This window comes from Micromonospora mangrovicola, from assembly GCF_047200535.1.
Lineage (GTDB): Bacteria > Actinomycetota > Actinomycetes > Mycobacteriales > Micromonosporaceae > Micromonospora.
On the sequence record NZ_JBJZOG010000050.1, the window covers coordinates 1 to 48,438 of the forward strand.

The window sequence follows — 48,438 nt, forward strand, 5'->3', positions numbered from 1 at the left end:
CCGGCTCAGTGCCGGAAGGTGAACCAGTTGACGTTGACGAAGTCGGCGCCCTGGCCACTGCTGAAGGTCAGGTAGACGGTGTGCTTGCCGGTGGCCGCGGCGACGTTGCCCGGCACCGAGCGCCAGCTCTGCCAGCCGCCGGTGTTGGCGATCGCGAAGCCGCCGATCGGCGCGGCGGTCGGGCTGTCCAGCCGGACCTCGACCAGCCCGCTCACCCCGCCCGGCGCGCCGGAGGCCACCCGGGCCAGGAAGTCCTTCGGCGGGGTGCTGCCGAAGTCGACGTTGTCGTACCGGGCCCAGTCACCGTTGCGCAGCGAGCCGATGTCCTGACCGCCCTCGCTGCACGCCTCGACGACCACGCCACTCTGGGCGTCGAACGCCTCGGCCTGGATCGTCCCGTACGCGTCCACCGCGCCCGGCGCCGTGCTGGTCGGGGTCGGCGACGGGCTGGTGGTGCCACCCTTGGTGTAGACCGCCACGTAGTCGACCAGCATCGGCACGCCCGAGACGGTTGACGAGGTCGGCGTGGTGTAGCCGGCGACCCCGTTCGGGAACGAGCCGCCCATCGCCACGTTGAGCAGCAGGAAGTAGCCCGGGTGGTCGGTCATCTGGCCCCAGTACGGGTCGCCGACCTGGGTCTGGCTGACGGTGTGGAAGAGCTGGCCGTCGACATACCAGCGCAGCTGCTGCGGGCTGACCGAGGCGTCCCACTCGGTGCGGTAGGTGTGGAACGCCGACTGGCAGGTGCTGCCGGGGCAGGCCCGGGTGTTGCCGAGGCCGTTGAACTCGTTGCACGGGCCGCCCGGGGCGACCCCGCAGTGCAGCGTGCCCCAGACCTGGTTGAGCCCGTTGACGTTCTCCATCACGTCGATCTCGCCGATGCCCGGCCAGTTCTGGTAGTCGCCCCGGTAGGGCGAGCCGAGCGACCAGAAGGCCGGCCAGTAGCCGGCCGCCTGCGCGCCGGTGACGTTCGGCATCTGGATCCGCCCCTCGATCGCCAGGACTCCTCCGGCCGGCGGCTTGAAGTCGGCGCGGACGGTCTCGATCCGGGCCGAGGTCCAGCGGCCGGCGCGGTCCTTCAGCGGGGTGATCCGCAGGTTGCCGGCGCCGTCCTGGGCGAGGTTGGCGGTGTTCGAGGTGTAGGTCTGGATCTCACCGGTGCCCCAGTTGGCCGGGCCACCCGGATAGCTGGTGCCGGTGTCGATGATCCAGTTGGCGGACGAGGGCAGCGTGCCGGCCGCGCCGGCGAAGTCGTCGCTCCACACCAGACCCCAGCCGGCCGCCGGGGGCGGCACGGCGGCGTGGGCGGTCATCGAGACGGCGGCCAGCGTGGTGGTGGCGGCGAGCGCGGCAACGGCCAGCGCGAGCGGCCGGCGCGGGCGGCGGACGGTGGGCGGGGCGGCCGGAGCCGCCTGGGCAGGGTTCATCGGGGGTGCCTCTCTGCGGGGACGGGGGGCATGAGAGAGCGCTCTCTGACGCCGTTTTGTACGCCCCCCGCCCCGACCTTGTCAACGCATGCCGATGGCTGTCGGCCCCGGCCGGCGCAGCACGGCCTGCTCCAGCGCGGTCCAGGCGGTGGTGGTGACCAGGTAGAGCACCGCCGCCAGCGGCACCACGAACGCCACCAGCACCGTGGTGTACGGCAGCAGCGGCAGCAACCGGGCCAGCGTGGCCGCCCCCGGCCCCTCGGTCGGCGTACCGGCCACGGTGCCGGTGGCCGCCGCCGCGCGCCGGGCCCGGCGGGAAGACCAGAAGGCCAGCGCGAGCAGAGCGGCCAGCAACGCCCCGAACACCGTCACCACCGCGACGGAGAGCCCGTCGCCGAGGTGCCAGCCCAGGGGCACCCCGGCGAGCCTCTCGTTCAGCAACCCCGGGTGACCGTCGCCGGTGGCGAAGAGGCGGTACATGACCAGGAAGAACGGCGCCTGCAACAGCGCCGGTAGGCAGCCCGCGACCGGGCTGGCCCCGGCCCGCCGGTAGAGCGCGAACAGCTCGCTCTGCAGGCGGGCCGGGGCCTCCGCGTACCTCCGCCGGAGGTCGCCGACCTCGGGGGCGAGCGCCGCGCGGCGCCGCTCCCCGCGGACCTCGGCCAGGCTGAGCGGCGAGACGAGCAGCCGAACCCCGACGGTGAACAGGACGATGGCGGCGGCCGTGGCGGCCCCGCCCGCCAGCGGGGCGAGCGCGTCGGCGAGCCAGGTGACGACGGAGGCCGCGACGGACGCCGCGGTGTGCAGTGGTGCGAAGGCGAGCATGGGGAACCCCTCGGTCCGATCTCCGGATGCCCCGACGGGACGACGCGTCCCGGCGGGACGGATGACGACGGAACGGTCACGCGCCCTCCCCGCCCGTGCCGGACGGATCCGGGGGACGGAGCGCTACGCGACCGAGGGGCGCCGGCCGGGCGCGCGGGGACGCGGCCGGCCGGCGGCATCCGGGTCGGCCTGCCGGGGCACCCGACGGCCCCGGGCCCGGGCCCGCAGGGCGGTCGCGTGCCGCGTCGCGCCCGGCGCACCGGGCACGGCCCGGGATCGGAGCGCGAGCAGCGCGGCCAGCAGCAGCGCGGCCGCCACCGCCGCGCCGGCGAGGAGCGTCGCGGGCGTGTCCGCGAGCATGGTGAGCTGGGCGAGGGCGTACGCCCAGGCACCCGTCACCGCCACCAGCATCCCCGACACGCGCCCAGCCTAGAACCCGCTGTCACGCCCCGCCCAACGCTCGGCGGCGGGCCTCCTGCCCGGATCGCAACGCCGGTCCGCCCACCGGCCGGGACCCGCCGGGGCGCCGACCGGCGAGCCCCGGCGAGGCGGCCCGCTCAGGAGGTCTCGCGGACCAGGGGGAAGGGCAGCGTCTCGCGGATCGACCGGCCGGTCAGCAGCATCACCAGCCGGTCCACGCCGAGACCGAGGCCGCCGGTGGGCGGCATGGCGTACTCCAGCGCGGTGAGGAAGTCCTCGTCCAGCTCCATCGCCTCGGGGTCGCCGCCGGCCGCCTTCAGCGACTGCTCGGTGAGCCGGCGCCGCTGCTCGGTCGGGTCGACCAGCTCGGTGTACGCGGTGCCCAGCTCCATCCCGAAGGCGACCAGGTCCCACCGCTCGGCCAGCCGCGGGTCGTGCCGGTGCTGCCGGGTCAGCGGGGACACGTCGGTCGGGAAGTCCAGGTAGAACGTGGGCACCTCGGTCCGCGCCTCGACCAGCCGCTCGTAGAGCTCCAGCAGCAGCGCGCCGCGTTCCCAGCGCGGGTCGTACGGCACCTGCGCGGCGTCGCAGAGCTTGCGCAGGGCCGCCACGTGGGTGTCGGCGGTGACCTCCTCGCCCAACGCGGCCGAGATCGCCTCGTTGACCGTCCGCGCCGGCCACTCGCCACCGAGGTCGACCAGCTCGCCGCCGGGGCGGCGGGCCACCGGCGCGCCGTGCACCGCCACCGCCGCCGCCACGATCAGCTCCCGGGCCAGCGCCCGCATGTCCTGGTAGTCGGCGTACGCCTGGTACGCCTCCAGCACGGTGAACTCCGGGTTGTGGGTGGCGTCGACGCCCTCGTTGCGGAACGCCCGGCCCAGCTCGTACACCCGCTCGACGCCGCCCACGGCGAGCCGCTTGAGGTACAGCTCGGGCGCGATCCGCAGGCTCAGCCGCAGGTCGTACGCGTTGCTGTGGGTGACAAACGGGCGGGCGTTCGCCCCGCCGTGCACCCGCTGGAGGATCGGCGTCTCCACCTCCAGGAAGCCCCGCCCGACCAGCGAGGAGCGCAGGCTGTGCAGGGCCGCGCCGCGGGCCCGCAGCAGGTCCCGCGCGTCGGCGTTGATGACCAGGTCGAGATAGCGCTGCCGGACCCGGGCCTCCGGGTCGGCCAGCCCGTGGTGCTTGTCCGGCAGCGGGCGCAGGCACTTGGCGGTGAGCCGCCACTCGGCGACCCGCACCGACACCTCGCCGTGCCTCGTCGCGTACACCTCGCCGGTGGCACCGACGTGGTCGCCGATGTCCACGGCGGCCCGCCAGCGGTCCAGCCCGTGCTCCAGCATCAGCTGGAGGTCGCCGCTGCCGTCCCGGACGGTGGCGAACAGCACCCGCCCGTGGTCGCGGACCAGCATCACCCGGCCGGCCACCGCCACGGTCTCCCCGGTGCCGGTGTCCGGGGCCAGCCCGGCGTGCCGCTCCCGCACCTCCGCGCAGCTGCGGGTCCGCGGGTAGCCCACCGGGTACGGGTCGACCCCCGCGGCGCGCAGCCGGTCGAGCTTCGCCAGGCGTACCCGGGTCTGCTCCGGCCGGGGCGCCGGGGCCGGCTCCGCCGGGACGGCCCGGACCGTCGCGGCGGCCGGCGGCACGAAGCCGACGCCGCCCCCGGCCGGCGGCACTCCGTGCAGCGGCGTGGGCCGGCCGCCGGGCAGGGCGAGGAAGCCCTCGGCGGTCACCGCCGCGAGACCCACCCGGGCCAGCTCCCGTCGTTCCGCGAAGCAGAGGTAGCGCGGGGTCCAGTGCGGCTGGTACTTGGCGTTGGACAGGTAGAGCGACTCCAGTTGCCACCAACGGGAGAAGAAGAGCAGGGTGTGCCGCCAGAGCCGGATGACCGGGCCGGCGCCGATCCGGGCGCCCTGCTCGAACACCGACCGGAACGCCGCGAAGTTCAGCGACACCCGCTCGACGCCGAGCCGGGGACCCGCCGCCAGCAGCGCGGCCACCATGAACTCGGTGATCCCGTTCTCGGCGCTCCGGTCCCGGCGCATCAGGTCCAGCGAGACCCCGTGCGCCCCCCACGGGCTGAACGACAGCAGGCCGCGTACCCGGCCCCCGCCGTCCCGCGCCTCCACCAGCACGCAGTCACCGTCGGCCGGGTCGCCGAGCCGGCCCAACGCCATCGAGAAGCCGCGCTCGTGTTCGGTGTCCCGCCAGCCGGTGGCCAGCCCCGCCAGCCGGGCCAGCTCCTCGGGCGGGATCTCCGCGTGCCGGCGCACCCGGGCGGTGTAGCCGGCCCGCTCCACCCGGTGCACCGCCTGCCGGACCGGGCGCATGTCCCGGCCGTCCAGGTCGAACTCCCGGGTCAGCAGGATCGCCTCGTCGCCGAGCTGCAGCACCTTCAGGCCGTGCCGGTGGTACGCCCGCGCGCCGGCCTCGCTGGCGCCGAGCACCGCCGGCGTCCAGGCGTACTCGCGGGCCTGACCGAGCCACGCCTCGATCGCCGGCCCCCACGCCTCCGGGTCGCCGATCGGGTCGCCGCTGGCCAGGCTGACCCCGTTGACCACCCGGTAGGTCAGCGCCGCCTTGCCGCTGGGCGAGAAGGCGGCCGCCTTGTCCCGGCGGGTGGCGAAGTAGCCGAGCGAGTCGCGGTCGCCGTACCGGGCGAGCAGCTCACGAATCCGCTCCTCCTCCTCCGGGTGCAGCACCGCGTTCGCCCGCTGAGAGCGGAGCAGGGTGAACAGGCCGGCGACGAAGGCGAGCGCGCCGAGGCCGCCGAGCACCAGGTTGACCCAGCCGGGAGCGTGGCCCTTGCGGGTGAGGTCCAGCGTGATCGCCCCGCCGAACACCTTCTCGATCGCGTACCCCAGCCGGTCCGACCAGGTGTGCAGGGTGCCCGGCTCGGCGACGAGCAGCAGGTAGCCGAGCCCGACGGAGACCACCGCCAGACCGAGGAAGACGGCCAGGGCACGGAACGTGCTGCCGCTGCGGACCCGGGCGTAGAACTCGCGCCGGGCGGCGATCAGCAGGGTCAGCGCGGCGGCGGCGAAGGCGATGCCGACCCAGACCCCGACCGTCTCCAGGGTGTCGAACAGCCGCTCCCCGGCGTCGTCGGTCAGGTCGTTGCCGCCCACCGTCAGCAGCAGCACGCCGGCCAGCAGACCGACCAGCAGGGTGAGGCTGAAGTACGCGACGAGCACCCAGTAGGCGAGCCGCTTGCGGCGCAGCACCGCCGAGGCGAGGGTGCCGAGGAAGACCGCGTACGCCAGGTTGGCCGGCGCCGGCACCAGCAACGCGTCGATCGCCTTGCGGACCGGCTGGAACTCGAGCCGGGCGGCGCCGCTCACCGCGGCGAGCGCGCAGACCACCGCGACCACCCAGAGCAGGGTGGCGAACCCACGAGGCACCTGGCGTCGCCAACCCCCACCGGTGCGCCCGAGGTCACTCACCTTCCGTGACGCGGTGCTCGGGGTCAACGCGGCCTCCCTCGCTGCCGGTGACCGACGCGCCGGGCGTCGGGCCGGGCCCATCGTAGTCACGGGATCCCCGCGGAACCGGGGTCCTGCCCGGGAATCCGGGGCGGGAAACCCGGGCGCGGCGGTTCCCTCGTCCGGGTGGGACCCGCCGCGTCCGCGTTTCCCGCCTCCGACACGGTGGGTAACACGGCGTTCGACGGCGCGGCACGGCGCCGCGCGGCGGAAGCGGACGGTGATGGCGATGAGCGGGTCAGTGGCGGAGCGGGAACGGAGCGCCGCAGCGGGCGGCACCGATCTGCTCACGGTCGGCGTCGAGGAGGAGTTCCTGCTGGTCGACCCGCATACCGGGGCCGCCGTACCCGCCGTCGACCTGGTCATGGAGCAGGTGCCGGCCGAGCTGCGCGGCCAGGTGGAACGGGAGTTCCAGACCAGCCAGATCGAGATCGGCAGCCCGCCCGGGCTGGAGCTGACCTCGATCCGGCACTCGCTGGGAATGCTCCGCGCCGAGCTGTCCGACGCCGCCGAACGGGCCGGCGTACGGCTGCTGGCCATCGGCACCGGGCCGGTGGACGGGCCGGTGCCGCCGGTGGTGGACAAGCCCCGCTTCGACCAGATGATCGAGCGGTTCCGGCTCCTCGTGCCCGGACCCGGCAACAACGGCATGCACGTGCACGTCGGCATCCCCGACGAGGAGATCGGGGTGCAGGTGCTCAACCACGTCCGGCCCTGGCTGCCGATCCTGCACGCGGTGACCGCCAACTCCCCGTTCGCCAAGGGCGAGGACACCGGCTACGCGAGCTGGCGCTCGGTCGAGTGGGAACGCTGGCCGTCGGTGGCGCCCACCCCGTACCTGAACTCGCACGAGCACTACGAACGGCTGATCCGGCAGCTCATCGCCAGCGGCGTGATGCTCGACGAGGGGATGCTCTACTGGTACGCCCGGCTCTCCGCGAAGTACCCGACCGTGGAGATCCGGATCGGCGACGTCTGCCCGTCGGTGGACGACGCCGTGCTGGTCGCGGCCCTGGTCCGGGCGCTGGTGGCGACCGCGGTCACGGAGATCACCGAGGGTCGCCCGGCCGTCAACACCGATCACCACCTGCTCGTCGCCGCGCACTGGCGGGCCGCCCACGACGGGCTGGAGGGCGAGGGCGTCGACCTCACCGACGGCGAGCTGCGCCCGGCCTGGGAGCTGCTGGACCGGCTGGTCGACCGGGTCCGCCCCGAACTCACCCGGCACGGCGACCTCGACCAGGTCACCGACCTGCTGGGCGGGCTGCGCCGGCACGGCAGCGGCGCGGCGCGGCAGCGGGCGGTGTTCGCCCGGGCCGGCCGCCTGGTCGACGTGGTCCAGGACGTGGCCCGGCAGACCCGGGGCTGAGCGCGCCCGGGATCGATCCACCCGTGACAGGATGGGACTCGTGGCGGAGCGGCTGATCGTCGTCGGCGGGGACGCGGCCGGGATGGCGGCGGCGTCCCAGGCCCGACGCCGCCGGGGCCGCGCCGACCTGGAGATCGTCGCCTTCGAACGGGGACACTTCACCTCGTACTCGGCCTGCGGCATCCCGTACTGGGTCAGCGGCCTGGTGCCGGAGCGGGACCAGCTCATCGCGCGCGACCCGGCGACCTTCCGGGACAGGTTCGACATCGACGTCCGGCTGCGGCACGAGGTCGTCGCCGTCGACCTGGACCGCCGCGAGGTGGTCGCCCGGGATCTCGCCGGCGGCGGCGAGGTCCGTGAGGGCTTCGACAGTCTGGTGTACGCGACCGGCGCGGTTCCGGTACGACCCGACTGGGCACGCGGCGACGTGGCCGGGGTCTTCGGCATGCAGACCCTCGACGACGCCACGGCGCTGCTGGACTGGCTGGAGGGCGAGCCCCGGCCCCGGCACGCGGTGGTGGTCGGCGGCGGGTACATCGGCGTGGAGATGGCCGAGGCGCTGATCCAGCGCGGTCTCACCGTCGACCTGGTCGAGCAGGCCGCCCAGCCGATGTCCACCGTCGACCCGGACATGGCCGAGTTGGTGGCCGACGCGATGCGCGAAATCGGGATCGGCATCCGTACCGGCCGGACGGTCACCGGCCTGGCGGAGCGGGACGGCCAGATCGCCGCCGTGGTCACCGACGAGGGGCCGATCCCGGCCGACGTCGTGGTGCTGGGCCTCGGCGTACGCCCCAACACCGTGCTCGCCGAGGCGGCCGGACTGCCGCTCGGCCCGACCGGCGGGATCCGCTGCGACCGGCGGATGCGGGTGCCCGGGGCGCCCGGCGTGTGGGCGGCCGGCGACTGCGTGGAGACGCTGCACCGGGTCAGCGGCATGCCGGTGCACGTCCCACTCGGCACCCACGCCAACAAGCAGGGCCGGGTGGCCGGCATCAACATCGGCGGCGGGTACGCCACCTTCCCCGGCGTGATCGGCACCGCGGTGACCAAGGTCTGCGACCTGGAGGTGGGGCGCACCGGGCTGCGGGAGCGGGACGCCACCGCGGCCGGCTTCGAGTTCGTCGCGGTGCTCGCCGAGTCGACCAACCGGGCCGGCTACTACCCGGGCGCGCGGCCGATGACCGTCAAGCTGATCGCCGAACGGCCCAGCGGCCGGCTGCTCGGGGCGCAGATCGTCGGCTGGTCGGAGGCGGCCAAGCGGATCGACACGCTCGCCGTGGCGCTGTGGAGCGGCATGACGGTGGACGAGATGACGGCACTGGACCTCGGCTACGCCCCGCCGTACGCCCCGGTCTGGGATCCGGTGCTGATCGCCGCCCGCAAGGCCGTCGACGCCCTCGCCGCCGCCGACCGCAGGTAGCGCCTCGTCGACTTCCGGGTGCCCCTGCTGTCCCCGGTGCGGCAACGATCGCGCCCGGGATTCTTTGTCGGGGGGCGCGGTTAGCGTGTGCGCGCTGTCGCGTTGCCGGGTCCGGCACTTCCCCTCGGAGGCATCCCCATGTCGCAGGAGACGACCTACCTCGAACTGTCCGAAGTGGACGGTGGAGCCCACAAGTTCTACGAGGTGGTGGTGGACGACACCGCGATGACCGTGCGATACGGGCGGATCGGCGACCAGGGCCAGGTGAAGACCACCAGCTTCGCCGACAACGCCCGGGCCCGGGCCGCCGCCGCGAAGAAGATCGGCGAGAAGGTCCGCAAGGGGTACGCCCCGGCGGTGCGCGGCGTGCGTCAGAAGCGGGCGGTGTCCCGCCGGCAGATCGTCAGCACCCGCTCCACCGCCCGTACCGCGCCGGTGCTCTGGCGGTACCACTCGGGCGCGCCCGCGTTCGGCATCTTCATCGACGGGCGGACCTGCATGGTCGGCAACGAGCACGGGGTGATCACCACGCTGGACCACGACGCCCGGGCGCTCAACCAGATCCGCCTCCCGGACGGCGTGAAGTGCATCGTCGCCGACGACGCCTGGATCTACGCCGGCTGCGACGACGGCAACGTCTACGACCTGTCCGGCAAGGTGCCGCGGGTGGCGTACGCGATCGCCCCCGACATCGACATCTACTGGCTGGACATCCACGACGGCGTGCTCGGCGTCTCCGACCGAGAGGGTGGCATCGCCGCGATCGACCACGAGGACGAGTTCCTCTGGCGCCGGCCGGGGCGGGGCCGGTCCGCCTGGATGGTGCGCTGCGACACCGACGCGCTCTACCACGGCCACTCGCAGGGGGTCACCGGCTACGACTGGCGCACCGGCCGGGAACTGTGGCACACCCGGACCGGGGCGGTGCTCTTCGGCTGGCAGGAGCGGAACACCGTGTTCGCCGGCACCGGCACCCGCGAGGTGGTACGCCTGCGTAAGGACGGCCGGGCCGAGCGGACGTACCGCTGCGACGCCGCGGTCTTCTCCTGCGCCACCGCCGAGGGTGGCCGGTACGTCTTCGCCGGCGACAGCGCGTCCTCGATCTACTGCTTCGACGAGGCCGGCAACCGGTTGTGGAAGCTCGGCACCGGCTGCGGCTCGGCGTACTCGATGCAGTACCACGAGGAGCGGCTCTACGTGGTCACCACCAGCGGCCATCTGGCCTGCATCGACGCCAGCGAGCCGGCGATCCGGGCGGCCCAGTCCGGTGACGTGCCCGAGGTGGTGGACGTCAAGGCGCCGGCCCGGCTGCCCGAGACGGCCGCCTGGACCTCGGTCGAGGTGACCACCGACGACCGGGCCGGTGTGGTGGTGCAGTGCGTCGAGCAGGGCGGCCGGCTACGCATCCACGTCCTCTCCGACGGCTACCACCGGGACTGGTCGGTGCAGTTCCCCAAGGGCATCCGGGAGCCGGGCGCGCGCTACCTGGTCACCGAAGTCCGCGAGTCCGGCCGCGGCGGTTTCTACCGGGCGTACGGCGACATCCACCGGCTGCGCTGAGGACTCCGGTCCGGGGGCGGTGCGGGCCCCCGGACCGGTTACCGACACGGTTCGCCGTCCCGCACGGCACCGCGCCGGAAATTGTTGTACGCGCCCGGGGCACTGGCCCGAGGATGGCCGGATGGAGATGCCCGAGAGCCTGCGCTGGACCGAGCGGACGCCGGCCGGCCGGGCGTGGCGGGCGGTGCTGCCGCACCGGCTGGCGGAGTGCGTCGAGCGGTGGGACCTCCGGGCGGTGGGACGCCCGTTCGGGTACGCGTTCGCCTCACTTGCCGTGCCGGCCGAGCTGCCGGACGGCACACCGGTGGTGCTGAAGCTGCAGTACCCGGACGACGACAGCCGGCACGAGGCGGCGGCGCTGGCGCACTGGGCCGGCCGGGGCGCGGTCAGGCTGCTGGCTCACGACGCGGAGCGGCGGGCGCTGCTGGTCGAGCGCTGCCGGCCCGGCACCCCGCTCTACGACCTGCCGCCCGACGCGGCGCTGGACGCGGCGGTCGAACTGCTCCCCCGGCTCGGCGTGCCGGCCGGCCCGCCGTTCACCCCGCTCGCGGAGGAGGCGGCCGGGTGGGCGGAGCGGATGCCGGTCGACTGGGAGCAGGCCAACCGGCCGTACGAGCGGCGACTGCTGGACGCCGCGCTCGGGCTGCTCGCCGACCTGGCGCCGAGCCAGGGCGAGCAGGTGCTGGTCAACCAGGACCTGCACGCCGGCAACGTGCTCTTGTCGACCCGGGAGCCGTGGCTGGTCATCGACCCGAAGCCGCTGGTCGGCGAGCGGGATTTCGGGCCGGTGCCGCTCGTGCGCGGGATGGAGCTGGGGCACTCGCCCGCCGCGGTCCGGCACCGGCTGGACCGGCTCAGCGCCGAGCTGGGCCTGGACCGGGAGCGGGTCCGCGGCTGGACGATCGTGCACTGCACGGCGTGGAGCCTCGGCGCGGGGCGGGTGTTCCCCAACCAGGTGGAGGTGGTCCGCTGGCTGCTCGGCGCGGATTGACCGGTCCCCGGCGAGGGCCGGGGACCGGTGCCGGGTCGTTCAGGCCGGATACGGGACGGCGTCCCGTGCCGCCCGCAGGGCCGCGGCCCACCAGGCGAGCTGATCCAGCAGGGCCTTGGCGTACCCGGGCACCTCGGGGTCCAGCGGCCGGCCGTCCTCCCAGCCGGTGAAGTAGTTCGGGAAGGCAAGGCTCTCGCGGATGGTCACCGCGTGCAGCTCGGTCAGGACGTTCTCCAGGTGGAGGATGGCATGGCGACCGCCGGCGGCGCCGCCGTAGCTGACGAAGGCGACCGGCTTGGCCGTCCACTGGGTGAAGTGCCAGTCGATGGCGGCCTTCAGCGAGGCGGGGTAGCTGTGGTTGTACTCCGGTGTGACCAGGATGACGGCGTCCGCGTCGGTGAGCCGGGAGGTCAGCGACGCCATCCCGGCCGGGCGCGGGTAGGCGTCCCCGGCGAACCTCGGCGAGAGCGCCGGCAGCGACAGCGGGATCTCGACGTCGGCGAGATCGACGACCTCGACGTCGAACCCGCCGTGCTCCCGCGCCCGCTCGGCGACCCAGGCGGCGACGACCGGCCCGAACCGGCCCTCGCGGACGCTTCCGACGACAACGACCAACTTGTGCTTCTCGTTCATGCGCTCCACGGTCCGTCGCCGCGTCGGCGGCAACCAGACCGGGCGGAGGCTGGCCCTCGCAGGGTCACGCTACGAAATTCAGGGCTGCCGGCAGCCGCCCTAGACTCGGAGTCATGGGTACGCCTTTGGGCGACTTCGTCCGCGCCAAGCGCGACAGCATCCAGCCGGAGTCCTTCGGCCTGCCCGACCGTGGCCGGCGCCGCTCACCCGGTCTGCGCCGCTCGGACGTGGCCACCCGCGCCGGGATCAGTGTCGAATACCTCACCCGGATCGAGCAGGGACGCGACCGCAACCCGTCGCCCGGGGTGGTGAAGGCTCTCGCCGATGCCCTGAGCCTGGACGCCAGGGAGCGCAACCACCTGCGCTACCTCGTGAAGATCACCGGCGGGGAATGCCCCGGGCGCCGGCGGCCGGCGCCGCCGAACCGCGCGGTCCGGCCCACGGTGCGGGCGACCCTCCGACTTCTCGAGCCCGCGGCCGCGTTCGTCACCAACCGGCTCGGCGACGTGCTCGCGTACACGAGCGGGTTCGAGCTGATCGTGCGTGGGATCGGGCTGCTCGACACCGAGCGGCCGAACCTGACCCGCTACGTGTTCACGGATCCGCGCGCCCGCACCTTCCTCCCGGACTGGGACCGGGTGGCCGACGAACAGGCCTTCGACCTCTGGCTCGGGCCGTCCGCGGAGACCTCCGAGTGGTTCAAGGCCGAGCTCGCCCCGGTCGCCGGGCCGGAGTTCACCCGGCGGCTGAACCACCATCTGCCGCCGCCGCAGGTCCCGCTCCGGATCGACCATCCCACCGCGCAGCAGCTGCGCTGGAACCGGGAGAAGCTGGAGCTGCCGAGCACCGACGCGCAGCAGCTGGTCGTCCTGCTACCCGCCGACGAGACGACGGCGGACGCCGTCGAGCGGCTCCGGCGCCGGCCGCGCGGCCACCTCCGCCCGGCGAGCTGAGGCGCGCCCGGCACCGGCGGGCGTCAGCCGGCCTGGCAGGTGGCGCACCAGTAGAGGTTGCGCCCGGCCAGCTCGCCCCGGCTGATCCCGGTGCCACAGACGTGACAGGCCGCGCCGGGGCGGCGGTAGACGTAGACCTCGCCGCCGTGCCGGTCGACCCGGGGCGCCCGGCCCATCGCCTCCGGCAGGTGGATCTCCAGCACGGTGTCGATCCGGCCGCGCTCGACCGCCAGGGTCATCAACGTGACGAGGTCGGCCCACAGTCCCCGCCAGCCCGTCGGGGTCAGCTCGCGTCCGGGCCGGGTGGGCGGCAGTCCGGCCCGGAACAGCGCCTCGGTCACGAAGATCAGCCCGGTGCCGGCCACCACCGACTGGTCCAGCAGCAGCGCGGCCAGCGGGGTGGCGCTGCGCCGGATCCGGGCGTACGCGCGGTCCGGGTCGGCGTCGGCGCGCAGCGGGTCCGGGCCGAGCCGGTCGCGCAGCGCGGCCACCTCGGGCGGGGTGAGCAGTTCGCAGGCGGTGGGGCCGCGCAGGTCCAGCCAGTGCCGATCACTGGTGAGCCGCAGCCGGATCTGGCCGACCGGGGCCGGCGGCTCACCCGGGCCGTCGCTGACCTTGCCGTAGAGCCCGAGGTGCACGTGCAGGGTCAACTCGCCGGCGTAGTGGTGCAGCAGGTGCTTCCCGTACGCCTCGGTGCCGTCCAGGACGGTGCCGCTGAGCCGGGCCGCGCCCTCGGCGAAGCGGCCCTGCGGGCTGGCGGCGTGCACCTTGTCGCCGGCGAAGATTTCGGCGTGCCGGGCCGCCAGGCGGTGGATGGTGTGTCCCTCTGGCACGTCGGCAAAGGTAGCCCGGCGGCCGGCGTGACACCGCTCGGGACGGTCCGGACCCGTAGACGGGTGTCGACTTCTCCACCACGGGGTACGTCCTCATTGTCATGCGCGGCCTCCGCGCCCTGATCAGGAGGTGTCGAAGTGAAGATTTTGTCCCGCCGGAACACCCCGGCGCGCAATGCGGATGTGAACGGCGACGGCGTGGTCGACGCCCGCGACGACAGCACGGTCGCGGACCGGGCGGACGGCACGCCCGTGGCCACCGACCGCGAGGCGGAGCGGACGACGTACCGCAGCGGCGCGACCGCCTCCGAGGCGGAGCGGGCCACCGACGCCGAGCGGCGTTCGGCGGACCGGGCCGCCGCGGTACGGGCCGCGACCGCCGGGCCACCGGCGACGGACGCCCGGCGCACCGGCGCGGCGGTCGCCCCGAACCCGACCGAGGAGCGGACCGTCGAGCTGAACGGAGACGGTCGCCCGGTGGCAACGGACCGGGACCGGGACGGCCGGCCGGACGGCCCGGTCGAGCGGCCCGAGGTCGACTCCCGGACCGCCCCGGTGGCGGTGGGCCCGCGGCCGCGGGCCAGCCTGCTCGCCACGCTCGGCCTGATCGTCTCGGTGGTCGGCGCCCTGTTCGTGCTCTCCGGTGCCCTCGCCGGGTACGGCATCGGGCTGGGCGCGGTCGGCGCGGTGCTCGCCGTGCTCGGCATGGTCGCCACCCGCCGCCGGCACGTCGCCGGCAAGACCGACGCGCTGATCGGCGTGGCGGTCGGCATCGCCGCCGTGGTGCTCGGCGTCGTGGCGATGACCGGCCAGTTCGACTGGCCGACCACCGACGGCGAGTGGGTGGGGCGGCTCCGTGAGTGGCTCGACTCACAGTTTGCCAACTGGTTCTGACGGGCACTGTCCGGCGCGCCGGCGGTGCGCCGGCACGCCCGACCAGCCTGGTGGTTCACCAGCCGGGCACAGCCACTTTCGGGGGCGGCAGATGTGCCGCCCCCGAAGCGTGCGCCGGGCCGGTCCCCGGCGTGGGACGACTCGGGCTGCGGCGGTTCGGGGTGTCCTCGGCACGGGACCGCGCGGTTTGCGGCAGGGGACTGGATCAACCCGATCAGCGACCCGCGGCGCGAGCGGAAGGCGCTAACGCAACGATTCGTCGTCAAGGCATTGTCAGACGCAACGATCCGACGGCCGACGCAACTTCTCGCGGTGGATGTCGCCGGCCCGGGCCACATACGGTTGGACCACGGCGCCAGCCCGTGGGCCGACCGTGGCCGGGCGCGCCCGACCCTGGGAGCACGACATGACGATGGACGCCATCCGCCAGCGCTTTCTGATGTGCCGGCCGACGTACTTCGCCGTCGACTACGCGATCAACCCGTGGATGGACCCCACCGCGCCGGTCGACGCCGACCTGGCGATCCGGCAGTGGGAGCAGCTCCGCCAGACCTACGTCGACCTGGGCCACGAGGTCGAGCTGATCGACCCGGTCGCCGGCCTGCCGGACATGGTCTTCGCCGCCAACGGCGGCACGGTGATCGACGGCAAGGCCATGGCGGTGCAGTTCCGCGACCCGCAGCGCGCCGACGAGGCCCCCGCCTACCGCGCCTGGTTCGAGGCCGCCGGCTTCGAGATGTACGACCCGAAGCACGTCAACGAGGGTGAGGGCGACGTCCTGCTGGCCGGCGACCACCTGCTCGCCGGCACCGGGTTCCGCACCGCGCACGCCTCGCACGCCCAGCTCCAGGAGGTCTTCGGTTACCCGGTGATCACCATGCAGCTGGTGGATCCGCGCTTCTACCACCTGGACACCGCGCTCACCGTGCTCGACGAGCGGACCGTGGCGTACCTGCCGGAGGCGTTCTCGCCGGGCAGCCGGGCGGTGCTGCGCCGGCTCTTCCCGGACGCCGTCCACGCGAGCATGGCCGACGCCGAGGTGCTGGGGCTGAACGCGGTCAGCGACGGGCGGCACGTGGTGCTGCCCGCCCAGGCCACCGACCTCGCCGCCAAGCTGCGCGACCGGGGCTACGAGACCATCGGGATCGACCTGTCCGAGCTGCGCAAGGCCGGCGGCGGACCGAAGTGCTGCACGTTGCGACTCCGACAGGGAAGGGCAGTCAAGTGATCGTGGACGACATGCTGCGGACGCCGTCCGCGGTGCGGGAGGCGGAGCGCCACACGGCGCACAACTACCACCCGCTGCCCGTGGTGATCTCCTCCGCCGAGGGCGCCTGGCTCACCGACGTGGACGGCCGCCGTTACCTGGACTGCCTGGCCGGCTACTCGGCCCTCAACTTCGGCCACCGGCACCCCAAGCTGATCGGGGCCGCGCACGCGCAGCTCGACCGGCTCACGCTGACCAGCCGTGCGTTCATCCACGACCAGTTCGCCGACTTCTGCCGGGAGCTGGCGCAGCTGTGCGGCAAGGACCTGGTGCTGCCGATGAACACCGGCGCCGAGGCGGTGGAGACCGGCATCAAGGTCGCCCGCAAGTGGGGCTACCAGGTCAAGGGGGTGGCCCCGGGCCAGGCCAACATCGTGGTCGCCGAGGGGAACTTCCACGGCCGCACCACCACCATCGTCAGCTTCTCCACCGACGAGGACGCCCGCGCCGACTTCGGGCCGTACACGCCGGGCTTCACCGTGGTCCCGTACGGCGACCTGGCCGCGCTGACCGCCGCGATCGACGAGAACACCGTCGCGGTGCTGCTGGAGCCGATCCAGGGCGAGCAGGGTGTCGTGGTGCCGCCGGAGGGCTACCTGCCGGGTGTCCGCCAGGTCTGCACCGAGCGGAACGTGCTGTTCATCGCCGACGAGATCCAGTCGGGTCTGGGCCGCACCGGCGCGACGTTCGCCTGCGACCTCGAAGGCGTCGTGCCGGACATGTACCTGCTGGGCAAGGCGCTCGGCGGCGGCATCGTGCCGGTCTCCGCGGTGGCCGCGAACGCCGACGTGCTGGGCGTGCTCAAGCCGGGCCAGCACGGCTCGACCTTCGGCGGCAACCCGCTGGCCTGCGCCGTCGCCACCGAGGTGGTCCGGCTGCTCGCCACCGGCGAGTTCCAGCGGCGCTCGGCCGAGCTGGGCGAGCGGCTGCACGCCGGGCTGCGCGGCCTGATCGGCAAGGGCCTGGTCGCCGTCCGGGGCCGGGGCCTCTGGGCCGGGCTGGACATCGATCCGGCGCTGATGACCGGCCGGCAGGCCTGCGAGCGGCTGATGGAGCGGGGCGTCCTGGCCAAGGACACCCACGGCTCGACCATCCGGCTCGCCCCGCCGCTGGTGATCACCGAGGAGGAGATCGACCACGCGGTGGCCCAGCTCGCCGCCGTGCTGGAGGGCTGATCCCGCGCGGCCGCCGGGCCGGCGACCCAACTCCCCGTACGCGAAAGGGCGCCGGGACCACGACGGTCCCGGCGCCCTTCGTCGTCGGGTGTCAGGGACGCGGCAGCCGCATCGCCATGGTGGGCGCCTCGGCCATCACCGAGGTGGGGCTGAACTTCGCGTCGCTGGGCAGCTCGTCGGCGCGGCCGACCTGCACGCCGGGATAGAGCTCGACGATGTCGCCCTCGGCCAGCACCCGGGACTGCTGCGGGGCGAGCCCGAGCCGCTCCGACTCGGCCATCGAGCCGCCGGGACGGATGCCCGAGCCGTTGGTGCTGGTGTCGGTCACGATCACCTCACCGACCCGCAGCTCGAGCCGGACGTGGCTGCGGCTGATCCACCGCCGCGCCTCGTCGTTGAGCCACTGGCCGAGCACGACGCCGTCGGTCGGATCCGGCGCCCGGCCGACCAGCACCGGCTTGGTCTCGGTGAGCACGAACCGCCGCCGCACCAGCCCGCCGATCCGGACGGCCAGCACCTCGGTACGGGGGCGCGGCCCGGCGTCGCCGAGCCGGACGCCGTGCCGGGGACAGGTCGGCACGCCGTTGCGCAGGGTGGGCGGCGGCTGACCGGCCGGGGCCCGGTCCACCCGGGCCAGGTCGGCGAAGGCGCCACCGCCCCCACCGTCGCCGAAGAGCGCGCAGCCCGACTCCGGGCAGCGCCACTGCCGGGCGAGCAGCTTCGCACCGACCGGCGACCGGCCGCCGGAGGTCGGGCTCTGCCCGCCACCGACATGGGCGATGAACACCGGCCCGCCGGCGCCGGGCACCGGGGCGAGCACCCGCCCGGCCTGTCCGAGCCACGGGTAGCGGCCCTGCAACCCGTCGAAGCGGACCCGGCTGAGCACCGGCAGGCCGAGCAGGTCGGCCACCTCGAGCACCCGGTCACCGGGGTGGTCCAGCACCTCGACCAGACCGTCGTCGGCCCAGCGCCGGACCACCATCCGCTCGTTCGAGGTCAGGTCCGCGTCGGAGAGCAGGGCCCGGTGCACGACCGCGTAGACCGGGACGCTGTCCTCCCCCAGTTCACGGGAGAGGGCGTCGATCACCATGCCGAGCCGTAGCAGGCTGGCCGGGCGGCCGCCGTCCAGGTCCTGCCAGCGGATCACCTCGGCTAGGTCGACTGCGGCGCGGGCCAGCGAGGGGTCGATGGTGACCCGCCCCTCGATGGCGTCCAGCACCTTGCTGATCTCGAATCTCATGGGGCGCTCCGGACGATGTCGTCGACCCGCCGGGCCGGGGTCGACCCGCCGGGCTCGCCCCGCACCGCCTCGGCGGTGAGCACGTCTGCCATGCGACGACCCTACCGGCAGGGCCGACCAGGCCCCTTTTGCGGCACGGCGGGGAGCCGGACCGGACCCGCCGGGGTCAGCCGCGCCGCAGCGGCCGGCCCACCTCGTGCAGGTGCGCCAGCGCCTGCCGGTACGACTCGATCAGCCCGGTCTCCACGTACGGGAGGCCCTGTTCCGCGCAGTACGTCCGGACGATCGGCCGGGCCCGGCGCAGGTTCGCCCGGGGCATGTTCGGGAAGAGGTGGTGCTCGATCTGATAGTTGAGCGCCCCCAGCGCCACGTCCACGAACCGGCCGCCCCGTACGTTTCGCGAGGTGAGCACCTGCTTGCGAAGGAAGTCCAGGTCGTCGTCCGCGGTCGGCATCGGCATGCCCTTGTGGTTCGGAGCGAAGGCGCACCCCATGTAGAGCCCCCACAACCCCTGGTGGACGGCGACGAAGAGCAGCGCCTTGCCGGGCGACATCACCGCGAACAGCAGGCCGAGGTAACCGACGGCGTGCGCGCCGAGCAGCAGCGCCTCCACCGCGCGGTGCCGTACCGGGGTACGCCACCGGCCGTCCGGCTCGCGGCCGGCCAGCGCCCGGACGCTCGCCACGTGCAGCGCCAGCCCTTCGAGCAGCAGCAGCGGGAAGAAGAGCCACGCCTGCCGCCGGGCCAGCCGCCGGCCCAGGCCCCGCGTCGCGGCCGCCTGATCGTGGGTCCAGACCAGCGCGCCCGCCCCGACGTCCGGGTCCTCGTCGGTGTGGTTCGGGTTGGCGTGGTGACGGTTGTGCTTCTCCACCCACCAGCCGTAGCTCAGCCCGACCGCGAGGTTGCCGGCGATGAGCCCGGCCAGTTCGCTCGGACCGCGTCGGCGGAACAGCTGCCGGTGGCCGGCGTCGTGCCCGAGGAACGCCACCTGGGTGGTGGCCACCGCCATCCCGGCGGCCAGCGCGAGCTGCGCCCAGGAGTCGCCGACCGCCACCACCAGCGCCCAGCCGGCCAGGAAGAGGCCCAGGGTGAGGGCGATCCGGATCGCGTACGAGCCCGGCCGGCGGACGAACAACCCGGCCTCGGCGACCCGACGGGACAACTGTGCGTATTCGCTGCCCCGCCGGGTCGATGGTGCCGCCAACGTCGATGAGGTCATTCGATCCCGCTCCCCGGTACGCGTGGGTCACGCCGACTGCGCGACTCTCCGTCACCGAGTCTGGCCAAGATGATTGCTCTGGGTAATCCTGGCAACCCCCCAACCGCGGGTGGTGTTTTCCCTACCCCATCCGGCCGACCAGGGCACGCAGCCGGGCCAGGTCACGGCGGCGCCGCTCGTACGTGGCGGCGAGCCCGATCAACGCCAGGCCGCCCAGCCCCAGGAAGATCCACCGGGGCAGCAGGTCCCAGCCCCGGGCCAGCTCGTGCAGCGCGAGCGGCACCAGGGTGGCCGCGCCCAGCACGACCGGCGCCTGCCAGCGCCGGGCCGCCCCGACGAGCACCGCGCCGAGCGCGACCACACCGAGCACCAGCCGGCGCCACGGCTGCGGGTCCGGCGCCACCACCACGGAGACCAGGCTGGGCAGGAACGCCGCCGCGAGCCCCGGGCCGAGCGCGAGCCAGCTGTTCAGGCCGGGCCGGGTCCGCAGCGCCACCAGCCCCACGCCGAGCGCCAGCGCCGCCGCCGGGGCTGTGTATGCCTCCAGCACCGCCACTCCTCCCGCCGCCAGCAGCAGCCAGCCGCCGAGCAGTTCGCTGCCGCCCGCCACCGCGGCGAGACCCCGGCGTCCGGCCGGGGACTCGCCCCGCCGGAGCACTCGTAGCGCCACCACCGCACCCCACAGCACGCAGACCGCCGACGCGTGCCGCAGCGCACCGCCGGTGAGCAGCAACGCCAGCACGGCCACCGCCTGCGCCACCGCCTCCAGCGCCGCTGTCCCGACCGCCCGGCTCCACGCCGCCCCGGCGCCACCCGGCGCTCCGGCGGTCCCGGACTGGGCGGTGGGCGGACCGGCGGCGGCGAACGGAGCGTCCGGCGCACCGGGCCGCAGCAGCGGTACGCCGTGCAGGACCAGCGCCGCCACCGCCAGGACCGCGAACGCGGCGGCGCGCAGCGGCTGCCCGGCGGCCAGCGCGGCGGTCACCGCGAAACCGGTACCCGCCGCCACGGTCGCCAGCCAGCCGGCGAGCCGGACCCCGGCGTACCGCCCGGCCACCCCGACGACGGTCGCGGCGACGACCAGCGCCCCCAGCCCGCCGAGCGTCCCGGCCCGGGTGGCGACGATGCCGGACAGCCCGAGCAGGAGCAGCACCGCGCCCAGCGGCAGGGTCACCGGACGCAACGGTGGCCGCGGCGGGACGAGCGCCGCGGCCAGCAGCGCACCCAGGCCGGTGCCGAACACCACGACCGGCACCACCGGCCAGGGCGCGCCGGCCGCCGCCAGCAGCACCGGCAGAGCCACCGCACCGAACGGCAGCGCGGCCAGCGCGGGCAGCCGCCAGCCGCCGCTCCGGCCCGGCGTGCCTGCCGCCGCGCCGCGACCCGGAGCCGTGGCGATCCACGCGTACGCCGCGGCGGCGGCCGCCAGCAGCAGCAGCGTCAACCCGGCGCGCGGCGCGCCCGGGGCCGGCTCGACGGTGGGCGGCCCGGACCAGGGGCGGACCGGCAGCCCGGCCAGCACGCCGAGGGTCGCCGGGGCGGCGGCGAGCAGCGCCAGCCCGGCCAGCCCGGCACCGACCACCCGCGGGGCGATCCCCCCGCGCCAGCTCCGGCTCGGCGCGTCTGACGCAGCGCCGCGAGCCGGAGCGGTCGGCCGGACATCCCCGCCGGCGGCCAGCGCCAGCAGCACGCCCGAGGCGGCGTAGAGCGACACCGGTTCGCCGCCCCGCAGGACCAGCGGCGTGGCGGCGACCGCGGCGAGCACGACGGCGAAGCCGCTCGAGGCGTACCCGTGCAGGTCGGGCCAGTGTCGACCGACCGCGAGGAGCGCGACGACCAGCAGCACGACGGCGGCGGACGCGCCCCGCAGCTGCCACCAGGACGGCGCGCCGAAGCCGAGCAGGGCCACCGCCACCGCCGACGGTACGGCCACCAGCGCCACCGCGAGCGCCACTCCCCCGACGGCCGGCTGCGCACCCGCGCCGCGCCGGCCCAGGGCCGCCGCCGGCACGCCGAGGGCGGCGACGACGGCGAACGCCGTCGCCGCCCCGGCCGGGCCGGCGCGACCGACCAGCAGGGCATGACCGGACAGCACGGCGGCGGCGAGCGCGGGAACCACGACGGCGCCAGTTCGCGGCGCGGCGGCGGAGGCGCCGAGCCGGAGGCGTCGGACGACGGCCGGACAGCGCCCGCTCGGCCGGTGCACGGCGGCGAGCAGCAGCGGGACGGCCGCGACCAGGTCGAGCGCCACCACCAGCGGCCACCGGCTGACCGTGACCACCGGCGCGGCCAGCACGGCCAGCATGGCGCCGACCGCGCCCACGACCGGCCTGCCGGCCCGGGGCACGTGCAACGCCACCGCCCCGGCGGTGAGCAGGACAGCCACCAGGAGCTGCCAACCCCACGGCCGGGCCGGCACCGGATCCGCCCCCGACCAGGCCGGATACGAGGCGAGCGCGGTGGCCCCGCCGACGAGCGCGGCACCGGCCACGACGACCTGGCCCAGGCCGGCCGTGACCACCAGCGCGCCCACCCGGGGCCCGGTACGCAGCCGCTCCGGCAGCGCCCGTACCGCCGTGGCGAGCCCAGCCACCACCACCGCGGCCGCCAGCAGCAGCAGTCCCGGCCGCAGCTCGGCGACCGGTCGGATCAGCGCGGTGGCCAGCACCGGCACCAGCAGCCCGGCCGCGACGGCCCGGTACGTGCGCCCACCCGCCACCAGCGCGCCGGCCAGCAGGGCGAGCGCCGCCAGCAGCAGCGGTCCACCGGCCAGCAGCGGGGCGCCGGCGGCCTCTCCCAAAACCAGCGCCACCAGCGCGTAGCCCGCCGCCACGGCCAGCGCGACACCGTGCCCGAGCCAGCCGAGCACCTGCCCGGCGAGCAGCGCCGCCGGCACCTCGGCCCGGTCCGACGTCCCGCCGCCGGCCGGCACCGACCGAGGTGCGGCCGGCGCGGACGGACCGGCCGGAGGCGGCGCGGCGGCCGGCCCCCCACCGGCCGCCGCTGCCCCGACCGGCGGGTCGAGGCGGACCGGCCTCCCACCGGCCACCCCGTCCCGGACCGGGACGCCCACCCACGCCCCGATCCGGTTCCGCAGGACGACCACCACCACGAGGTCGCCCAGCGCCACGCCGGTGAGAACCATCGACCAGCCGGCGGCCGACGGCTCCGCCGCCGCCAGCGGCAACACCGGCTGCGCGGTCAGCAGCGCCGCGAACCACGGCACGCTGAGCCGGCTCAGCCACGCGTACCCGGCCGCGACGGCCGCGCCGATCCCCCCGACCAGCGCGGCGTACCGGCTTTCCGGCCAGCCGGCCACCCCGAACAGGTCCACCGACCAGGCGGCGTACCCGTCGAGCAGCACCAGCAGCAACCCCACCGCGGCGAACGTCTCGGCGGTACCGCGCAGCCCGCGCCAGCGGGCCACCAGCGGCGCGGCCAGGGCGAGCGCGGTGCAGGCGAGCAGGATCAGCGCCCGCCCGGTCACCCCGAACGCGGCCCAGGCGACCGCGGTGAAGACCACCGCCGCGGTGCCGAGCAGCAATCCACCGAGGACGAAGAGGAGCCCCTGCACCGCCCGCGTCGAGGTCTCCGCCCCGCCGGGCTGCCCGGCGGCGGCCGGCACCGGGCGGACCGGCGGCAGCGGCGATGCCGGCGGCACGACCGGGCGCGGGGGCGGGATCTCCAGCCGGATCCGGGCGCTCAGCTCCGCCCTGCGGACCCGGGCCGCGCCGAGCCGGGAGTTCAGTTCCTGGTACGCCACCCGCGCCTGCTCCACCTGCGGCGCGAGGATGGCGATCTCCCGGTCCAGCCGGATCACCTCGGCGGCCGGCGGGTACGGCGGCCGACCGCAGCCAGGGCAGCCGGCGACGAGATCGGCGGGGGCGCCGCAACCGGGACAGGGGTAGCCGGTGTTCTCCACCCGCTCAGCATCGGCGCCGGCGGGAAGGGGGAACAGAGTAGGCGTACCTACGGCCTGGTCTGTTCGTGCACCCAGGCCGCGTAGTCGGGGTTGCCGCTCTCCACCCGGGTCACCAGGATCTCCGGTACCTCGTACGGGTGGTTGACACGGAGCTGGTCGACCAGGGCGGCCACCCGGTCCGGCGCGGTCTTGAACTGCACCGACCATTCGGTGGTGGTCTCGATCGCGGACCGCCACCAGTAGGTGCTGTCCACCTGACCGCCGATCTGGGCGCAGGCCGCCAGGCGACCGGCGACGGCCGCGGCCGCGAGGACGTCCGCCACCCGGCGGCCGTCCACCACCGTCGTCACGACGCAGATCTGCTCCACGAGCGCACCCTACGCCGCGGACCGGCCGGGGTGGGTCAGCCGGCGGTCACCCCGTCCCGGTTGGCGGCCACCCACCGGTCGATCCGCGACCACCAGTCGAAGAGCCAGTCGATGCGCTCCTGCTGCCCGGCGGGAATCTCCTCCGGCGGCACCGACCAGAAGCGCATCACGATCCGCTTGTCCATCGGCAGCTCCCGCCACACATCGGTGACGGTGAGCATCCGGTCCAGCCCGGTGTGCGCCACGAAGATCACTCCGGCGTCCGGGGCGGCCTCCAGGGCGGCGAGCAGCCCGCCCGGCTGCGGGGCGACCACGTGCCGCATCCGCTCGGCGCGCAGCGCCATCCGCTCCAGGCCGAGGGAGCGCAGCCGGGCGATGGCCCGCAGCCGCCGCTTGGGGGTGAAGTTGCCGCCCTCCGGGAAGATCACGAACGCGTCGTCGTCGTCCAGGTCGGTGGCGAGGTGGCCGATCTGCCGGACCGCCGAGTCCCGGCCGTCCGGTCCGGGCGCGATGAACCGGTTGGGCAGCCGGTTGAGCAGCACGTCGATCGCCGGGTCCCACTGGAGACTCTCCTTGAGCACGATCCGGGGCTCCCGGTGGAACCAGTTCACCAGCGCGTGGATCAGGATGAACGAGTCACCGGGCCCGGCGTGCCGGCAGAGCACCAGTTCGGGGCGGCCGGGCAGCGCGGTGTCCGGGTCGGTGCCGACCACGTCGATGCGCAGCCGCAGTGTCCACTTGGCCTGCCAGAAGAGCACCCGCAGGAAGTACCCGGCGAGCAGGTAGTGCGCCCGCTGGAAGGTGGGCGAGCGCTTGTACCTCCCGAAGCCCGAGGCCAGCCAGAGCGCGAAGAGGGCGAGCAGCGCCGCCGCGTCCCACATCAGGTAGACCGTGCCGATCCAGAGCAGCCGCAGTGGCCGCAGCCGCCCCGGCACGAACGGCGAGGCGGCCAGTGCCAGCAGCGCCCAGCCGGGCAGGGTGACCAGGACGGCGACGGCGAGCAGCACCACACCGGGCGCGAGCAGCAACCGGCGTACCCACCGCGGCGGCAGCGACATCAGTGCCCCAACCGCGTGTCCAGGTAGCGACGCGAGGCGGTGTACGCACGACTGATCCGCCGCCCCACCGCCGCCATGTCGCGGTACGCCCACGGGCTGTCCTCGCGCGGCCCCGGGCCACCGGTCGGGAGCACGTGCACCTCCACCCCCTCCGGCAGGGCCGCCATCTCCCGGGCGAATCGGTGTCGCCGGGCGATCTCGAAGGCCACCTGGGCGATCTCCCAGGGCCGCCGGGGTGGGGACAGCTCACGTTCGATCCGCCCCACCTGGAGGACGAAGATCTGCCGCGCCCCGGCGGCGACCGCCTCGCCGACCGGGATCGAGTTCACCACCCCGCCGTCGATGTAGTGCAGGCCGCCGATCTCGGTGGGCGGCAGCAGGCCGGGGACCGAGGCGGAGGCGAGCACCGCCGGCACCAACGGTCCGCTGTGGAACCAGTGCTCGGCGGCCCGCTCGATGTTCGCCGCGCAGCAGCGGAACGGCACCTTGAGGTCGGCGAACGTGGTCTCCTCGCCCAGCTCGTTCTCCAGCAACCGGCGCAGCGGCCGGGGCGAGTGCAGGTGGGTACGGGCCGCGAAGCGGCGCAGCTGCCGGGCGACGGAGTCGCCGTACACCTCGCTCGCCTCCGGCGAGGCCCAGAGCCGGACCAGCCGGTCGGTGACCGCCTCGGTGGGGTCGGCGGCGACCAGGGCACCGTTCACCGCGCCGATCGAGGTGCCGAGCACCATGTCCGGCCGGATCCGGGCCCGGAACAGGGCACGCAGCATGCCCACCTCGACCGCGCCGAGCACCCCGCCGCCACCGAGCACGAACGCCACCGGACCACCTGCCATGCCGTTCATCCTGGCACGCGTCCGGAAGGCGGCCGGGCTGGGCAGCGTGCTCACCCGGGGCGACCGGGGCGGCGCACGCCGTCGACGCGGGATCGGACAGCCGTTGACAGGTCGGACACATTCCCGCAACCTGATACCGCTCCCAAAGCCCCAGGCAGGTGCGATGTGAAGGCGTCACTGCACGCCGGCAGGTTGCTGGCCCGCAGGTACCGGCTCATCGACCAGATCGGGGCCGGCGGCATGTCCGTCATCTGGCGGGCCCGCGACGAGGTGCTGGACCGGATCGTCGCGGTGAAGGTGCTCGCGCCCTCGCTCGCCGCGGACGCCCGGTTCCGCGACATGGTGCGCGAGGAGGCCCGGTCCGCCGCCCAGCTGGTCCACCCGCACGTCACCGCCGTTCACGACTACGGCGAGACGGTGGCTCCGGACGGCAGCATCACCTCCTTCGTGGTGATGGATCTGCTCGCCGGCGAGGAACTGGAGCACCGGCTCACCGAAGGGCCGCTGCCCTGGCCGCAGGCGGTGGAGATCGGCGCGCAGGTGGCCGAGGCGCTGGCCGCGGCGCACCGGTTCGGCATCGTGCACCGCGACATCACCCCGGCCAACGTGATGATGACCCGGGTCGGCGCGAAGGTGCTGGACTTCGGCATCGCCACCCGGGTCGGCGCCCCCGACGAGGACGAGGACGGCGGCACCTTCGGCACCCCCGCATACGTCGCGCCGGAGCGGCTGGACGGTGCACCGGCCCAGCCTGCCACCGACGTCTACTCGCTGGGCGTGCTGCTCTTCGAGACGCTGACCGGTCAGGTGCCGTACCCGGCGGACACCTGGGAGCAGCTCGGCGAGGCGCTGGCCGAGGGAACCACGGCGACGCTGGACGTACCCGGGTTGCCCTCGCCGGTGGCGGAGATCTGCCTGCGCTGCCTGGCCCGCGACCCACGGCACCGGCCCACCGCGCACCAGGTGGCGGCGGCGTTGCGGGACCAGCTGCTGCCCGGCGACCCGCAGGCCGCCACCATGCTGGCCCCGACGGTGACCCTGCCCTCGCTGCCGGGTGCGGGGCGGGCGTCGGCCGGATCGGCGCGGGCCGGCGCCCCGGCCGACGCGGACGCCACCGCCGTGCCGGCCGGGCCCGCACCGCCGGGCCGGGCCGCCCGCCCGGCGGACCGCCGCCGGCCGCTGCTGCTGGCAGGGGTCGGTGTGGTGGTGGTCGCCGCGGCCGCGCTGCTCGTGCCCACGCTGGTCCCGGACCGGCAGCCGCCGTCCAGCGTGCTGCCCAGCTCGGGACCGGTGGTCGTGCCCGCCACCACGCCGCCGGCCGCCGGCCCGGCCGGGACCGAACCGCCGGCGTCGACACCGACCCGGCCCGCCCGGTCCACCGACCCCACCACCGTGCCGGCGCCGGCGGTCGGTCTGGTCGAGGCGGCCAACCGGGTGGAGAGCCTGATCGAGGCCGGGCTGGCCGACGGCCAGATCCGCGGCGACGTCGCCGTCGACCTGCGGAACCTGCTGCGCAACGCGACCGCCACGTCGGGGGCGGCCGACCTGGCCGCCGCGGTGGACCGGCTCCGCGGCAAGATCAGCGAGCGGCTGCGGGAGGGCAGCATCAGCCCGGGGTACGCCCGTCAGCTCGACGCGGCCGCAGCCGACCTGGCCGGGGCCCGCACCTGACCGGTCAGCGGGCGACGACGGGAGTGGCCTGCCGCGCGCCGGTGAGCGCCGCCCGGGTGGCCAGGAAGGTCCGGTACACCGACTCGTAGCCGAACGCCATTCGCTCCACCGAGAAGTTCTCGGCCACGTGCGCCACGCAGTCGGCCGGGTCGAGGCGGGACGACTCGCGCAGCGCCGCGGGCAACTCCTCGGCACGATCGCAGACCAGCCCGGTCAACCCGGGCCGGACCAGCTCCGGCACGGCTCCCCGGCGCAGCGCGACCACCGGCGTGCCGGTGGCCATCGCCTCGACCATGACCATGCCGAACGGTTCCTCCCACTGGATCGGCATGATCAGGCAGCGGGCCTCGAGCAGCAGGCGCAGCGCCGCCTCCCGATCCGCGTTGATCACCAGGGTGACGTCCTCGTCCAGCATCGGCTCGACCACCTGCGCGAAGTAGCGGCGTTCGGCCGGCTCGTTGCACTTGCCGGCGAGAGTGAGCGGCAGGCCGGCCGCGCGGCAGGCCCGGATCGCCAGGTCGGGTCCCTTGTCCGGGCTGAACCGGGCGAGCCAGAGCACCGGCCCCCGGCCCGGGGCGCGCTTGCGCGGGAAGTCGCGCAGCGGCATCGCGTTGTGCACCGTGCCCACCCAGGGCAGGTCCGGGTTCGCCCGGCGCTGGGCGTGCGAGATCGCGACCAGGCCCACCCCCTGGTCGGTGTCGCTGAGCACGGTGCCGTACTCCCCCACCGGGTTGCCGTGCACCGTGGCCACGGTGGGTACGGACCGGCGGCCGGCGACCAGCGGGCCGATCGTGGTGTGGTCGTGCACGATGTCGAAGTCGGCGGGGTCGACCAGGCGGTTGACGTGGGCCAGGTGGGCCAGCTCGGGCAGCGACTCGCCCAGCCGGTCGTACTGGAGGTCCGTGCAGGTGGAGACGAAGTCGGCGGCCGTGCCGTGGTCCCGCCCGGCACCGAAGAGGGTCACCTCGTGGCCGTGGTCGACCAGGCCGTCCACCAGGCCGGCCACCACCTGCTCCAGACCGCCGTAGCCGGGCGGCGGCACCGACAGCCAGGGCGGCGCCACCATCGCGATCCGCAACGGCCGGGCGCGCGGGCGGTCCGACGGCAGCTGGTTCACGGGCACGAGTCCTCCCCCAGGGTCCTCGGCGTACGTGATCGGCGGCGCTTTCCCGGCGCGACCGGTGGTAAACGAGGCGCGCGGCTCAGCCGGTCACCACGATCCGGTCGTGCACCTCGCGCACGCCCGGCGTGGCCCAGGCGGCCCGTTCCGCCTCCTCCCGCTGCCACCAAAAGCGGACCGCGCCGTCGAGCACCACGGTGTCGCCGCTGACCTGGACGTCGATCCGTTCCGTTCCGGTCCGCCGGAAGAGCACCCGTTGCAGGTCGCGACGGTTCTGCTCGTCGCTGGGTGGGGTGGGCGGGCGCACCTCGACCAGGTTGGTGACCCCGCGTACGCCGCGCAGCCGGCGCAGCTCCCGCTCGGCGGTGCGCCGTTGGAAGCCGTACTCGACCTCGCCGCGGAGCATCAGCCAGCCGTTTGCGACGGTCACGTCCAGCCGCTCGGCGGGGACGAAGCTGTCCCACTCCAGCGCCCGGCTGGCCGCGATGGCGATGTCCGCGTCGGTGCGCTCCTCGGTGGCGGGCAGGCGTACCTCGAGGTCGCTGGCGACGGCACGGACCCCCCGTACCCGGTGGGCGCAGCGCTCGGCGGCCCACCGTCGGGCGTAGCTGTCCACCTGCCCGGTCAGCGTCACCACGGCGTCGGCGACGGTCACTCCGATCTCGGCCGGCCGGGTCTGCGCGTCCCAGTCGAGCTCGGCGAGGACGTCCCGCTGGATCTCCGGATCGGTACGGACGGCGGCGGTGGTGGTCATGGGTCCCCTCCCCGTGCGATTCCCCGTCCGTCGAGGGTGCCGCCCGGTCGGGTGAGCCGGGCTCACCCGGAGCGGGTGAGCCACGAAAAATGGGCGGGGGACGGCGGAGCCAACCCCCTTGGCTCCGCCGTCCCCCGCCCGTGGAGGAGGAAGGTCTGTCGGTTAGGACGTCTCGGCGAGCGTCACGGTTGCCGTCTCGGTCGAACCGTTTCGCTTGAACTCCACCTGGATCCGGTCGCCGACCTTGCCCGACTGGACGGCGCCCACCAGGTCGTTGGCGTCGTTGATCACCTTGTCGCCGAACTTGGTGATCACATCGCCCCGCTGGAGTCCGGCCTTCTCGGCCGCGCTGCCCGGGGTGACCGCGGCGATCATGGCACCGCCGTCCTCGGCGCCGTTCACGCTGACCCCGAGCGACGGGTGGCTGATCTTCTCGCCGTGCTGGAGCTTCTCCGCGACGTCCTTGGCCTTGTTGCTCGGGATGGCGAAGCCGACGCCGATGTTGCCGTTGCTGCCCTGCCCGGCGGTGGCGATCGCGGTGTTGATGCCGATCACCTCACCCCGGGTGTTCACCAGCGCGCCGCCGGAGTTGCCCGGGTTGATCGGGGCGTCGGTCTGGAGCAGGCCGGAGATCGAGCTGACACCCTGCTGCGGGTTCTGCTGCTGGCCCCCCTCGCCGGCCTGGATGGTGCGGTCGCGGGCGCTGAGGATGCCGGCGGTCACCGAACCCTGCAGGCCGAGCGGACTGCCCAGGGCGAGCACCTGGTCACCGACCTGCATGGCGTCGCTGTCGCCGAACTTGGCCGCCTTCAGGCCGCTCACCCCGCTGGCCTTCACCACCCCGAGGTCGGTCTTCGGGTCGGTGCCGACGATCTTCGCCTGGGCGGTCTTGCCGTCGGCGAAGACCACCTTCACGGTGTCGCCGCTGGCGGAGGCGACCACGTGGTTGTTGGTCAGCACGTACCCGTCGGCGCTGAGGATCACCCCGGAGCCCTCACCGCTGTCTGTCATGATCGTGACGATGCTGTCCTGGACGGAGGCCGCGATCTTCGGCAGGTCGGCGCTGTTGATCACCGGGGCGGACGAGTAGGTGCGGGTGATGGTGGTGTGCCCGCCCACGGCGAGCGCGAGGGCGCCACCGGCCACGCCCGAGCCGAGCATCAGGGCCAGCGCCAGCGCGCCCGCGCCGACGAACTTCCCGGCCCGGCTCGGCCGGGCCGGCTGGGGCGCCCCCCACGGCGGGAGCGGCTGGCCGGGCTGCTGCGGCTGGGCGCCGGGATACGGCGGGTGCGCGTGGTGCGGCTGGTACGGCGGCACCGGGCCGCCGTGCGGCTGGTAGCCACCCTGGTGGGCCCAACCGCCCTGGTGCTGACCCCCGTACCAGGGCTGCTGGGGCTGGTACGGCGGGGCGGACGGGGTCGCCGCCGGCGGCGCGTACGGGCTGGCCGGGTAGGTCGACGTGGGTTCCGGAGCGGAGGTTCCGGCGGCCGGGGAGTCGGCCGGAACCGGCGCGGCGGCCGGGGTGGCGGTCACGTCCGGCTGCCCGTTCTCAGCGCGGGGCAGCTGCGCGGTGGAGTCCGACTGCCCGTCTCCGGTGCGGGGCAGCTCGGCGTTGGGGTGCGACGGCTCGGCGTCGGCGGGAGCCGGCGTCCGCTGCGGGTCGGTCTCGTGGTCGGTCATGACTCCACCTTGCCCCCTGGCACTGCGACCAGCCTGGAACCTGCCTGAAGGTTTTCTGAAAGTCACTCCCCGGCTTCGGGCGCCTCCGGCAACAGCGGCAGCTTGACCCGGAAGGTCGCCCCGCCGCCCGGGGTCTCGACCACCTCCACCGTGCCGCGGTGGGCGGAGACCAGCGCGGCGACGATGGCCAGCCCGAGCCCGGTGCTGGTCGGCCCGCCGGCCCGGCGGGTCCGCGCGGCGTCCACCCGGTAGAACCGCTCGAAGACCCGTTCGGCCTGCTCGGGGGTGAGGCCCGGACCGGTGTCCGCGACCTCCACCACGGCCAGGTTGCCCGGCTCCACCCGCAGTCGCAGGGTCACCGAGGTGTCCGGTGGGGTGTGGGTGAGCGCATTGGTCATCAGGTTGCCGATCACCTGCCGCAGCCGCGCGTCGTCGCCGAGCACCACCAGCGAGCCGGCGCCGGGCTCGATCTCCAGCTCGATCGGGCGTTCCGGGTCGACCGCGCGGGCCGCCTGGACCGCGTCGGAGGCGAGCACCGGCAGCTCCACCGGGGCCAGCGTGATCGGCCGCTCCCGGTCCATCCGGGCCAGCAGCAGCAGGTCCTCCACGAGCAGCCCCATCCGGGCCGCCTCGTCCTCGATCCGGCGCAGCAGGCCGGCGGTCTGCTCGGGCTGCCGCGCCGCGCCCTGGCGGTAGAGCTCGGCGAAGCCGCGGATGGTGGTCAGCGGGGTGCGCAGCTCGTGCGACGCGTCCGCGATGAACTGCCGCATCCGTTCCTCGGAGCGCCGGGCCCGGGCCTCGGACGCCTGGGCCGAGGCCGCCGCGTCCCGGGCGCCGACCTCCGCGCTGCGGGCCGCCGCCTCGGACGCCGCCCGGGCGGTGAAGGCCGCCTCGATCTGCGCCAGCATGGCGTTCAGCGCGCGGGAGAGCCGGCCCAGCTCGGAGGTCGGGCAGGCGCGCCCCTGCTCCGGGTCGGGCACCCGTCGGCTCAGGTCGCCGCCGGCGATGGCCGCCGCGGTCCGCTCGATCTCCACCAGCGGTTTGAGACTGGTACGCACGATGCCCGCGCCCACCGAGGCCAGGATGATCAGCACCGCCCCGCCGACCAGCAGATCGATCCAGACCAGCTGCCGGACGGCGAGGTCGACGTCGGTGAGGTTCTGCCCGATCACGGTGTAGGTGTCATCGTCGACCTGCCTGATCATGAGCCGCCAGCGAACCCGCTTGTCCGCCCCGTCGGTGGTGAACGCGGCGCGGTTGGCGTGCCGGTCGTACCAGGACTGCTGGCCGAGACCGGCGGGCAGGTCGTCGGCAATCAGCGACTTGTCCCGGGCCACCCGGCCGGCCTGGTCGGTCCGGCTCCACTGGGCGAGCAGGTAGTCGGTGGGGAGCTGGTTGACCGTCTGCTGGTTGATCGTGATGCCCTGGCCGAGCTGGTCGCTCAGCTCGCCGTCGATCCGGTCGATCAGGTAGTTGTGCAGGAAGTACGCGGTGAGCGAGCTGATCACGACCAGGGCCGCCGCCACCAGGGCCAGCACCGCGGCGACCAGCTTGACCCGCAGCGGGATCGTGCGCAGCCAGCCCTTCGCGTCGTGGACGGCGTTCACGCCGCCGGCTTGCGCAGCACGTAACCGACCCCGCGCAGCGTGTGGATCAGCCGCGGCTGGGTGTTGTCGACCTTGCGCCGCAGGTAGGAGATGTACGACTCGACGATGTTGTCGTCGCCCCGGAAGTCGTAGTTCCAGACGTGGTCCAGGATCTGCGCCTTGGAGAGCACCCGGTTGGCGTTGAGCATCAGGTAGCGCAGCAGCTTGAACTCGGTCGGCGAGAGCTGCACCCGCTGGCCGGCCCGGTGCACCTCGTGGGTCTCCTCGTCCAACTCAAGGTCGGCGAAGGTGAGCCGGGAGGGGGCGTGCTCGCCGGTGGCGGTCCGCCGCAGCACCGCCCGGATCCGGGCGGTCAACTCCTCCAGGCTGAACGGCTTGGTGACGTAGTCGTCGCCGCCCAGGGTCAGGCCGCGGATCTTGTCATCGGTGGCGTCCCGGGCGGTCAGGAACACCACCGGGGTGCGCGTGCCGCCCTCCCGGAGCATCCGGATGACCTCGAAGCCGTCGAGGTCGGGCAGCATCACGTCGAGCACGACCAGGTCGGGCCGGTGGTCCTTGGCCGCGTTCAGCGCCGCGCTGCCGCTCGTCGCGGTGGCGACGTCGAAACCCGCGAACCGCAGGCTCGCGGAGAGCAGTTCGAGGATGTTCGGGTCGTCCTCGACGACGAGCAGTCGGGCCTCGGTCTGGGTAGCCACCATGTGGCCCATCATCCGCGCTCTGGCTGCGGTCGCGCTGGGTGGATCCTGGAAACAAGCTGTGAGCCGGGCCGGTTAGCGGAGCAGCCGCCGCAGCCCGTCCAGCGCCCCGTCCAGCAGCCGGATCGCCGTACGGAGCTGGTTGTCGGTGAGCCGGCCGGCGCGCACCAGCGCCCCGACCTCGACGGTGAACGCGGCGAGCCGCTGGTCGAACTCGGTGAGCAGCGGCGACTCGGTGGCGGCCGGACGGCCACCGCCGGCGGCGGGCCGGCTGGGCGGCGGCTCCCAACGGGTGCGCCGGGTCTGCCGGGCCGCCTCGCGCAGTTCCCGCTTCAGGTCGCGGACCGAGCCGCGTACCTCGGTCTGGATCTCCCCGGCCAGGGCGGAGAGGTCCTCGACGGAGGCGGTGATGTCGGATTCCAGGGTGGCCAGCTCGCCGGCGCGCTGCCGCAGTTCGGCCCGGCCGGCCTCGGTGATCTCGTACACCTTGCGACCACCGGCGGCGGTGTGGGTGACCAGGCCCTCGACCTCCAGCCGCTGCAGCCGGGGGTAGATGGTGCCGGCACTCGGCGCGTACAGGCCGAGGAAACGGTCCTCCAGCAGGCGGATCAGCTCGTAGCCGTGCTTCGGCCCGTCGTCGAGGAGCTTGAGCAGGTAGAGCCGGAGCCGGCCGTGGCTGAACACGGCGGTCACGGCAGCTCCTCCAGGTCGTCGTCCTCGACGGGCCGGGCCAGCAGCGCGATGCTGCCGGACGTCGCGGACGCCTGGAGCTTACCCGCGCCGGCCCCGAGCACCCCGTGGCTGTCCTTGATCGAGCCGAATCCGGAGCCGCCGCCGACCTGGGGGAAGCCGCTGGTGATCCGGCCGGAGGTGGTGTGCAGGTGGACGGCGAGATCGCTGTCCTCGCGGACCCGCACGGTGATGCTGCCGGAGATGGTGCTGAGGCGGATGTCGCTGTCCCGGGGATTGTCCAGGTCGCAGGTGATCGATCCGGAGACCGCGTGGGCCCGCACCCGCTCGGGTGCGCTGTCGGCGAGGATCAACTCGCCGGAGACCGTCTCCAGGTCCAGGTCGCCGCCCACACCGAGCGCCTCCACTGGCCCCGAGGTGACCTTCGCGGTGGTGCGACCGCGCAGCCCCATCAGGGTGACCTGGCCCGAGGTGACATCGACCCGGGTCTCCCGGCGCAGGCCGGAGGCGACCAGCGAGCCGTCCACCAGGTGCAGGTCGGCCAGCACGTCGGCGGGCACGGCGACGGAGACCTCGGCACGGAACCGCCGGCCGAGCTGGCCGAGCCACCAGAGCAGCCCGGGCCAGCGCGGAGGTCGCTCGTGGCCGACGCTGAGCCGGCCGTCGCGGAACTCCACCAGGACCGGTCGCCGGCTGACCCGGGTGACGTCGACCCGGGCCGGGCCGTCGGTGCCCACCACGTTGAGCCGGCCGCTGATCAGGTGGACGTCCAGTCGGGTGACCGGTTCGTCCAGCGTGATCCGCTGCGGGCTGTCGACCTTCCAGCTGGCCATGGCGTCCTCCCCTCGGTGACGTACCGACCGACGGCACGTCGAGCGACGGGGAGCAGCATAACGCGATACATCGCGACTGAACAAGACTGTCGCGACTGTGTCGCGTACCGGTCAGGCGGCCAGGTCGACCTCCCGGCCCGGGTACCGCCGCCCGGTCGGGAGCGCGGAGCCACCGACCAGCACGGGCGCGGCCGGTCCGACCCGCCGGCGCGGCGTCACCGGCGGCGCGATCGGCCGGGCCGGCGTCAGGTGGACGGCCGACTCGGCGGCGCGGGCCAGCACCCGTCGGTCCGCGTCCGGGACCGCGTGCAGCGCGGCCGCCACCCCGAGCGTCACGGTCAGGTCCCGGGCGGCCAGCACCCGGCGCACCGAAGCCCAGAGCGTCTCCTCGCCGAGGAAGGCGGCGAGCGTGGTGGGGTCGCCGGCGTACCGGTAGCTCAGCCGGAGCGGGACGACCGGCGCACCGGCGTCCACCGCGGCCTGGAACAACGCCGGCCGGAACCCGCGGGCGGGCCGGCAGCCGGGCATCGCGCCGCACCAGGTGGTGCCCTCGGGGAATACCGCCACCGAGTGGCCGGCGCGCAACGCGGCGGCCACCCCACCGACCGTGGCCGGCAGGTCGCGCGGCCGGGACCGGTCCACGAAGATCGTGCCGGCGGCGGCGGCCAGGACACCGACCACCGGCCACTCCCGCACCTCCCGCTTGGCGAGCATCCGGGCCGGCGCGACCGCGAGCACCGCGAGGATGTCCAACCAGGAGACGTGGTTGGCGACCAGCAGGGCCCGGCGGCGGGGCAGCCGGCCCCGCACCGTCAGCCGGACCCCGAGGGCCCGCAGGGTCCCCCGGGCCCAGCCGCGCAGCGCGGCCCGCCGGTCCCGGGCCGGTAGCACCGGCAGGACCGCGGCCAACCCGACGCCGACCAGCAGCATCCCGACCATCCCGAGCAGCCGGGCGACCCGGCGGGCGGGCGGCACCGCGGGGTCGGTGGCCACCGGCAGGCAGTACGGGCCGCAGCCCGAACTCGGCCGCCACAGGTCGAAGGTGCTCACGACGGCTCCCCGCCCAGGAAGTGCCGCAGGTAGCGGGGGTTCAGCCGGTCCAGCGAGAAGAGCACGTAGAAGTCGGCGCAGCCGAAGTCCGGGTCGTACGCCGGCTCCCCGCAGACCCAGGCGCCGAGCCGCAGGTAGCCGCGGAGCAGCGGCGGCACCAGGGCCCGGCGCTCGGCCGGCGACAACTCCAGCTCGGCGCGTCTGTCGCCACGCCCCGGCCCGGAGCCGTCGGGCGACAGGGTGGCCGGGTCGACGGCGCCGGCCGCGGCCTCGGCGAACCACGGCCGAACCGGCGTCACCCGCAGCGGCGGCGGGGCCAGGTGCCTGGCGGTGACCTGAGCCCACACCTCGGCGGCTGCGGTCCCACCGTCGGCGACCGGCACCGAGGCGCAGCCGCCGAGCCAGCGCGATCCGCGCAGGTGCAGGTAGCGGGTGATGCCGGCCCACATCAGGTTGATCACGGCACCGGAGCGGTGGTCCGGGTGCACGCAGGAGCGGCCCGCCTCGACCAGGTCGTCGCGGAGCGGGGCCAACGCGGTCAGGTCGAACTCGCTGTCGGAGTAGCGCCGCTCGGTGCGTCCCGGCGGGAGCAGTCGGTACGTGCCGACCACCTCGTCGGTGCCCTCCCGCAGCACCACCAGGTGGTCGCAGTGGGCGTCGAACTCGTCGATGTCGAGCCCGGCGTCGTCTGGGGACAGGGTGGCGCCGAGCTCGGTGGCGAACACCTCGTGACGCAGGCGTTGCGCGGCCGCGACCAGGGTGGGGTCGTCGGCGATCAGCAGGGTGTATCCGCTGGTCGTTAGGGGTGCGCCAGCGGCGTGCAGAACGGCCATGGGACCTGTGTAAGGGCTGCGGTTGCCGCCCCTGGGGACGAGGAGCGTCGATCCGGTGAACGCCGACCGACACTCCGCCCCCGACCCCGCCCGATCGGGGCACGCATGTGGTGCGCCGGGCGGTTCGTCCGGTCCGGCCCGGCCCTCATGATCGGCCGGGTGGAGGCGGTGCGGGCGGGCGTGCGAGGCTGCGGAGGTGGGGCGGCGAAGGGGCCGGCCCACGCGGACCGGCTGGAGGGCGGGCATGATCATCAAGTCGCGGTTCCACGGACCGGCCGGGTCGGGCAACGGCGGGTGGAGCGCCGGAGTGTTCGCGGCGGCGGTCGACGACCGGGGCCCGGTGGAGGTCACCCTGCGCAAGCCGCCGCCGTTGGAGACCCCGCTGACCGCGGTCGACGGCGAGGTCCGCGATCCGGACGGCCAGGTGATCGCCCAGGTACGCCGGGTCGAGGAGTTCAACGCCGTGGTGCCGCCGGTGGACCGGCCCACCGCCGAGGCCGCCGCAAAGGCGTACCCGGGGCTGGTGGAGCACCCCTTTCCGGGCTGCTACGTGTGCGGCCCGGAGAACCCGGACGGGCTGCGGATCTTTCCCGGCCGGCTGCCGGACGGGCGGACCGCCGCGCCGTTCCGCGCCCCGGAGCAGGTGGTGCCGGCGACCGTCTGGGCCGCGCTGGACTGCCCCGGCGGCTGGGCGGTGATCGCTCCCGGCCGCCCGTACGTCCTGGGCCGGATCGCCGCGGTGGTCCGGGCGCTGCCGCGCCCCGGCGACGAGTGCGTCGTGACCGGCGCGATGGTCGGCGGCGAGGGCCGCAAGGCCGAGGTCCACTCCAGTCTCTACGGCCCCGCCGGTGACCTGCTCGGATACGCCCGCGCCACCTGGATCGCGCTGCCGCCGGCCTGACCTCCCTCCACAGGACGACCGCCGCCCGCCCGGCGGGCGGCGGACCTGTGCGTCCCGGCCGATTGACCCACTTGCCTGCGGTTGCCAGGCTGTGCCACGGCGCCCCCGCAACGGCGTCCCCACCGTGCGCGCCCGCGCGCCGTGGCAGGAGAGGAGAACGATGTCCGACGGGCAGTGGAGCCCCAACGCCGGGACCGGCCAGATCGTGGTGTCCGGACTGACGAAGCAGTACAAGAACGTCCGGGCGGTCGACAATCTGTCCTTCACCGTCCAACCCGGTCGGGTGACCGGCTTCCTCGGCCCGAACGGCGCCGGTAAGACGACCACCCTGCGCATGTTGCTCAACCTGGTCACGCCCACCGCCGGTGAGGCCACCATCGGCGGCCACCGGTACGCCGACCTGACCAACCCGCTGCAGTCGGTGGGGGCGGTGCTGGAGGCGTCCAGCGCGCACAAGGGCCGCACCGGGATCAACCACCTGCGGGTGATCTGCGCCGCCGCCGGCCTGCCCCGGCAGCGGGCCGACGAGGCGCTCGCGCTGGTCGGGCTCACCCCCGCGGCGAAGCGCAAGTTCAAGGGCTATTCGCTGGGCATGAAGCAGCGGCTCGGCATCGCCGCCGCGATGCTCGGCAACCCGCAGGTGCTCATTCTCGACGAGCCGGCCAACGGCCTGGACCCGGAGGGGATCCGCTGGATGCGCGGCTTCCTCAAGGGGCTGGCCGCCGAGGGGCGGACCGTGCTGGTCTCCAGCCACCTCCTCTCCGAGATGCAGCTGCTCGCCGACGACGTGGTGATCATCGCGGCCGGCAAGCTGGTCCGGCAGGGTCCGGTGGACCAGGTGATCGGTTCGATGGCGCACGGCGGGCGGGTGCGGGTACGCACCCCGCAGGCCGAGGAGCTGACCGTCGCGCTACGCGAGCAGTCGGCCACGGTGGACCCCGACGGCCACGGCGCGCTGCTGGTCAGCGGGGTGGACGCCCCGACCGTGGGCCGGGTGGCCCTGGCCGCCAAGGTGGAGCTGCACGAGCTGACCACCGAGCGTCCCGACCTGGAGGGGGTCTTCCTCGAACTGACGGCCGGAAAGGCGGAGATCCGATGAACCTGGTCCGGTCCGAGCTGCTCAAGATCCGCACCACCGCCACCTGGTGGTTGTTCGGCATCGGGGCGCTGGTCACCCTGGCGCTGGCGTTCCTGGTCAACGCCATCAACGCGAACTTCAGCCTGAGCGGTGCGCAGGACCTGGAGGGCGTCTCGCCCGAGCAGGCCGAGCAGATCCGGGCCGCCTCGAGCGAGGTCTACCAGGCGGCGAACCTGTTCACCTCGGGGCAGTACTTCGGGCTGCTCTTCGTGCTGCTGCTGGGCATCCTGGTGGTGACCAACGAGTTCTACCACCAGACCGCGACCACCACCTTCCTGACCATGCCCCGCCGGACCGTGGTGGTGGGCGCGAAGCTGGTCACCGCCGCCCTGTCCGGGGCGCTGCTCTGGCTGGTCACCACCGTGCTCACCGTGCCGGCGACGCTGATCTTCTTCAGCGTGAAGGGCTGGGACGCCCACTTCGGCTCCTGGGACGTGACCCGGGCGATCCTGCTCAACCTGCTCGCGTACGTGCTGTGGGGCATCCTCGGCGTCGGCTTCGGCGTGCTGATCCGCAGCCAGATCGGCGCCACCGTCACCGCCGTGGTGCTCTATCTCGTCGGCACCACCGCCGCGAACCTGGTCTTCTTCCTGCTCCAGCAGTGGCTGAAGCAGGACTGGATCAGCAAGCTCGCGGTGATCGTGCCGTCGACCGCCTCGCAGCTCATGATCAGCGGCACCGAACTGCCCGGCAACCCGCCCCAGTGGGTGGGCGCGGCCGTGCTGATCGGGTACGCCGCGGTCACCGCCGCCGTCGGCACCGCCATCATGCGGCGGCGCGACATCGCCTGAGCCACCCGTGCCGAACCGACCCCGGCCGGTGACCGAGCGTCACCGGCCGGAGCCGTTCGCCACAGCGGGCCCGCCACCCCGGGGCCGGTGATGCCGGCTCTATCAGGAGTCGACGGAACACGCAGGGTTTGCCGAACTTCTGGCATCTTCTGTGAAACGGACCACCAGCCGGAGGCGAGAATGCCTGGGCCATTCCCACGGCGTAGCCTGGGACCCGTCTCTCGTGTGCCCGTTTCCGGCACGGGATGACACCGCGTGACATTACGAACCCGCGTGAAAGAGGCGATTAGCGGCCGTGTCGACCCAGCAGACTTCGCAGGAGAACCCACTGGCGGGTTTCGGCCCGAACGAGTGGATCGTCGAGGAGATGTACCAGCGCTATCTCGCCGACCCCTCGAGCGTCGACTCGGCCTGGCACGATTTCTTCGCCGACTACCGACCCTCCCCCGGCGCCGCCACCCCGCGCCCGGACGGCCCGGCCAAGCCGGCCGCCAAGCCGGAGCCCGCCGAGCAGCAGGAGGCGGTGGCCACCGTCACCCAGCAGCCGGCCGCCAAGCCCGCCGCGCCCAAGCCCGCCGCCAAGCCCGCCAAGCCCGCCGAGGCGGCCCCGGCGAAGAAGGCCGCCCCGGCCAAGCCGGCCGCCAAGGCCCCGGCCGCGACCGCCGCCGGCACCACCCCGCTGCGCGGGATCGCCGCCAAGATCGTCCAGAACATGGACGCCTCGCTCTCGGTGCCGACCGCGACCAGCGTCCGCGCGGTCCCGGCGAAGCTGCTGGTCGACAACCGCATCGTCATCAACAACCACCTGGCCCGGGGTCGCGGCGGCAAGGTGAGCTTCACCCACCTCATCGGGTACGCGCTGGTCCGGGCGCTGGTCGAGCACCCGGAGATGAACAACTCCTACGCCGAGGTCGACGGCAAGCCGGCGATGGTCCGCCCGGAGCACGTCAACCTGGGCATCGCGATCGACCTGGCCAAGCCGGACGGCTCCCGCAACCTGGTGGTGCCCTCCATCAAGGCCTGCGAGCAGATGGACTTCCGGCAGTTCTGGCAGGCGTACGAGGACGTGGTCCGGCGCGCCCGCCGCAACGAGCTGACCATGGACGATTACGCCGGCACCACCATCTCGCTGACCAACCCGGGCGGCATCGGCACGGTCCACTCGATCCCGCGCCTGATGCAGGGCCAGAGCGCCATCATCGGCGTCGGCGCCATGGAGTACCCGGCGCCGTACCAGGGCATGGGCGAGGCCACCCTGGCCGAGATGGCGGTCAGCAAGGTCACCACGCTGACCAGCACGTACGACCACCGGATCATCCAGGGCGCCCAGTCCGGCGAGTTCCTGAAGGTGATGCACGAGCTGCTGCTCGGCGAGCGCGGTTTCTACGACCAGATCTTCACCTCGCTGCGCATCCCGTACGAGCCGGTGCGCTGGATGCAGGACGTGGCCGTCAACTCCGAGGGCCAGATCAACAAGACCGCGCGGGTGCACGAGCTGATCCACGCGTACCGGGTGCGCGGCCACCTGATGGCCGACACCGACCCGCTGGAGTTCAAGATCCGCAAGCACCCGGACCTGGACGTCCTCCAGCACGGGCTGACCCTGTGGGACCTGGACCGGGTCTTCCCGGTCAACGGCTTCGCCGCCAAGCAGCGGATGAAGCTGCGCGAGATCCTCGGCGTGCTGCGCGACTCGTACTGCCGCCGGGTCGGCATCGAGTACATGCACATCCAGGACCCGGAGGAGCGGCGCTGGCTCCAGGAACGGGTCGAGCGCAAGTACGAGAAGCCGACCCGGGACGAGCAGAAGCACGTGCTCAACCGGCTCAACGCCGCCGAGGCGTTCGAGACCTTCCTGCAGACGAAGTACGTCGGCCAGAAGCGCTTCTCGCTGGAGGGCGGCGAGTCGCTGATCCCGCTCCTCGGCGAGGTCCTGGAGTGCTCCGCCGAGGCCGGCCTCGACGAGGTCGTCATCGGCATGGCCCACCGGGGCCGGCTCAACGTGCTGGCCAACATCGTCGGCAAGCCGTACGAGAAGATCTTCTCCGAGTTCGAGGGGCACCTCGACCCGCGCTCCACCCAGGGCTCGGGCGACGTGAAGTACCACCTCGGCCAGAACGGCAAGTTCAGCACCCCGGACGGCGAGCACGCGGTCAAGGTCTCGGTGGTGGCGAACCCGTCGCACCTGGAGGCCGTGGACCCGGTGCTGGAGGGCATCGTCCGGGCCAAGCAGGACCGGATCGACCTCAAGCTTGAGGGCTACACCGTGCTGCCGCTGGCGGTGCACGGTGACGCCGCCTTCGCCGGGCAGGGCGTGGTCGCCGAGACGCTGAACCTGTCCCAGCTGCGCGGCTACCGCACCGGTGGCACGGTGCACGTGGTGGTCAACAACCAGGTCGGCTTCACCACCGCCCCGGAGTACAGCCGGTCCAGCCTCTACAGCACCGACGTGGCCCGGATGATCCAGGCGCCGATCTTCCACGTGAACGGCGACGACCCCGAGGCCGTCGTGCGGGTGGCCCGGCTCGCCTTCGAGTACCGGCAGGCGTTCAACAAGGACGTCGTGATCGACATGGTCTGCTACCGCCGGCGCGGGCACAACGAGGGCGACGACCCGTCGATGTCCAACCCGCAGATGTACCAGATCATCGACTCGAAGCGGTCGGTCCGGAAGCTCTACACCGAGGAGCTCATCGGGCGGGGTGACATCACCGTGGAGGACGCGGAGGAGCTGCTGCGCGACTATCAGGCGCAGCTCGAGCGGGTCTTCAAGGCCACCCGGGACGCCGCCACCACGCCGCGCCAGCTCAGCCGGCCGCCGCGGCTCGTGGAGCCGGAGCCGGTGGTCGAGACCGCCACCGACGCCGCGGTCGTCAAGGCGATCGGCGAGGCGCACGTCAACCTGCCGGAGGGCTTCACCCCGCACAAGCGGATCCAGCAGCTGCTGGACCGGCGGGCGAAGATGTCCGTCGAGGGCAACATCGACTGGGGTTACGGCGAGATCATCGCGTTCGGCTCGCTGCTGCACGACGGGGTCACCGTCCGGCTCGCCGGGCAGGACTCCCGCCGGGGCACCTTCGTCCAGCGGCACGCCTCGATCGTCGACGCGAAGACCGGCGACGACTACCTGCCGTTGAAGTCTCTCACCGCCGACGGCGAGCGGTCCCGCTTCTTCGTGCACGATTCGCTGCTGTCCGAGTACGCCGCGATGGGCTTCGAGTACGGCTACTCGGTGGAGAACGTCAACGCGCTGGTCTGCTGGGAGGCCCAGTTCGGCGACTTCGTCAACGGCGCCCAGTCGGTGATCGACGAGTTCATCTCGTCCGGCGAGGTGAAGTGGGGCCAGCGCTCCGCGGTCACCCTGCTGCTGCCGCACGGCCACGAGGGCCAGGGCCCGGACCACACCTCCGGCCGCCCGGAGCGCTTCCTCCAGCTCTGCGCCGAGGACAACATGCGGGTAGCCGTCCCCACCACCCCGGCGAACTACTTCCACCTGCTGCGGCGTCAGGCCCTGTCGTCGAAGCGCAAGCCGCTGGTGGTGTTCACGCCGAAGTCGCTGCTGCGCCACAAGCTCTGCGTGTCGCCGGTGGAGGACTTCACCACGGGCACCTTCCAGCCGGTCCTGGCCGACACCGCCGCCCCGGCGCCGGAGCAGGTGAAGCGGGTGCTGCTCTGCTCGGGCAAGGTCTACTACGACCTGTTCCAGGCCCGCCAGGAGCGGGGCGTCACCGACACCGCGATCATCCGGATGGAGCAGCTCTACCCGCTGCCCGTCGAGGAGGTCCGGGCCGCGCTGGCGCAGTACCCGAACGCCGAGGACTTCGCCTGGGTCCAGGAGGAGCCGGCCAACCAGGGTGCCTGGTCGTTCGTCGCGCTCAACCTGCTGGAGCACCTGCCCGAGGTCCGGCTGCGCCGGATCTCCCGCCCGGCCGCCGCCGCTCCGTCAGTCGGCTCGGCGAAGATGCACGAGGTCGAGCAGAACGCGCTGATCGAGGCGGCTCTCCCCCGCCCGTGACCTGACCGCACCGCGAGCACCGGGGCAGCGACCGTACGACGGCCGCTGCCCCGCCTCGTGTGACGGCCCCGTATCCCGAGAGGACGAACCGTGTACTTCACCGACCGTGGCATCGAGGAGCTGGTCGAGCGCCGAGGCGACGAGCAGGTCAGCCTGGAGTGGCTGGGCGAGCGGCTGCGCGACTTCGTCGACCTGAACCCGGAGTTCGAGACGCCGGTCGAGCGCTTCGCGACCTGGCTGGCCCGGCTGGACGACGAGGACGACGAGTAGTCGTCCGGCGTTCAGCGCTCCGCTGCCGCGACCAGGCGCAGGTACCGTTCGACAACCGCCGTCGTGCGCTCGACGTCACCGGTGGCCAGGAGATCGAGGAGGGCACCGCGCAGCACCGCCAGGCCGAGGGCCCCGGCCGTCGCGTCGTTGCCGTGGGGGCCGGACAGCGCGGTCAGCAGGCCGGGCCAGTCGTCGACCGTCTGCCGGGCGAAGCCGGCCCACGGCCCGTCCGGCTCACTCAACGAGCCCGCAGCGTGGCCGTGAGATCCGCTGCGCCGCCGGCGTCCCGGACCCGCCCCAGCGCGGCCAGTTCGTCGACCCGGGCCCGGGCGAGCAGGGGCGGATCAGCCCGTCCCTGGATCCGAAGAGGAAGAGCAGGACTGGTGCCGTCCGAAACGTGACGCCCGGCCGTGGACGGTCGACGATTGACACGGCCGCCCTCCGGCGCGTCCACTGGAGTGCAGCGCCCAGGTCCGGCGAGGACGCGCCGGGCCGGCGCCGCCGGGCCCGGGGAGGCGGAGATGAATCCCGAAGCTCGCACGCCGCCGCAGGACGCGGTGACCGTCCGCCGCCTGCGGCTCGGCATCGGCTCGGTGGGCATCGCCCTGCCGGTCGTGCTGATCGTCGGCCACCTTCTGGTGACCCGCCGGTTCACCCTGCTGGACTCGCTCAGCGGCTACTACCATACCGAGATGCGGGACGTCTTCGTCGGCTCGCTGTGCGCTGTCGGGGTCTTCCTGATCGCCTACCGGTACCGCTGGCCGGACGACGCGCTGGGCACCGTCGCCGGGCTCCTGGCGATCGCGGTGGCGCTCTTTCCCACCACGGTGGGCGCGCCGGCCGGCACCACCAGCCACAGCGACCGGATGGTCGGCGTGGTGCACCAGGTCGCCGCCGCAGGGCTGTTCCTGCTCCTCGCCGGCTTCTGCCTCTTCCTCTTCACCCGCCCCGACCGGGTCGGGGTGCCGCCGCGCCCGTCGGCCGTGCGGCTATACCGCGTCTGCGGCGGACTCATCCTGGTGGCGGTCACCCTCGCGCTGGCGAGCACCCTGCTGCCCGCCGACGTGCGGCACACGGTGAAGCCGGTGCTCTGGTGCGAGACCGTCGCCGTGTTCGCCTTCGGCGCGGCCTGGGTGGCGAAGAGCGACGCGCTGTTCCGGGCCGCCCGGCCCGGGCCGAAGGACCCGGGCGAGGCACAGCGCGATCTTGTAGCGTGAGGTCGTGGCGCGCAGCGTGTATCTGACCAGCGTGGGGTCGGGCGGGGGCAAGTCGACGGTCGCGCTCGGGCTGGCCGAGCTGCTGTCCCGTCAGGTCGAGCGGATCGGCGCGTTCCGGCCGCTGGTCGCGGATCGCGGCCCGGACCAGATCCTCGCCCTGCTCACCGAGCGCTACCGGGTGGAGCTGCCGGTCGACGAGCTGTACGGCTGCACGTACGCCGAGGCGACGGCGCTGGTCGCGGACGGCCGGCGGGAGGAGCTGATCTCGCGGATCGTGGCCCGCTACCGGGAGGTGGAGCGGCGCTGCCCGGCGGTGGTCGTGGTGGGCAGCGACTTCGCCGACGGGGACGGCGCCGGGCCGCGTGAGCTGGCCTTCAACGCCCGGCTGGCGACCGAGTTCAGCAGCGTGGTGGTGCCGGTGATCGACGGGTTCGGCCAGCGGCCCGAGGCGATCGCCGCGGCGGCCCGAGGCGCGTACCACGACCTGGAGGACCTGGGGGCGACGGTGGTGGCGGTGGTCGCCAACCGGGTGCCGGAGCCGATGGCCCTGCCCGAGCTGCCCGTCCCCGCGTACGCGATCCCGGAGGTGCCGACCGTGTCGGCGCCGACGGTGGCCGAGGTGGCGGCGGCGCTCGGTGCCACCCTGCTCACCGGCGACCAGGCCGCGCTGGAGCGGGACGTGCTCGACTACGTGGTGGGCGCGGCGCACGTGCCCACCCTGCTCGACCATCTGACCGACGGGGCATTGATGATCACTCCCGGCGACCGGGCCGACCTGCTGGTGGCGGCGAGTGCCGCACACGTGGCCGGGCAGGTCTCGGTGGCCGGGCTGGTGCTCACCCTCGGCGAGCAGCCGGACCCGCGCGTGATGCGGCTCGTCGAAGGGCTGAACACCGGCCTGGCGGTGCTCTCCGTGACCAGCGACAGCTACGACACGGTCGCGGCGTCCAGCCGGATCGAGGGCCGGCCCAGCGTGGCGAACCCGCGCAAGGTGGAGGCCGCGCTCGGCGCCTTCGAACGCTGCGTGGACACCGTCGACCTGGCCCGCCGGCTGCGGGTCAGCCGCTCGGCACGGGTCACCCCGCTGATGTTCGAGAACGATCTGATCGACCGGGCCCGGGCGGAGCGCCGTCGGCTGGTGCTGCCCGAGGGCACGGAGTCCCGCATCCTGCGGGCGGCCGAGGTCCTGCTGCGCCGGGGCGTGGCCGACCTGACCCTGCTCGGCCGCCCCGACGACGTCGCCCGGCGGACCCGGGAGCTGGGCATCGACGTCGGCGACGCGCAGGTGGTCGACCCGGTGACCAGCGAGTGGCGGGACGAGTTCGCCACGGAGTACGCGAAGCTCCGCGCGCACCGGGGCCTGACGGTCGAGCTCGCACACGACATCGTGGCCCAGCCCAACTACTTCGGCACGATGATGGTGCAGACCGGGCGGGCCGACGGCATGGTCTCCGGCGCCACCCACACCACGGCGGCCACCATCCGCCCGGCGTTCGAGATCATCCGTACCGTGCCGGGCGTCTCGGTGGCCTCCAGCGTCTTCTTCATGCTGCTCGCCGACCGGGTGCTGGTCTACGGCGACTGCGCGGTGAACCCGGATCCGGACGCCGCCCAGCTCGCCGACATCGCCATCTCCTCGGCCGACACCGCCGCCCGGTTCGGCATCGAGCCCCGGGTGGCGATGCTGTCGTACTCGACCGGTGACTCCGGCTTCGGCGCGGATGTGGAGAAGGTCGCGGCAGCCACCAAGCTGGTCCGGGAGCGTCGGCCGGAGCTGCTGGTGGAGGGGCCGATCCAGTACGACGCGGCGATCGACCCGCAGGTCGCGGCCACCAAGCTGCCGGACAGCCCGGTGGCGGGGCGGGCCACGGTGTTCATCTTCCCGGACCTGAACACCGGCAACAACACGTACAAGGCGGTGCAGCGTTCGGCCGGCGCGGTGGCGGTCGGCCCGGTCATGCAGGGCCTGCGCCGGCCGGTGAACGACCTGTCCCGCGGCGCCACCGTGGCGGACATCGTCAACACCGTGGCGATCACCGCCATCCAGGCTGCCGTCGAGGAGTCCCGATGAGTCGCATCCTGGTCCTCAACTGCGGGTCCTCATCCGTCAAGTACCGGCTGTACGACGGCGACGAGGTCCGCGACAAGGGCACCGTCGAGCGGGTCGGCGAACCGGGCGGCGGGCCGGCCGACCACGAGAGCGCGGTCCGGGGGATCATCGAGCGGCTCGACCTGGACGGGCTGGCCGGGGTCGGGCACCGGGTGGTGCACGGCGGCCGGAGGTTCAGCGAGCCGGTGCTGCTCGACGACGCCGTGATCACCGCGATCGAGGACCTCGTCCCGCTCGCTCCGCTGCACAACCCGGCAAACCTGGCCGGCATCCGGGTGGCTCGGGAGGCGCTGCCGGACACCCCGCAGGTCGCCGTCTTCGACACCGCGTTCCATCACACGCTCCCCGAGGCCGCCGCCACCTACGCGATCGACCGGGAGACCGCCGAGCGGTACGGCATCCGCCGGTACGGCTTCCACGGCACCTCGCACGCGTACGTGTCGCGCCGCACCGCGGAGCTGCTGGACCGGCCGTACGCCGAGCTGAACACGATCACCCTGCACCTGGGCAACGGGGCGAGCGCCTGCGCGGTCCGGGGCGGCCGGAGCGTGGCCACCTCGATGGGCATGTCCCCGCTGGAGGGCCTGGTGATGGGCACCCGCAGCGGCGACCTCGATCCGACGGTCATCTTCCACCTGCGCCGGGAGGCCGGGATGACCGTGGACGAGATCGACGACCTCCTGAACCATCGCAGCGGCCTGCTCGGTCTGACCGGGGCCAACGACATGCGCGAGGTGCTCTCCCGCCGGGACGCCGGCGACCCGGCCGCCGCGCTCGCCTTCGACGTCTACTGCCGCCGGATCACCCGGTACGTCGGCGGGTACTACGCCCTGCTGGGGCGGGTCGACGCGGTCACCTTCACGGCCGGGGTGGGCGAACACGCCACGGCGGTCCGCGAGGCGTCGCTGGCCGGCCTGGAACGGCTCGGCATCAGCGTCGACCCGGCCCGTAACGCGGGCAGCGGCGACCGGGTGATCTCCCCCGCCGGGACTGAGGTCACCGTCTGTGTGATCGGCACCGACGAGGAACGGGAGATCGCCCGGGAGACCCGGGAAGTGCTCGGCTCCCGCGCCTGAGGCCCCACGCCCGGGCGAGGCGCCCGGTCCCGGCGGGGCGGACACAAGGCTGTCCATCGCCTACGAACTTGATGTCGTGGACGATTCGCCGGCCG

General features: G+C 74.1%; 39 protein-coding genes. 17 read left to right on the plus strand and 22 right to left on the minus strand.

The genetic code is table 11. The annotated features are described in order from the left end of the window. Window positions 1-5 precede the first annotated feature (5 nt). The 4 genes from ACL02O_RS20100 to lysX form a co-directional block, all read right to left on the minus strand. A complete protein-coding gene (locus ACL02O_RS20100) occupies window positions 6-1,427 on the minus strand; it encodes a carbohydrate-binding protein (protein ID WP_412819649.1) in 1,422 nt (473 codons plus the stop codon). An 81-nt stretch (window positions 1,428-1,508) separates the two neighbouring features. Further along, the gene (locus ACL02O_RS20105; protein WP_412819650.1) at window positions 1,509-2,252 is read right to left on the minus strand and encodes a YidC/Oxa1 family membrane protein insertase; all 744 of its coding nucleotides are present in this window, start codon (window positions 2,250-2,252) and stop codon (window positions 1,509-1,511) included. A gap of 123 nt (window positions 2,253-2,375) precedes the next feature. After that, on the minus strand, window positions 2,376-2,663 hold the full coding sequence (locus ACL02O_RS20110) for a DUF6412 domain-containing protein (protein WP_412819682.1): 288 nt from the start codon (window positions 2,661-2,663) through the stop codon (window positions 2,376-2,378). Window positions 2,664-2,809: 146 nt separating this feature from the next. Next, the gene (lysX, locus tag ACL02O_RS20115) at window positions 2,810-6,073 is read right to left on the minus strand and encodes a bifunctional lysylphosphatidylglycerol synthetase/lysine--tRNA ligase LysX (RefSeq protein WP_412819651.1); all 3,264 of its coding nucleotides are present in this window, start codon (window positions 6,071-6,073) and stop codon (window positions 2,810-2,812) included. 301 nt (window positions 6,074-6,374) lie between these two features. On the opposite strand from lysX, the gene ACL02O_RS20120 reads away from it, so the two are divergent. The 4 genes from ACL02O_RS20120 (at window position 6,375) to ACL02O_RS20135 (ending at window position 11,497) form a co-directional block, all read left to right on the plus strand. Next, window positions 6,375-7,523, plus strand: coding sequence for a carboxylate-amine ligase (locus ACL02O_RS20120; RefSeq protein ID WP_412819652.1), 1,149 nt, complete (start codon window positions 6,375-6,377; stop codon window positions 7,521-7,523). 40 nt (window positions 7,524-7,563) lie between these two features. Continuing rightward, window positions 7,564-8,946, plus strand: coding sequence for an FAD-dependent oxidoreductase (locus ACL02O_RS20125; protein WP_412819653.1), 1,383 nt, complete (start codon window positions 7,564-7,566; stop codon window positions 8,944-8,946). Window positions 8,947-9,084: 138 nt separating this feature from the next. Beyond that, complete coding sequence (locus ACL02O_RS20130; protein WP_412819654.1) at window positions 9,085-10,506, plus strand: WGR domain-containing protein; 1,422 nt, start codon at window positions 9,085-9,087, stop codon at window positions 10,504-10,506. Between the two features lie 121 nt (window positions 10,507-10,627). Continuing rightward, window positions 10,628-11,497 (plus strand): aminoglycoside phosphotransferase family protein, encoded by an 870-nt coding sequence (locus tag ACL02O_RS20135; RefSeq protein ID WP_412819655.1) that lies wholly within the window; start codon window positions 10,628-10,630, stop codon window positions 11,495-11,497. 39 nt (window positions 11,498-11,536) lie between these two features. On the opposite strand, the gene ACL02O_RS20140 is transcribed toward ACL02O_RS20135, so the two are convergent. After that, window positions 11,537-12,130, minus strand: coding sequence for an NADPH-dependent FMN reductase (locus ACL02O_RS20140; protein ID WP_412819656.1), 594 nt, complete (start codon window positions 12,128-12,130; stop codon window positions 11,537-11,539). 113 nt (window positions 12,131-12,243) lie between these two features. On the opposite strand from ACL02O_RS20140, the gene ACL02O_RS20145 reads away from it, so the two are divergent. Further along, a complete protein-coding gene (locus ACL02O_RS20145; protein WP_412819657.1) occupies window positions 12,244-13,083 on the plus strand; it encodes a helix-turn-helix domain-containing protein in 840 nt (279 codons plus the stop codon). A gap of 23 nt (window positions 13,084-13,106) precedes the next feature. Here the strand turns inward: ACL02O_RS20145 and ACL02O_RS20150 are convergent, their stop codons facing one another. Next, the gene (locus tag ACL02O_RS20150; protein ID WP_412819658.1) at window positions 13,107-13,916 is read right to left on the minus strand and encodes an Fpg/Nei family DNA glycosylase; all 810 of its coding nucleotides are present in this window, start codon (window positions 13,914-13,916) and stop codon (window positions 13,107-13,109) included. Between the two features lie 138 nt (window positions 13,917-14,054). Between ACL02O_RS20150 and ACL02O_RS20155 the strand changes: the two genes are divergently transcribed. The 3 genes from ACL02O_RS20155 (at window position 14,055) to rocD (ending at window position 17,252) form a co-directional block, all read left to right on the plus strand. Further along, window positions 14,055-14,810: a thrombospondin gene (locus tag ACL02O_RS20155; RefSeq protein ID WP_412819659.1), complete on the plus strand. Its 756-nt coding sequence runs from the start codon at window positions 14,055-14,057 to the stop codon at window positions 14,808-14,810. A 412-nt stretch (window positions 14,811-15,222) separates the two neighbouring features. Beyond that, the gene (gene ddaH / locus ACL02O_RS20160) at window positions 15,223-16,038 is read left to right on the plus strand and encodes a dimethylargininase (RefSeq protein WP_412819683.1); all 816 of its coding nucleotides are present in this window, start codon (window positions 15,223-15,225) and stop codon (window positions 16,036-16,038) included. After that, window positions 16,038-17,252: an ornithine--oxo-acid transaminase gene (gene rocD, locus ACL02O_RS20165; protein ID WP_412819684.1), complete on the plus strand. Its 1,215-nt coding sequence runs from the start codon at window positions 16,038-16,040 to the stop codon at window positions 17,250-17,252. Before ddaH ends, rocD begins: the two co-directional genes overlap by 1 nt. Before the next feature lie 91 nt (window positions 17,253-17,343). Here rocD and ACL02O_RS20170 read toward each other — a convergent pair whose 3' ends face one another. From ACL02O_RS20170 to ACL02O_RS20195, 6 genes are all read right to left on the minus strand, one after another. Next, on the minus strand, window positions 17,344-18,492 hold the full coding sequence (locus ACL02O_RS20170; RefSeq protein WP_412819660.1) for an FHA domain-containing protein: 1,149 nt from the start codon (window positions 18,490-18,492) through the stop codon (window positions 17,344-17,346). Between the two features lie 166 nt (window positions 18,493-18,658). Next, window positions 18,659-19,711, minus strand: a complete 1,053-nt coding sequence (locus tag ACL02O_RS20175) for a fatty acid desaturase family protein (RefSeq protein ID WP_412819661.1) — start codon at window positions 19,709-19,711, stop codon at window positions 18,659-18,661. Between the two features lie 121 nt (window positions 19,712-19,832). Further along, window positions 19,833-23,633 carry an SCO7613 C-terminal domain-containing membrane protein gene (locus ACL02O_RS20180; RefSeq protein ID WP_412819662.1) on the minus strand — a complete coding sequence of 1,267 codons (3,801 nt, stop codon included), beginning with the start codon at window positions 23,631-23,633 and terminating at the stop codon, window positions 19,833-19,835. 47 nt (window positions 23,634-23,680) lie between these two features. Further along, window positions 23,681-24,001: a divalent-cation tolerance protein CutA gene (gene cutA / locus ACL02O_RS20185; protein WP_412819663.1), complete on the minus strand. Its 321-nt coding sequence runs from the start codon at window positions 23,999-24,001 to the stop codon at window positions 23,681-23,683. A gap of 35 nt (window positions 24,002-24,036) precedes the next feature. Next, the gene (locus tag ACL02O_RS20190) at window positions 24,037-25,059 is read right to left on the minus strand and encodes a 1-acyl-sn-glycerol-3-phosphate acyltransferase (protein WP_412819664.1); all 1,023 of its coding nucleotides are present in this window, start codon (window positions 25,057-25,059) and stop codon (window positions 24,037-24,039) included. Beyond that, window positions 25,059-25,892 (minus strand): patatin-like phospholipase family protein, encoded by an 834-nt coding sequence (locus ACL02O_RS20195; protein ID WP_412819665.1) that lies wholly within the window; start codon window positions 25,890-25,892, stop codon window positions 25,059-25,061. Before ACL02O_RS20195 ends, ACL02O_RS20190 begins: the two co-directional genes overlap by 1 nt. Window positions 25,893-26,057: 165 nt before the next feature. Between ACL02O_RS20195 and ACL02O_RS20200 the strand changes: the two genes are divergently transcribed. After that, window positions 26,058-27,563, plus strand: a complete 1,506-nt coding sequence (locus tag ACL02O_RS20200; protein WP_412819666.1) for a serine/threonine-protein kinase — start codon at window positions 26,058-26,060, stop codon at window positions 27,561-27,563. 4 nt (window positions 27,564-27,567) lie between these two features. Here the strand turns inward: ACL02O_RS20200 and ACL02O_RS20205 are convergent, their stop codons facing one another. The 9 genes from ACL02O_RS20205 to ACL02O_RS20245 form a co-directional block, all read right to left on the minus strand. Then, window positions 27,568-28,629: a glycosyltransferase family 4 protein gene (locus tag ACL02O_RS20205; protein WP_412819685.1), complete on the minus strand. Its 1,062-nt coding sequence runs from the start codon at window positions 28,627-28,629 to the stop codon at window positions 27,568-27,570. A gap of 136 nt (window positions 28,630-28,765) precedes the next feature. Continuing rightward, the gene (locus tag ACL02O_RS20210) at window positions 28,766-29,437 is read right to left on the minus strand and encodes a BON domain-containing protein (RefSeq protein ID WP_412819667.1); all 672 of its coding nucleotides are present in this window, start codon (window positions 29,435-29,437) and stop codon (window positions 28,766-28,768) included. Window positions 29,438-29,599: 162 nt separating this feature from the next. Then, window positions 29,600-31,117, minus strand: coding sequence for a S1C family serine protease (locus ACL02O_RS20215; protein WP_412819668.1), 1,518 nt, complete (start codon window positions 31,115-31,117; stop codon window positions 29,600-29,602). A 62-nt stretch (window positions 31,118-31,179) separates the two neighbouring features. After that, window positions 31,180-32,724, minus strand: coding sequence for a sensor histidine kinase (locus ACL02O_RS20220; RefSeq protein WP_412819669.1), 1,545 nt, complete (start codon window positions 32,722-32,724; stop codon window positions 31,180-31,182). After that, complete coding sequence (locus ACL02O_RS20225) at window positions 32,721-33,422, minus strand: response regulator transcription factor (RefSeq protein ID WP_046571468.1); 702 nt, start codon at window positions 33,420-33,422, stop codon at window positions 32,721-32,723. The genes ACL02O_RS20220 and ACL02O_RS20225 overlap by 4 nt, the downstream gene beginning before the upstream one ends. A 72-nt stretch (window positions 33,423-33,494) precedes the next feature. Continuing rightward, entirely contained in the window at window positions 33,495-34,112 is a 618-nt protein-coding gene (locus tag ACL02O_RS20230) for a PadR family transcriptional regulator (protein ID WP_412819670.1), read from the minus strand. After that, entirely contained in the window at window positions 34,109-34,942 is an 834-nt protein-coding gene (locus ACL02O_RS20235; RefSeq protein WP_412819671.1) for a DUF4097 family beta strand repeat-containing protein, read from the minus strand. The genes ACL02O_RS20230 and ACL02O_RS20235 overlap by 4 nt, the downstream gene beginning before the upstream one ends. 111 nt (window positions 34,943-35,053) lie before the next feature. After that, complete coding sequence (locus ACL02O_RS20240) at window positions 35,054-35,992, minus strand: lysophospholipid acyltransferase family protein (RefSeq protein WP_412819672.1); 939 nt, start codon at window positions 35,990-35,992, stop codon at window positions 35,054-35,056. Continuing rightward, window positions 35,989-36,825: a GNAT family N-acetyltransferase gene (locus tag ACL02O_RS20245; protein WP_412819673.1), complete on the minus strand. Its 837-nt coding sequence runs from the start codon at window positions 36,823-36,825 to the stop codon at window positions 35,989-35,991. The genes ACL02O_RS20240 and ACL02O_RS20245 overlap by 4 nt, the downstream gene beginning before the upstream one ends. A gap of 244 nt (window positions 36,826-37,069) precedes the next feature. Here ACL02O_RS20245 and ACL02O_RS20250 point away from each other — a divergent pair, with 244 nt between their 5' ends. The 5 genes from ACL02O_RS20250 (at window position 37,070) to ACL02O_RS20270 (ending at window position 43,940) form a co-directional block, all read left to right on the plus strand. Then, window positions 37,070-37,726, plus strand: a complete 657-nt coding sequence (locus tag ACL02O_RS20250; protein WP_412819674.1) for a hypothetical protein — start codon at window positions 37,070-37,072, stop codon at window positions 37,724-37,726. 160 nt (window positions 37,727-37,886) lie between these two features. Then, window positions 37,887-38,825 (plus strand): ABC transporter ATP-binding protein, encoded by a 939-nt coding sequence (locus tag ACL02O_RS20255; RefSeq protein ID WP_412819675.1) that lies wholly within the window; start codon window positions 37,887-37,889, stop codon window positions 38,823-38,825. Continuing rightward, entirely contained in the window at window positions 38,822-39,655 is an 834-nt protein-coding gene (locus ACL02O_RS20260) for an ABC transporter permease subunit (protein WP_412819676.1), read from the plus strand. The genes ACL02O_RS20255 and ACL02O_RS20260 overlap by 4 nt, the downstream gene beginning before the upstream one ends. Before the next feature lie 295 nt (window positions 39,656-39,950). Then, on the plus strand, window positions 39,951-43,670 hold the full coding sequence (locus tag ACL02O_RS20265) for a multifunctional oxoglutarate decarboxylase/oxoglutarate dehydrogenase thiamine pyrophosphate-binding subunit/dihydrolipoyllysine-residue succinyltransferase subunit (protein WP_412819677.1): 3,720 nt from the start codon (window positions 39,951-39,953) through the stop codon (window positions 43,668-43,670). Window positions 43,671-43,760: 90 nt separating this feature from the next. Continuing rightward, window positions 43,761-43,940, plus strand: coding sequence for a DUF6104 family protein (locus ACL02O_RS20270; protein WP_091068787.1), 180 nt, complete (start codon window positions 43,761-43,763; stop codon window positions 43,938-43,940). Window positions 43,941-43,951: 11 nt separating this feature from the next. Here the strand turns inward: ACL02O_RS20270 and ACL02O_RS20275 are convergent, their stop codons facing one another. After that, complete coding sequence (locus ACL02O_RS20275) at window positions 43,952-44,182, minus strand: hypothetical protein (RefSeq protein ID WP_412819678.1); 231 nt, start codon at window positions 44,180-44,182, stop codon at window positions 43,952-43,954. A gap of 279 nt (window positions 44,183-44,461) precedes the next feature. On the opposite strand from ACL02O_RS20275, the gene ACL02O_RS20280 reads away from it, so the two are divergent. Genes ACL02O_RS20280 through ACL02O_RS20290 form a run of 3 tightly spaced genes read left to right on the plus strand, consistent with a single transcriptional unit; the run spans window position 44,462 to window position 48,343 of the window. After that, window positions 44,462-45,157: a DUF998 domain-containing protein gene (locus tag ACL02O_RS20280; RefSeq protein WP_412819679.1), complete on the plus strand. Its 696-nt coding sequence runs from the start codon at window positions 44,462-44,464 to the stop codon at window positions 45,155-45,157. A 4-nt stretch (window positions 45,158-45,161) separates the two neighbouring features. Next, complete coding sequence (gene pta, locus ACL02O_RS20285) at window positions 45,162-47,228, plus strand: phosphate acetyltransferase (RefSeq protein WP_412819680.1); 2,067 nt, start codon at window positions 45,162-45,164, stop codon at window positions 47,226-47,228. Further along, the gene (locus ACL02O_RS20290; protein ID WP_412819681.1) at window positions 47,225-48,343 is read left to right on the plus strand and encodes an acetate/propionate family kinase; all 1,119 of its coding nucleotides are present in this window, start codon (window positions 47,225-47,227) and stop codon (window positions 48,341-48,343) included. The genes pta and ACL02O_RS20290 overlap by 4 nt, the downstream gene beginning before the upstream one ends. The last annotated feature ends 95 nt before the right edge of the window (window positions 48,344-48,438 follow it).

Coding starts and splice junctions, on each gene's coding strand:
- ACL02O_RS20100 (WP_412819649.1), bottom strand. CDS start 1,427: ATGAACCCTGCCCAGGCGGCTCCGGCCGCCCCGCCCACCGTCCGCCGC.
- ACL02O_RS20250 (WP_412819674.1), top strand. CDS start 37,070: ATGATCATCAAGTCGCGGTTCCACGGACCGGCCGGGTCGGGCAACGGC.
- ACL02O_RS20255 (WP_412819675.1), top strand. CDS start 37,887: ATGTCCGACGGGCAGTGGAGCCCCAACGCCGGGACCGGCCAGATCGTG.
- ACL02O_RS20145 (WP_412819657.1), top strand. CDS start 12,244: ATGGGTACGCCTTTGGGCGACTTCGTCCGCGCCAAGCGCGACAGCATC.
- ACL02O_RS20140 (WP_412819656.1), bottom strand. CDS start 12,130: ATGAACGAGAAGCACAAGTTGGTCGTTGTCGTCGGAAGCGTCCGCGAG.
- ACL02O_RS20170 (WP_412819660.1), bottom strand. CDS start 18,492: ATGAGATTCGAGATCAGCAAGGTGCTGGACGCCATCGAGGGGCGGGTC.
- ACL02O_RS20225 (WP_046571468.1), bottom strand. CDS start 33,422: ATGGTGGCTACCCAGACCGAGGCCCGACTGCTCGTCGTCGAGGACGAC.
- ACL02O_RS20245 (WP_412819673.1), bottom strand. CDS start 36,825: ATGGCCGTTCTGCACGCCGCTGGCGCACCCCTAACGACCAGCGGATAC.
- ddaH (WP_412819683.1), top strand. CDS start 15,223: ATGGACGCCATCCGCCAGCGCTTTCTGATGTGCCGGCCGACGTACTTC.
- ACL02O_RS20110 (WP_412819682.1), bottom strand. CDS start 2,663: ATGCTGGTGGCGGTGACGGGTGCCTGGGCGTACGCCCTCGCCCAGCTC.
- ACL02O_RS20190 (WP_412819664.1), bottom strand. CDS start 25,059: ATGTCGCTGCCGCCGCGGTGGGTACGCCGGTTGCTGCTCGCGCCCGGT.
- ACL02O_RS20210 (WP_412819667.1), bottom strand. CDS start 29,437: ATGACCACCACCGCCGCCGTCCGTACCGATCCGGAGATCCAGCGGGAC.
- ACL02O_RS20290 (WP_412819681.1), top strand. CDS start 47,225: ATGAGTCGCATCCTGGTCCTCAACTGCGGGTCCTCATCCGTCAAGTAC.
- ACL02O_RS20130 (WP_412819654.1), top strand. CDS start 9,085: ATGTCGCAGGAGACGACCTACCTCGAACTGTCCGAAGTGGACGGTGGA.
- ACL02O_RS20135 (WP_412819655.1), top strand. CDS start 10,628: ATGGAGATGCCCGAGAGCCTGCGCTGGACCGAGCGGACGCCGGCCGGC.
- ACL02O_RS20235 (WP_412819671.1), bottom strand. CDS start 34,942: ATGGCCAGCTGGAAGGTCGACAGCCCGCAGCGGATCACGCTGGACGAA.
- ACL02O_RS20175 (WP_412819661.1), bottom strand. CDS start 19,711: ATGACCTCATCGACGTTGGCGGCACCATCGACCCGGCGGGGCAGCGAA.
- ACL02O_RS20205 (WP_412819685.1), bottom strand. CDS start 28,629: ATGGTGGCGCCGCCCTGGCTGTCGGTGCCGCCGCCCGGCTACGGCGGT.
- ACL02O_RS20105 (WP_412819650.1), bottom strand. CDS start 2,252: ATGCTCGCCTTCGCACCACTGCACACCGCGGCGTCCGTCGCGGCCTCC.
- ACL02O_RS20195 (WP_412819665.1), bottom strand. CDS start 25,892: ATGGCAGGTGGTCCGGTGGCGTTCGTGCTCGGTGGCGGCGGGGTGCTC.
- ACL02O_RS20280 (WP_412819679.1), top strand. CDS start 44,462: ATGAATCCCGAAGCTCGCACGCCGCCGCAGGACGCGGTGACCGTCCGC.
- ACL02O_RS20260 (WP_412819676.1), top strand. CDS start 38,822: ATGAACCTGGTCCGGTCCGAGCTGCTCAAGATCCGCACCACCGCCACC.
- ACL02O_RS20215 (WP_412819668.1), bottom strand. CDS start 31,117: ATGACCGACCACGAGACCGACCCGCAGCGGACGCCGGCTCCCGCCGAC.